Raw genomic sequence first — 57,671 nt, forward strand, 5'->3', positions numbered from 1 at the left:
GCTTACTTTCATTTGCCGAATGACGCATTTCTATTCCTTTCTATGTATGACGTGAAAAGTTATCAGGAAAGGAAAAATCCGAAAGCCGCAGTGGAGGCTTTTAAAACGGCCTTTAAGCCGGATGATTTTCGAGTCGGACTTGTATTGAAAGTTAATAGCTACAGAAGCGGATCGGCTGAAATCAAGGCGTTGGAGGCTTTGATAGGAGATTATCGAAACATTTATTTAATTACGGATACGATCAGCCGAAATGATGTTAATGCATTGCTTTCCGTAACAGACTGTTTTGTTTCCTTGCACCGTAGTGAGGGGTTCGGGCTCGGATTGGCTGAAGCCATGTACCTTGGAAAGCCGGTGATCGGAACAAACTGGTCCTCAAATACCGATTTTATGAATACAAGCAATTCCTGTCCTGTTGATTATAAGCTGATCCAAGTGGGAAATGATTACGGCCCGTATAAGGCATACCAGCATTGGGCGGATCCGGACGTTGGTCAAGCAAGAGACTATATGAAGAGGTTAACGGCCGACAAAGAGTTCTATGACAAAATTGCTCTTGCTGGTCAAAGAAATATCAAAGAGAACTTTTCACCGGCGGCTGTCGGTAAATTGATACAAGAACGTTTAAACTACATTGAAATATGGAAGTTTGGAGGAAGACAATGACTATAACATGCGTTATCATGGCTGGAGGTAAAGGTGAACGGTTTTGGCCCAAAAGCAGAACCAATCTTCCTAAGCAATTCCTAAACATCTCAGGAAACAAGTCAATGATTCAACAATCCATAGCCCGGTTGGAAAAGCTGATTGATATCAGTCAAATATTTATCGTGACCAATGGGCTGTATGCTGAATTAATAAAGGCACAAATTCCGCATTTACCTCATGAAAATATTATTATCGAACCGGTGGGAAGAAACACGGCACCATGTATCGGTTTGGCTTCCATATTAATTGAAGAACGATTCCCCGACAGTACCATGATTGTATTACCCTCGGATCATATCATTGAAAATGAAGAGGGCTTTATAAAGATCTTGGAAACGGCTGTGGAAGTGGCGCAAGATAATCAAAGTCTAGTTACTTTGGGGATTCAACCCGGCTATCCGGAAACGGGATACGGATATATAGAAAGTACGGATCATAAGCAAGTAGTTAATGACCTGGAAGTTCTCAAAGTTAATAAATTCGTTGAGAAACCAGATCAAACTACTGCAGAGTCCTATTTACAAGCGGGGAACTATTATTGGAATAGTGGTATCTTTGTTTGGAGAACGGAGGTTATCCGCAAATATATCCAGCAGTTAATGCCGGAGATGCATGATATACTGGAAACGATGCGAGCCGCTTTTGGTAGCATAAATTTTGCTGAAGTTATTAAAGACGAATTCGTTAAGATGCCTGATCAGTCCATTGACTATGGAATTATGGAAAAGGTCGATAACATCTTCGTAATACCCTGCATTTTTGGATGGGACGATGTGGGCAGTTGGACCGCCTTGGAACGAATTAATGAACTTGATGAAAATGGAAACGTTATTAAAGGTAACATTCTAAATCTCGACACCAAAAGATGTATCATAGAAAGTAATGGCAAGTTAATAGCTACCCTAGGCATTGAGGACCTGATTATTGTCGATACCGAAGATGTCACTCTGATTTGTAGTAAGGACAAAGCTCAAGAAGTAAAACTGCTGCTCAAAGAGTTAAGAATGCAGAAGCTGGAACAATACCTATAAATTATATCGAAAAGAACTGGAGAGATTTGATTATGGCGAAAAATGCACTGGTAACCGGAATTACGGGACAAGACGGCTCTTACTTGGCTGAGCTTTTGTTGGAAAAAGGTTATAAGGTTTATGGTCTTCGTCGTAGAACCAGCACACCGATGATGGAAAATATTGAACACATCAAGAATGAGATTGAATTTATTGAAGGTGACTTGTTAGATCAAGGGTCGCTTATTAATGCGGTTCGAAAATCGAATCCGGATGAAGTTTACAATCTGGCTGCACAATCTTTTGTGGCCACATCTTGGGAACAACCCGTTTTGACTGGTCAGGCGACTGCAATCGGAGTCACAAATATGCTGGAGGCTGTTCGCTTAACGAAACCTGAGGCCAGATTCTATCAAGCTTCCAGTAGTGAAATGTTCGGTAAAGTTGTCGAAACACCGCAGAAGGAAACGACCCCTTTTTATCCGCGTAGCCCTTATGGTGTCGCCAAGGTTTACGGCCACTGGATTACCGTGAACTATCGGGAAAGTTATGACATGTATGCGTGTTCCGGAATCTTGTTTAACCATGAATCGCCGCGTCGCGGAGTCGAATTTGTTACCCGTAAAGTAACGGATGCGGTAGCGAGAATCAAAATGGGACTCCAAAGCGAACTGCGCATGGGTAATTTGGATGCCAAAAGAGATTGGGGTTTTGCTGGCGATTATGTTAAAGCCATGTGGCTGATGTTGCAGCAAGACACACCGGATGATTATGTCATTTCAACAGGAGAAACACATACTGTTCATGAGCTTGTTGAAATTGCTTTTGGACATGCAGGACTGAATTGGAGAGATTATGTTGTTATCGATCCTAAATTTGTTCGCCCGGCTGAGGTTGATTTATTGCTTGGGGATAGCTCGAAAGCACAGGAGAAGCTTGGATGGAAATTGGAAGTTGGTTTTGAAGAATTGGTGAAAATGATGGTGGATAGTGATTTAAAGAAGCTAAACCAAAAGTAAAGGGAAATATACCGTGAAAACTGCTCTGATTACTGGCGTGAATGGATTTGCTGGACGACATTTGGCTCAGCTGTTAAAGAGTCAATGTATTAAAGTTTACGGGATAACAAGATCGGCCCCTACATGTTTTTCCGAGAATTCCATTGATGAATTAATTATCTCCGATATGGATAGCAAAGAAGAATGCGTTCAAGTATTAACCACGGCAAAGCCGGACGTTATATTTCACTTGGCTGCACAGAGCAATGTAAAAGAAGCTTGGGAACAGCCGAGTGACACTTTTTTCTCGAATACGGTTAAAACAATGTATTTATTTGAAGCTGCTAAACGAGTATCCCGCGATATCCGCATTTTAAGCATAGGTTCATCCGAGGAGTATGGTTATTCGAAGCAGATGGAGTTTCCCATAAAAGAGGATAGTATCCTTAATCCTACCAATCCGTATGGCGTATCCAAGATGAGTGCGGGGTTAATGGCCAAGCAATTCTTTGAAGGTTTCGGCATGGATATCATTCATGTTAGACCCTTTAATCATATTGGACCAGGCCAGAAAAAGGGATTTGTTGTACCGGATTTCGCTCATCAAATTGTGAATATTGAAAAAGGCAGGCAGAAGCCGGTTATTTCAGTCGGGAATCTTTCCTCTTTAAGAGATTTCACGGATGTCAGAGATATAGTCAATGGATATAGATTAATTGCTGAGAAGGGAATAAAGGGCCAGATTTACAACCTTTGTTCGGGAAAACCGACCGCTATCGAAGACTTGCTATATGCAATGATATCTTTATCTCCTTCGGATATAACAATAGAGGTGGATCCGGATAAACTAAGGCCGGTTGATATTCCAATCTATTATGGAAGCAATGATAAAGTCATAAATCAGACTTCTTGGGAGAGAAAGATAGATCTGAATCGCAGCCTTGAAGATGTTTTAGAGGAAATCAGAAAAGAAGAGTGGTTAGAAAAATTATGAGAAGTGGTACCCTTTATATGATTTGGGATATGGTTAAAAGGGATTTTCGCAATAAATACGCAGGCTCAGTATTCGGATTGTTATGGAATCTTCTGATGCCAATCGCATATATTATTATTTACACTACGGTATTCTCACAACTCATGGCAGCCAAGTTACCGGGAATGACTACTGGTAAATTTGATTATAGCGTTTATTTAAGTTCGGGTATCTTAGCATGGACCATTTTTAATACAACAATCACCAGGTTTCAAAATGTTTTTATTGAGAATTCGAATATCGTAAAGAAAATATATTTCCCTAAATCCATACTTGTCTTTTCGTTGACAGTTTCTTCGATTATTGAGTTGGTCATTAATTACTCTTTGTTATTTTTAGTTTTATTGGGAATTGGCTACGACCTGCATTTTAGTTACATTGCTGTGCTTGTAATTATAATTCTGCAACAAATTTTCTGTACAGGCATAGGACTGATCCTTTCTGTCCTTAATGTTCACTTTCGTGACTTAAACCAAATTACATCAATAATTATTCAAGTTTGGTTTTGGCTTACGCCTATCGTATATGTCTTGGATATTTTACCGGATGGATTGAAGAAGACCATGTCATTCAATCCTCTTTATTATTTTATCGAATCTTATCAAATTCTGATTTTGCAGGGGGATATTGTTAATTTTATCAACATATTCTTGATTTCAATCTTTACCTTCCTATTTGGATGGATAGTTTATAAGCGCATGATAAATGAAATATCCGACTTGATTTAAATCTGGAGGGGAACATGGAAAAACTTAACTTTAATGAAGAGCAATTGAAAAAGCGGATTCACGATAGAATTTTGTTTAAACTAAATAATTCTTTACCGCTCCAAGCAACCTCTAATCAAAACGATGCTGCGTTGAAACCATTAATCGATAATCATAATATTTTAGAGGTTGAATTCTTTTCTCATCGAAAATTTGCAGGGAAAATTATTGTTTCCACAAAGAAGCTTTTGAGGAAATTGCTTCGCCCGATTTTTATGAAGCAGATTCAATTTAATCAGAAGGTAATCGACCAGTTATATGTTGTTGACCGGCAATTGGTGGACAATGACGCCTCAAATAAGGAGCTTTTTAAAAGTATATCTGTTGAAATAACCAATGATATTATCGATGAGTGCAAAATAGCACTCCAGGAAGTGGTCAGTTCCAATGTGGAGAGTATCCGTAATTATTACGAAGATGAGCTTCAGACTAGAATCAATGAACAGATAGTGGAGCAGATAAGTATCCGCGAAAGTCAAATGAATGAAAAAATAAATGCAATAAAAATTCAATTATCTAAGGATATAAAAAGCAACCTTTTTAGGGATCTTGCGGTATTTGAAGGAAACCATAATAATGAGTTGAATCGATACCATCTGCTTCTGATGGCTTTAAGAGAAAATCCGGAGAATTTGGATCTTGAGGCTGAAGTGTTATCAGCTTTTGAAAGTATGAACAAAAGTGGGTTGAAAACGAATGAGTCTATATAATGCGAGGATAACTCCAGTCGTTGAAGAAACAGAAGTTAATACAACTTCAGGTAGAATGAGCTCAATTTCCTTATTAATTACAAACACGGGTGAGGAAGTGTGGTACGCGTATAATAAAGATCACCCGGTTTTAATAGGCTATCATTATAAAAATGATAAGGGTACTGTTACAGAAGGCATGCGTACTAAATTGCCATATAATATAGCCCCTGGTGAGAGCGTATTAGTAAAATGCAACTATATTGTTTATTCAAAACTCGATTCCATAGACATGGAGTGGGATTTAGTGCGCGAGGGGGATTCCTGGTTCAAATCATATGGATCGGATTCTCTCATTATCGGAGTGAATTTAACTAAGGATTCATCTAATGATGAAGAAAGTGGCATAGATCAGAACTTGGCGATTGTTTGTAAGGGATTGAGTAAAAAGTTTAAATTGTATTCTCAAAATAGCGCTAAATTGATTGAATTATTTACTGCTGGAATAGTAAAAAAACATCAAGAATTTTGGGCTTTGAAAAATCTTTCGTTCGAGGTGAAAAAAGGGGAAACTTACGGGATTATTGGTTTTAATGGTTCCGGAAAAAGCACTTTACTTAGCATCCTTGCTCAAACAAAGCAACATACCCAGGGCGTTTTTAAAGTTAACGGCAGAATTGCAGCATTGCTTGAACTAGGAGCGGGATTTCATCCGGAATTAACAGGCAGACAGAATGTTATCTACAATAGTTATTTATATAGCATTCCAAGTCATGAAATAGAAAAAAAGATGGGGGCTATCCAAGAATTTGCCGCTATTGGGGAGTTTTTTGATAAACCGGTGAAAAGCTATTCGAGTGGGATGTATGTTAGGCTAGCGTTTTCATTGGCCATTCATGTTGACCCGGATGTACTTATAATCGATGAGGCTTTGGCAGTCGGGGATGAAGTGTTTCAAAGAAAATGCTATTCGAAATTTGAAGAATTTAAGGCTTTGGGAAAAACAATTATTTTAGTAACACATGATCTGAATGCTGTTAGAGCTTTATGTGACCGGGTGGGCATCATTTATGACGGAAGTTTAATATTCGAGGGTAGTTCAAATGAAGTTGTGAACTATTATCAAAAGATGTCATTGACTGCAAATCTCCAAGTGGCTGAAAAAAGTGAAGAGGACCAGCAAAAGTTGAGATACGGGAACGGTAAAGCGAAGATTGCAGAATATGAGGTATTGGATCAAGCCGGGAAGGAAACAACGGTCTACCGAACAGGAGACAAAATCACCATTCGGCTCAAGGTAAAGGTGAATGACACAATTATAACTCCGGTATTCGGAGTGATTTTTAAAACTATAAATGGAATCGAAGTATTCGGAACAAACTCGAGGCTTCTCAAAAGTACTATCGATAGATTGAACAATGGAGACAATGTATGCTACGAGTTGACACTTCCTCTTTATCTAAATGAAGGAAGCTATTTTTTGAGTTTTGGCATTACCGATCAAAGTGGAGGGGACGTAGTTACTATCGATCGGATGATAGATACTACGTTCATTAGAGTTATCTCAGAGGTACCATGTTTAGGTCTGGCCAATCTTAACTTAGGAGCTGAATCGAAACATTATGTCACTAAATAATAGTAGACCGTTAATTTATTTTTTTTGTTTTAGTTATAAGGACGAGAAAGATATTGAAGCCATCAAAAAAGAAGCGAAGACTTATTTTAACGAATTCTCAAAAAGTTTTCGTGATTTCGAATACAGGTTTGTTTCATTGGAAAGTGATCTTCAGGATAACGTTGAAATTTATGATGAAAATGAAAATGTCTATTACTGGTCTTATAACTTTTCCGAACTGATCTCCAGACATAATCCGGGACTTATCCATATTTTTCATGATGATCTAGATGCGTATCAATTGTTTGAAAGAAATTATGATACAGATAGTAGGGTTACTTTATTTAATGTAACCGGAATGGAGCCTTTGAAGAGAACAGATGAGCAATTTCTTGAACATCTCTCGCACGCCATAGATGTAGGTAATTTGCAAATTATCAGTCAATCGGAGGCTGTTAGGGAAAATTTATCTACGTACGGCCTGCGTTCTACTTTTATGAACAATTTTAGCAACATTCAATGGGGAGAAGCAAAGAAAAAGAGAAACGGCAATTTCACTATAGGATTTGCTTCTTCGCCAATGACCTCTGATACTTGGGTCCAGAGAGGCATGGACTTGATTTTAGAGTTAGCCTCTATTTGCAGGGGCTATACTTTTAAAATTTCATGGAGGTCGAATGAAACGGAAAAGCTGTATCAGGAAATTAAGAAGAGGGACCTTACTAATCTTCATGTGCATGAAGGTTACTTAAATATGGTCGACTTCTATAGCGATATCGACACTATTATTTTGCCATACGTGACTTATGAGAATAATCATTCAAGTCCGTTGTCGCTTATTGAAAGCCTAATACTTGGCATTCCAGCTATTGTTACGAACGTGGTGGGATTAGCTCGATTGGTCGAAACTTACGGCATGGGAGTTACAGGAGAACCCAATGTCGATAGTTTAAAAGATTGTATTGAGAAATTAGCCGAAAATTACGATGAGTATTTAAACAATACTTCTAAATATGGAAGGGAATTGTTTTACTTAAATAGTGAAAATAAGTTGAGGTACTTTAAACTATATAAGAATTTGACTGCTCAAGAAGCTGCGCCAAAGCTTGGTGAATGGAGAAGGATGCTGGAGGAAACAGGTAAGTATTTAGTCTGCGGAAAAGTTGGAATGAAAGAATATTATAATGATAAATTTATTGCTGAAAATTATGATGAAGATCGGTTTGTCGACTACCCCATGAGGACGTATAATAGATTGGAGAAAAGCGCAATTCATTTTTTCATTAAAAACTTTACTCCTGGCTCCAATTTGTCAATTCTTGATATTGCATCAGGTGAAGGGCGAATATTGGAAGAGTTGGTTGGCTACGGTAAATGTACTGCTGTTGAAAACTCTTCTTTTATGATATCCGTTTCTGCTAAAAAACTTTCAGGTAAAGGAAAGTTAGTATATGTAAAGGAAGATATTTTCGATTTTGAAACTACTGAAAAGTTTGATGTTATTACTATATTTAGGTTCATTAGACACTATAACTATAGCGATCGGAAAAAAATTTATAAAAAACTATTCGAATCATTGAGTGCTAATGGGATTATTATTTGCGACTTTCCAAATAAATTAGTTGAGGGCCAATTAAGAAATCGTTATCAATGGCATGTTTTCAATGTATATGACGCATTCTGGCATATGAATGAAATTTTAGATGAATTATCAGACAATGGGTTTAAATTAATTCATAACATTCCTGTAGGGGAATTGCTTTTACCTAGTGATAGAGTCGGCGACTTGATGGAACCACTAGCCAACATCGTTTGTTTTGGGAAGGAAAATAGATAAATGAAGAAAAAAATTGCTATTTGCCATTCTCATGTTCCATTTGTTGAAGGAGGCGCAGAACTCTTAGTTAACTCTTTAAAAAGAGAGTTGTGCAACAGGAACTATTCCGTGGATATTATTCAACTCCCTTTCAAATGGTACCCGAACGAGCAGCTTATTCAAAGCATGATGAACTGGAAATTCATAGATTTATCCGAGAGTAATGGAGAGAAAATAGACCTGGTTATAGGTACGAAATTCCCTTCCTATGGCATAGAACATAAGAATAAAGTTACCTGGTTGGTACATCAATTTAGGCAAGTTTATGATTTGCTGGGTACACAATACAGTAATTATGATTATTCTCCTGAGAGTTTGTCGATAAAAGAACTAATAAGTCGATATGATTATAATAGTCTCTCTGATTCAAAAAGAATATATACAATTGCTCAGAATACAACAGATCGGTTAGCCAAATATAACAAAATCGATTCTGAAGTGCTCTATCATCCTCCTAAGCATGTCGGTTTATATTATTCTAATAATTTTGATAACTATATACTTTCTGTCGGCAGATTGGACAAGCTTAAGAGAGTAGATATATTGATAGAGTCGTTAAAAAGTTCAAACCCTAATGTTAAATGCATAATTGCAGGACAAGGCCCTGAAAGAGAAAATCTTCAACGGCTAGCGGCTAAACTTGGTTTGTCAGATAGGGTGAAATTCCTTGGATTTGTTGAGGACAAGCAATTGCTTGATCTGTACGCGAACTGTTTGGCGGTTTACTTTGCTCCATATGATGAAGATTATGGATATATAACATTAGAGGCATTCTTATCATCAAAACCGGTTATTACTTTGAATGACACCGGCGGAGTGCTCGAATTTGTAAAAGATGGAGTTAGCGGATATGTCTCTTCGAATTCCTCCCAGATTTCATCGAAAATGGATTATTTGTTTCATAATAAACATGTTGCAAAAGAATTCGGAAACACAGGATATGAATCTGTAAAATATATATCTTGGGATCATGTTATAGACCGTTTGACGGAGACGATAAGATAGGGGTTTAAATATTGAAGAAGATTGCGTATTTTTCACCGTTAAATCCGATTCGATCAGGGATTTCTGACTACAGTGAAGATCTATTGCCGGAGTTGTCTAAGGTTTATGACGTAGAAGTATACGTCGAAAATGGATTTCAAGTTGAAAACACCAACATAAAAGAGAATTTCGTAATAAGAGAGTATGCTGAATTTTCTAAGAGATATAATGATAAACAATACAGTGCAATTCTTTATCATATGGGAAATAACTACTCGGCGCACAAAGGAATTTATGAATTTATCTTGAAATATCCTGGAATTGTGGTTTTGCATGACTATTCATTGCATCATTTCTTCGCAGCTAAGACATTGGAACAGGGCAACTTAGATGGATATCGTGAAGAGATGTTGTATTGTCATGGTAAAGAGGGTCTTGATGAGGCAAATAGGTTTTTAAATGGCGAAATATCTCCGATATGGGAGAGTAACTCGCTAAAGTTTCCACTTAACTTACGAATATTGGATCATTCCGCAGGCATTATTGTGCATTCCCAGTTTGCTAAGGATCTTCTTCAACAACAGGCGGGTTATGTACCCATTGAGGTTGTTCCCATCCCGGCCCCACATATTAGCAGCATTGATAATTTGGAATTTGAAAAAGAAACGGCCAGGATAGAGCTAGGTATTGATCAAAGAGATTTTGTAATCAGCGCCTTGGGTTATGCGAATCCTACTAAAAGGATAGATAAAGTAATTGAGGCAATTTCATTCATTAAATCAAGACAATTAATTGATAACCTTAAGTTTTACATTGTTGGCGAAGTTGCGCCTTCTTATCCCCTAAAAGAGATAGTAAAAAAATATAAGTTGGAGAAGGAAGTGGTTTTTACAGGATATGTAGATCTTGAAGGGTTTGACAAGTATATCGCTGCTTCTGATATGTGCATTAATTTAAGATATCCGACTCAGGGTGAAAATTCTGCAAGTTTACTAAAGATAATGGGACATGGAAAACCCGTGATAACAACTAATATAGGAAGTTTTAGGGAATTCCCAAAGAAATTAGTCCATAAAATCGAATATGGAAGTACAGAAGTCATTGAATTAGTAAATTCAATGCATGAGGTAAGTCAAACGGATAGAGCTCAATTATCTTTGAATATTTTAGAGTACGTAAAAAATAACAGTAGTTTGGCTATCTGTGCCAATAAATATGACATGTTTGTAAGCAGAATATCTACCGAAGGAAATAACTTAATGTTAGGATTAAATCAATATATTAATAACTACATTTCTCAAATGAATAGTAAACATCATTCTTTTGGCCCTCACTTGGAGACAATGATCGACAACTCGATACCGATTGTAAGCAAATCGTTTGAAAAAAGATTTAATTAATTTATATCTGGAGCTGAGATTTAGTGCCGAATCAACTGTTGATTTTTCTTTTATTGGTTGTAGTTGTTTTTATTTCAGGTTTTTGGTTGTCTGTTTTTTTGCTTGGGAATAAACTTAGAAATTATAAGTTCTTATTTACTTTTTTACTTGGTACAGTATGGCTTATACTTATTAGTTCATGGGTAAGTTATTTAGGCTTTTCAATGAAAGATTCCTATTTATATATTCTTTTAGTTACGGTTATCATCGATATCATTGCATTATTAAGTGAAATAAGAAATAAAAGATTACGCGAATGGATCCCGGGAAAATATCAAATAATAGTGTTGTTTTGTGGTCTTATTTCGTCGCTAATTATTTTATTTCCTATATTGTATTTTAAAGCTTTTAATCCGTATACCGATGGTTTCACTTACATCTCGATTGCAGACTATTTATTGAATCATAGTTATTTTCAACCGGCAGATCCAAATCCCTATTATCCTTGGCTAACTCAGATGAAATTGTACCAGGATGCGGGTTACCGTATGGGGGCCCAGTTTCTGCTCTCTTTTATGACAGCATTATTTAACCGCGAAATGTCATTAGAAGTCTATATGCCTGTTACTGCTTTGAGCCAGTTTCTATTAGTAGTTGTTATGTGGTTGTTTTGTAAAGAAGGAATCAAAATTTCTACGAAGGCATCTTTGATTGCTGTTTTTTTTACGGCAATACATTTAAGCATACCTATTAATAGTGCTTTGTGGGGGTTCTATCCGCAAGCTTTTGGCGTAGTTTTAGGCGCTGCCGTATTTATGTTGTTTCTTAACAAAGATATATGGGAGGGTCCCGGAAGTTCATCTGATAGATGGAAAATGCTCATAGTAACCTCTTTAGTTTCCGCAAGTACAGTTATTACTTATAGCGAATACGTGCCTTTTATAGCATTATCGGTATTTTTTCTGCTCGTATTCCATTTAATAGTTTCGAAAAGTTACAAGTATGTATTCAGTAATATTATTGGTTTAATTATATTAATTAGTATTTTTAGCAATGTAGGCTTAATAAAAGCAATTGGGGCAATCAGACATCAACTTGGTGTTGTGGTGGGCTGGCATATACCTTATGATTTGTGGCAATATCTCCTTATGACTCTTTCTTTAAACCCAATATATAATGCACATTCAATGTTCTTAAACCATCATTTTCTGTTTTTTATTGTTTCGTGTCTAGCTTCTTTAATATTGTTTATTGTCTTGAAATATTTCATATTAAATAGGGATATGGCTCAGTATCGGCGGCAGATATTCCTGGTGGCCTCTTCCTTTATTCTTATGTTGATCTATTTTACCTTTTTTGCTGACAATCCATGGTTTAGTGATAAAATGGGTCATTCTTGGAATATACACAAAATAATACAGTATATGTTTTTTATATTCCCGCCAATTATCGGCTTGTCACTTTATGATTTTTGGAATAAAAGCAAAATAAATAAATTCATTTCAACTTTCTTAGTTCTTGGATATATCCCTATAGTTCTTGTTTTTACCTATCACTATTCTTTGATGAGTACTGAACAAATGAGAACGTATACTGGAAACAACGAAAATCCGATTTATGAATACTATAAATTAAAGGATACTTACAAAGACGAGAAGAGGCCCATTAATCTTGCACTATCAACTGACTTGACAAAACATCGTCAGATGATTGCATATTTTTTGAAAAATAACAATTTAGTTAGCGATTGGTCCGATGATGGATACATTAGCGGTAGTATGTCGGCAGAAAATCGCAACTTAAGTTTCGATAGCAAGGGAATAACCCTTATGTTCAATCAACATGCAGCCAATAAAATTGCCAATATGGAATTGGTGACTGGAAAGGTAATTACGAATTTTATTTCAGGTGTCTATGGTTTGGAAAAAAATGAAACTCAAAGCTGGCATTGGTCTTCCGGTGATGTAAAAATTAACGTGTTTAATCCCTCGGTTGATAATGAAAAGAAAATTGCTAGATTCATTTTCAGTGTGGGTCTTCCTCCCGGAGTAGCTGAGTCAAAAGCCATTGATGTAATTTATAATGGCAATCATATAAAAGAATTGGTAATTGAACCGACCCAATCTAATCCAATCGACCTTTCTCTTGAAATTGATCCTGGGGAAAGCAAATTAGAGTTAAAAATGAGGAGTGGACCAGTAAAAATTGCTGGCGAAGACAGAGAATTAGGCTTCTCTATAATTGATTTTCAAAGTCAATAAAATGTGAATATCCTTTTTTGCTGATATAAATGATTTCACAGTATTGAATAGGGGCGATTTAATGCAGAAAGTTAAGGTTATCTTTGGAATCGCGATCAGTGTGTTCTTTATTTTCCTGTTAGGAAGGAACTTGAATCTAGCGGATTTAGGAAAGGCGTTTAATAGCATAAACTACACTATCATTATTCCTGCTGTTTTAATCCAAATTTCGAGTTATTGGGTACGTAGTGTAAGATGGAAATACATTTTATCAGGAATAAAACCAATGAAAACTAAAGAGCTACTACCTATTATATCAATTAGCTATATGGCAAATAATTTATTGCCTTTACGTATTGGTGAGTTCGTAAGAGCCTATTTAGTAAGTAAAAAAGGTAAAATTAGTGCTGCTGCTTCCTTTTCCACAATCTTGTTGGAACGGATTTACGATGGGATAACGCTACTTCTTTTTTTGGGTTTTACCGCTTTATTATTTCCGTTTCCTGATTGGGTTAAGCAAATAGGCATCTTAACAACTTTACTGTTTCTAGGAGCTTTAATATTTTCGGTAGGTATAGTGTCATTTAGATCAAAAACGATGCAGCTTGTTAACTGGGGGTTGAAAATTTTTCCTAAACGTCTCCATGCGAAATTGTCCGCATTAATTGATAAATTAATAGTAGGATTAGAGGTTGTTAAGAATAAAAGAGCACTATTACCAATAGCTTTTTATTCTATACTCATATGGCTTATGGAGGCTAGTTTGTTTTATGCTATTGCCGAAGCATTTGATTTCTCCAGTACGGTATACATTGCATTATTCACTCTTGTAATTGTCAATTTGGGTATCATGATACCATCCTCGCCTGGATATATTGGAACTTTTGAATTTTTTGTGAGTAAATCCTTAGGCGTATTTGGTATTATTAAAGAGTTAGCATTGGGATATTCAGTAATACTTAGAATTACACAGTATATCCCTATTACAATTATAGGCTTTATATTTATGCTTAAAGAAGGACTTTCTTTTAAGTCCATCACAAAGTTATCTCAGAATGAGGAAGAATAAGTTTTACGGAGGAGAATAATGAACAAAGTAGTTTCTATAATTGTTCCAGTTTACAATGAGCAATACAACATTAAGCCTATGTATGAACGTGTATCTGCTGTTTTTGAGAAGTTATCGAACTATACATTCGAATTAATTTATGTAGATAATTGCAGCACGGATGCTACAGTTGATGAAATCTCCAAAATAATTGAATTTGATGAGAATGTTAAAGCTATCACTATGTCGAGAAACTTTGGAAGTTCTCAACCCAGTAATATTGCAGGCTTGAATAATGCTGCCGGTGATGCAGTTGTTATAATTGATGGCGACATTCAAGATCCTCCTGAAATGATAGAGCAATTCATAAAAAAGTGGGAGGAAGGTTATGAAGTAGTTTACGGGGTAAGGAAGAAAAGAAAAGGGTCCTTGGCTCGAAGAATTGGATATAAGGCTTTTTATCGGTTATTTAAGAAGATGTCCTATATTGATATTCCTCTAGATGCAGGTGATTTTGGCTTAATTGACCGAAGAGTGGCCGAGGAAATTAAACAGCTTAACGAGAATGAAATGTTTTTTAGAGGGCTTCGTGCATGGGTTGGCTTTAAACAAATCGGTATAGAATATACCCGCGATGACCGTCAGCATGGAAATACTAGCATACCTTTCCTAGCTAATTTAAAATGGGCTAAAATGGGGATCTTTAATTTTTCGTACAAGCCTCTTGAATGGATTTCAACCACAGCTTTCTTTTTAACTTTAATCTCGTTAGCCGGAATAATTTATTACGTATTGCTGCACTTTTTAAAACCAGATACACCCTATGGCTTTTCTACAATTATAGTATTAATTTTATTTTTAGGTGCAGCACAATTATTGGCTTTGAGCATCATTGGAGAATATGTGGCCAGGATTTTTAATGAGGTTAAGAAGAGACCGCGGTATATTATAAGAGAAGTTATAAGCCAGAAAGACAAGACGACTGACGGGCAACAGGACTAAAATTACGAGGGGGATTATTCGATTATGAAAAACATTCCAGTTGTGTTGTTATGCGGAGGCAAAGGAACCAGAATTCGTGAAATGACAGAAATAATGCCTAAGCCTATGGTGGAAATAGGAGAGCGACCGATTTTATGGCATATTATGAAGATCTACTCTTCTTATGGATATAATAATTTCAATATCTGCTTGGGATATAAAGGGCACAAAATTAAAGAGTACTTTTTAAACTATGAATACATGCAAAGCGATATTACGCTCGACTTGGGCAGAAAAGGGAATGTGTTCATTCATAATACTCATCAAGAGAATGAATGGAAGGTAACGCTAGCGAATACGGGCGAAGACAATATGACAGGTTCCCGTATAAAACAAATGGAAAAGTATATTAATAATGATATATTTATGCTCACTTATGGAGACGGAGTTTGTGACGTGGATATTAATCGTTTAGTCGACTTTCATCTATCTCATGGCAAGATCGGAACGGTATTGGGTGTTCGTCCCCCTGCAAGATTTGGCGAACTATTATGTGAGGGTGAGCAGGTCATGAGTTTTAGTGAGAAACCTCAAACTTCTGATGGCCGAATCAATGGCGGCTTTTTCGTTTTTAATAAAGAGATTTTCAATTATGTTTCAGAAAATGAAGACTGCATTTTTGAGAAGGAACCACTTGAATCTCTGGCCGCAGACGGAGAGCTTATGATGTATAAACATGATGGCTTCTGGCAGTGCATGGATACCGTTAGAGATATGGACTACTTAAATAAATTATGGCAAGAGAATACCGCCCCATGGGCTGCTTTAAGGAATACGGTGGATATGCTATGATGAACCATTCATTAGGAAACTTTTACAAAGGAAAAAGAGTACTAGTAACTGGACATACCGGATTTAAAGGTTCTTGGCTCACGATTTGGTTAAAAGAACTAGGTGCAGAAGTTATTGGATACTCATTGGATCCAAAAACTGATAATGACAACTTTGTTCTATCGGGTCTTGAGGATCGAATTACAGATATTCGAGGAGATATAAAGAACTACACGCAACTGGCTGATGTTTTTGAAAAGTATCAACCGGAGATAGTTTTCCATTTGGCTGCTCAGCCATTGGTCCGGCTTTCTTACGAATTTCCTCGGGAAACTTTCGAAGACAACGTAATGGGAACAATTAATGTCCTTGAATGCGTAAGGAATACACAAAGTGTTAAGGTATGCGTGAATATTACGAGTGATAAATGTTACGACAATAAAGAATGGATCTGGGGATATAAAGAAACTGATCCTATGGGAGGCTATGATCCTTATAGTGCTTCAAAGGGCTGTTCTGAACTTGTAATTAGTTCCTATATTAACTCTTTCTTCAACCCTTCTGCATACAGTATTCACCAGAAAGTAGTTGCCTCAGTACGGGCCGGTAATGTTATTGGTGGTGGTGATTGGTCCGAAAATCGGATTATCCCCGATTGCATTAGGGCACTTGAATCGGGTCGTCCTATTGAAATAAGAAATCCCCACTCTGTTCGTCCATGGCAACATGTCTTGGAACCGTTAAGTGGTTATTTATGGCTTGCCTCCCAGATGCAATGTGATCCTGAGAAATATGCAGGAGCTTGGAATTTTGGGCCTAATGACGAATCAATAATAACTGTTGCAGATGTGGTTGGGAAAGTTATCGATCATTACGGCAAAGGCAGTTGGAGTGATCAATCCCTTCCTGGACAACTGCATGAAGCAAAATTATTGAATTTGGATTGCAGTAAAGCTAAATTTCTACTTAAATGGAAGCCGACATTAGATATGGAACAGTGTATAGAACTAGTGGTGGATTGGTACAAGAAGTACAAAGATACAGAGGTATACGAGCTCTGCGTCAATGAGATTAACCAATTTATTTCCTATGCCAGAAAAGGTAATAATTCTTGGGCTAACTAAGGCTTATTCAAAGACTTAAACAATCCAGGTTGTTTAGGTCTTTAGTTCTGAAAGGAGATATTTTTGATGGAAGAGACTGCGAAGAGAATCCTAATTACAGGCTCAAATGGGTTCGTCGGTAAGCATTTAGTTAGTGCGTTAGCGAATAAAGGGTATACTAATATTTTTGGACTGCATAGAACACCTTCAACAGAAGCTAATGTTTTTATAGCGGATTTGAGTAATAAACGAGAAGTAACAGAAGTTGTAGAGAGAGTAAATCCTCAAATAGTATTTCACCTAGCTGCCAATATTAAGCCAAGTAGGGAAATTGATGATCTTGATGAAATGATTCAAAGTAACATAGGTGGAACAATGAACCTACTAACAGCCTTAAAGAAGTCTAACGCATCCGTAGATTCTTTTGTTAACGTTGGCTCTTGTGAGGAGTATGGTTGGAATGAGCAACCATTTACGGAGGATATGCTTCCTAGTCCGGTTTCTATCTATTCCGGCACGAAAGCAGCCAGTGCCGTATTGTGTAAAATGTTTTTTAATATGTTTAACATGCCCATTATTACGGTGAGACCATCTCTAATCTATGGACCTGGCCAGAGCGAACGATTTTTTATTATGCAGGCTATTAAGAAGATGTTGCTCAATGAAGAGTTTAATATGACATACGGTATGCAAACTAGAGATTTTATTTATGTTGATGATTTTGTGGAAGGGCTAATAGCTGTTTCACAACTACAGGATCATGCCGGCCAGATTTTCAATATTTCTTCAGGCGAGGAACATAGTCTGAGGAATATTGCAGAGATAATAAAAAGCGCCACTAATTCTTCATCAAAACTTAACTTTGGAGCTATTCCATATCGTGAGAGTGAGATTATGTCTTACAGATGCGAGAATTCAAAAATAGTTGAGGTTACAGGCTGGAAACCAAAAACTGGTATGGAAAAAGGTATCGGGAAAATTGTCGAGGATCTAAAAGGAATCAAGTAACTACTCTAAATAAGTTTCGGAAGGAGATCATCAAAATGAAAATCGCAATCATTGGCGGCGGGATTGCCGGGATGTCTGCCGCTTACTATTTAAATAAAAAATTTGGAACAAGTGCCGATGTAGATATTTACGAAAAGGGAAGCGATGTCGGAGGATTAGCCGGGACAATACCGATTGAAGACACCTATATAGAGAAATATTATCATCACATTTTTACCCATGATAAGTTTTACTTGGATTTAGCGGAGGAATTAGGTGTTTCGGATTCGTTGATATGGTCGGATTCAAAGGTTGGCTATTATCACGATGGGGTATCCTATCCCTTTACCACCCCATTGGATCTATTAAGATTTAAACCTCTGAGTTTTATTAATCGCCTAAAGGTCGGGGTTTCCTCTTTGTTTATTTCTCAATATAAGAATGTTCCAAAACTTGAAAGTATGACTACCGAGGAGTTTATGACGCGTTATGTAGGTAAACAAGGCTGGGAAGTAATTTGGAAGCCTATGCTAAGAATAAAATTCGGCGAAAACTACAATAAAATTCCAGCGGTATGGATTTGGGAAAGAATAGTACAGAGAATTCGTTCTAGAACGGGAGGCGGGAGTAAAGAATTGCTTGGCTATATGAAGGATGGCTTTCATACTCTCAATAAAAAATTATTGGAAAGTATTAAACATAATGGAACTAATGTGATTTTGAATGCTAATATTAAAGAAATTGTAATAGAAGATATGCAATGTAAAGGGCTTAATATTAACGGGGAAATTAAAAAGTACGATATTGTGATTTGTACAGCCGCGCTTCCTGTATTTCTTGATCTTTGCAAAAATGCTCCGGATGAATATGTCGAACCGCTTAAACAAGTTAAATATGACTGTGCACTAGTAGTGCTTATGGAGTTAAAAGAGAGCTTAAGTAAATATTATTGGCTCAATATTAGTGATAATGAAATACCCTTTGGGGGGCTAATAGAACATACTAATTTGATCCCGAAAGAGAACTATGGAGAAAAGACACTTGTTTACTTTTCAAAGTATCTAAATCCGAATCATGAATTTATGAATATGCCGGATAACCGGATTATCGAAATTTATATTGAATCACTCAAAAAGATATACCCCGATTTCAATGAAGAAACCATCATTAATTATACAATTTCAAGAGACCGATTTGCTCAGCCAATTTGGCCTATGCAGTATTCTAAAATCAAACCGGATTACAAAACACCGATAAAAGGCTTATATCTAGCCAATACATCTCAAATTTATCCAAACGATCGCGGAATGAATTTTAGTGTGAAGTTAGGAAAAGAAGTAGTGGATACTATTAAATAACTTTTGGAGTTTACCTATAATGAATAATAAGTTTCATAGTATAGTTAAAACATCTACAATTCTATATTTATCCTTACCGATTTTTTTGTTTTTAATTGGTTGGTTGAAACCTTTTTTTGCAATATTTGCTTCATTTGTTTTAATAATAGGATGTGTCCTTTTTATTAGGAATAAAGAGGAGATTCAGCATATTGAGCTAAAATGGTATAGTGTTGTTTTTGGTTTGTTACTTGTTTTCTTGTGGGTATATTTATCGGGAACAGGTGGATTCGCATATCAAAACAGTGATTATTTTAAGCACAATGCAATATTGCGTGATTTAATCCATTACGACTGGCCTGTAATATATAATTATTCAACTGACTACTCCAATTCAGCACCGCTTGTTTACTATGTGGCTTACTATTTACCGGCGGCACTTGCCGGTAAGTTGTTCGGATGGACCATAGCCAATGTAACAATGTATTTATGGACGGCACTAGGGGTAATTCTTTCATTATATTGGCTCTTTAGAATAATTGGGAAATTCAAATTTTCATTTATTCTTGTATTTATTTTATTTTCGGGGATGGATATTTTAGGGAGGATTTTAATTGATAAAAGCTTGCCGAATCTATCGGACCATCTTGAATGGTGGGCGAAAGTTTTGCAACAATACCCTTCCTTTACAACTCTTTTGTTTTGGGTACCGCAACATGCGATAAGCGGTTGGCTCTTTACTTCTTTATTAGTTTATAACTCATGGGTTTCTAAAGAGAGCAAATTTAATGTGTTTATAGTGGCCTTAAGCTCTCTTTGGTCGCCTTTTGTGATGATAGGATTGCTTCCGTTGTTGTTCTTGTCTTTTTTTTCAGTCAAATCATATAAGGCTCTTTTTTCTGTTTCAAATATATTATCAGCTTCGGTTCTTTTGTTTTTTATTGGGTTTTATTATCTGGCTGGATCGGGAGCTGTTTCCTCGAACACGGGTTGGATTTGGAATCATATTGACTTTTTGGAGGTATGGCCAAATTTAGCCTTGCTTTATGTTTTGGAATTCGGTCTACTGTTCATCTTGTTGTACAGAAAATCATTAGAGCATAAAATATGGTTGTTTGTCGCAGTGTTCTATATGTCCATAGTTCCTATTTATATTGTCGGTGGCAATAACGATTTTGGTACGCGCTCAATAATCCCATCTTTGCTAGTTGTGTTTATATTTGTTATAAGCTCATTGAAACAAGCATCCTCTAAGGTTCGAAGTAGCTTATTAGTTTTACTTCTTATTATTGGGACAGTTACCCCCATGATGGAGATTTCACGTACATTAACTAAACATAATCAATCTAGCGACGGATGGTTTACAATATTCAATACGCCGGAAGAATACCGGAATCAGTATATTGGAAAGCCAAGTTCATTTTTTTTGAATTGTTTAGCAAAAGATGATTCAAATCGAGCTGTAAATCCAGTTGAATTTACTTTAGAGATGGGGAATTGGTCTCCATATGGAATGAATGCAACTTTTGATGTTAATAACTTAGAGGTAATAGCCGAGGATAAAGTAGACGCTGGTTTATTATTAAATATGCATTTTGAGAAAGGTACCTATCTTTTGAAGGCCGTTATAAGTGGAAAGGCTGAAAATGTGCACATCTCACAACACGGTATTCATAAGATAATTGATATACCTTTTTTGAATGGTGAAACGGAAGTATTTGGGCTTGTGAACGTAAAAGATTTTAGTGAAGGGACCCTGGTGTTTGGTTTAGGGGGATGGGGTACAGGTATAGGGGAGGCTAAACTAGAAGAGTTAATTCTTTATAAATGGGATTAATAGAACTAGAGAGTTAAGTTTTTTTCGACTCTTTGAGGTAATGCCTAGATTAGTTTTATATCACTTGAGAATTTCTCCAAGTTGGGGTGAATTCCTATTGTTATGCTTAAAAATACTTGTGTATCCAAGGCTCGGATTAATGCAAAATGCTCATTAATAAACTAGTTTAAGGTGACACGATTAACTTTATTGGGGGATTTTCCTTGGTATTTAGTTCTAGTTTGTTTATGTTTTATTTCTTGCCAATAGTATTGATTGCTTATTTTTTTATAGATCCCAAATTCAAAAATCATTTGCTGTTGTTGGCGAGCCTTTTCTTTTACTCATGGGGGGAAACAAAGGCTTTAGTTTTAATAATTATTTCATTAATTCTAAATTTCTTCTTGGGACTAATAATTGATTCAAAGAGAGCGAATAAATGGTTTTGCAAAGGTACATTTATTGTTGCCATTGTACTGAATATTGGGATTTTAGTTTTTTATAAATATTTAGGGTTTATTTTTGATATCGCACTCAGTGTAATTAATATATTTCCACATCAAAACACATTGAATTTGTCCTTTTCAATACCTTTGCCGATCGGGATATCGTTTTATACATTTCATATACTTTCTTATATAATTGATGTCTATAAAAACAAAGCTCCAGTACAAAAAAATATTATAGATCACGGTTTATATATTTTCTTTTTCCCGCAATTAATTGCTGGACCGATCATCAGATATAATGATATTGTTGATCAGTTGAAAAATCGAAATAGTACTTTAGATGACGTGATCTATGGTGCAAAGAGATTCATTATAGGGTTTTCCAAAAAAGTACTAATTGCGAACAATGCGGGATTGATTGCGGATAACATTTTTAATAGTAACCTAGCAACACTTCCACAGGGTATCAGTTGGATAGGCATATTTGCGTATACCGTGCAAATATATTATGATTTTTCCGCTTATTCGGATATGGCTATCGGATTGGCAAGAATTTTTGGCTTCCGGTTCAAAGAGAACTTTAATTATCCATATTATGCGGATAGTGTCCAGGACTTTTGGCGAAGATGGCATATTTCGCTATCAAGATGGTTTAAGGATTATGTCTATATACCTCTAGGTGGAAATAGAAAGGGAATCTTTCAAACTCATTTTAATAAGATGGTAGTCTTTATTTTATGCGGTCTGTGGCATGGGGCTAGCTGGAATTTTTTGTTTTGGGGATTCTATTATGGGGTGTTTTTGACTGTTGAGGGGCTTTTTTTAGGGAAGATTCTATCGAAAACTTGGAAACCGCTCCGACATATATATACCTGGCTAGTCGTAATGGTTGGTTGGGTATTCTTTAGAACTGAAACAATGAATGAGGCTTTAATTTACCTGAAGAAAATGTTCTGGTTCAACGGTACTCCATTCTATAGTTATATTGACATTTTTAAATTCTGGGATAAAGAGACGATGGTACTTGGGATCTTGGCTTTATTATTTTGTTTTCCCATATATCACTCTATTGAAAGACGACTACAAAATAAAAACTGGAGATTTTTAAAACCGTTTGGATATTTAGGACTTTATTTAGTTTTTCTAATCTCTCTATTGTACTTGGTAAATTCTTCATATAATCCTTTTATCTATTTTAGATTTTAAAAGGGAGAGTAGCATGAAATTAAAAGTTAGCTTTATAGTGCTATGTATATTTACTTTATTGGTTCCTAGCTTAAGTAATATGTTCCCAATCAGGAATGTAGCTTTAAGCGGGGTAGAGAACGGTGCGCAAAAACCGGAATTTAGTTTGTCTGGTTTTTACGAAAATACTTACCAGAAGCAAATGGAGCAGTATTTGAATAACAATTATAAATTACGACCATACCTGGTTAAGAGCTATAATCAAATGATTTATTCATTATATAATAAGTCGGCTATAAGAGACATAGAAGTTGGAATGGGGCAGACGTTGTATGGAAGAGATTATATAAATGATTTATTTACCAATGAGGCTTCTCAATGGAACGAAATTAATGCTTCTACAGAAAAACTAAAGAAAATCCAAGAACTAATGAAACAGAAAGGAAAGTCGGTATTGTTTGTAGTTGCTCCCAATAAGGCGTCGCTATATCCTGAAAATTTACCACAGAAATATAACTTAGCACCGGCATTTAGCGAAAAAAGGCTCTATAATCAATTTATAGAATCATTTAAAGAGAACAAGGTGGATTTCATAGATAGTTCTGAGATCATGGAGAATAAGAAAGATCAATTTGAGTCCTCTTTCTTTTCAAAAGGGGGGGTTCATTGGAATGAATTAGGGGCAAGTGTTGTATTGCTTGAGATTTTCAAAAAAGCCACTAAGGAGAATCCAAATTTATTTGTTCCTGAAATTAAGAAAATTGATGTAGACCAGATTCCAGGAACCGATGAACATGATATTTCAGGATTAATGAATTTGTGGAGTCCGCTCCTGAGTGATGTTCCTCATATTAAATTTTCCGATCAGCCAACTGAATACATTAGACCGAAAATATTAATGGTGGGAGATAGTTTTGGTTGGCAATTAGTGAATATCTTGAAAAAAAATGAATTCCATGAAAAATTGGATTTTTTATATTACTACAATACTAAATTTAGTTATCCAGACGAAACATCGAGTCCTATACAACAAATTAACTGGGATGAGGAGGTATTGAATAAAGATATAGTACTAATAGTTTTTACTGAGCATCATTTAAGTAAAAGCAAAGATTTCATAGACGATTTATATAAAGTATTGACAGGCACCCAATTCAAAAAAATAGATATGCAATTTTCTGCTGAGCAGGATGTTAAATTAACACAAGTAAGCGGAGAACAAAGATATATTATTACAAACCTAAAAGAAAATCCAAGTATATATCTTTCTTCATCTGAATTAAATCTCTCACCAGGACGAAATTACACATTAAGATTCAAAGCGACGGGCAATAAGGGGAATAAATTATTTGTTGATTTTTATCAAGGTACTTTGCCTCGATTTATGATTGAAATAAAAGAGGATCAGCAAATTGAAGAATTTAATTTCACCTTCTCTAGTACGGAAACTTCTTTAAATAATTGCTTCATTAGGTTTTTCTCTGAAGAGTCTTTAAAATCTTCATATGACGATAAAAATGAAATGTCTATTTTTGATATTAGTCTACTCGAAGGGCAAACCATGCATTAGTACAAAAGGGAAATATAACTTATTGTGGGACCTGGAAAAGATACTTACTACCTAAAACTGCATATATTTTATAACCTTTTTACCATATTATTATGCAATCTCATATTTGCACAATGAAAGGATAATTGTATGAAAGCCATCATCCTAGCCGGCGGGACAGGCTCCCGCCTCTATCCTTTAACTAAAGTTACCAACAAGCATCTTCTTCCCATAGGCAAATATCCTATGATATTTCATTCGGTTTATAAGTTAAAACAAGCAGGACTCACAGATATCCTCATTGTTACTGGCAAGGAGCACATGGGCGATGTGGTAAACTTGCTAGGAAGCGGAAGCCAGATGGGAGTAACATTCACTTATAAAGTTCAAGATGAAGCAGGGGGGATTGCGCAAGCTCTCGGTTTAGCTGAACGATTTGTAGGCAATGACCAAATGGTAGTTATTTTAGGCGACAATGTATTTGCTGATGATATTTCAACCTATGTCTCTAATTTCCGGGAACAGAAAACCGGAGCAAAGATACTTATTCAACAAGTGCCGGATCCAGCCCGCTTTGGGGTTCCCGAAATCCAAGGCCAGCGTATAGTATCAATTGTCGAAAAGCCCACACAACCAAAGTCGGATTATGCAGTGACCGGCATTTATATGTTTGACCATAAGGTATTTGAAATAATTAAGACTTTAAAGCCTTCTTCCCGGGGCGAGTTGGAAATCACGGACGTAAATAATGCATATATTGAAAAAGGTGAGCTTACTTTTGATGTATTGCAAGGCTGGTGGACGGATGCCGGAACGCATTCTTCATTGGCGAGGGCCAACGATTTGGCTAGAGATATCGTTTTCAGTGAAGAGTTTGGTAAGCTGAAGCTTTGAATGGGAGGAAGCGTAAACATGAAACAAACGGCTTTGGAATTGACAGGGGCTTTATTGCTTGAACCGGTGGTACATGGCGATCACCGGGGTTTTTTCATGGAAAGTTACAATGAGGAAGTCATGCATTCACTTGGACTGAAGTATAACTTCATTCAGGATAATCACTCTTTGTCCGCTGAACCGGGAGTATTGCGCGGCTTGCATTATCAACTGAATCCGAAAGCTCAGACAAAACTGATCCGTGTTTTAACCGGAGCAATTTACGACGTCATCCTCGACCTTCGCAAAAGTTCGCCTACATTCGGCCAATGGGTAGGGGTTATCCTTAGTGAGTACAACAAACGCCAACTTCTGGTTCCAAAGGGGTTTGCACACGGATTTTGCACACTTGTACCAAACACCCAAGTTTTATATAAAGTAGATGAATACTATTCCCCTGAACACGACCGCGGCATATTATGGAATGATCCGGCGTTACATATCGATTGGCCGGTGAGTGAACCGCAGCTGTCGGACAAGGACCGTCGGCACCCGCTATTTGCGGATGCGGAAATGAACTTCGATTAGGAGGAACCCATTTCATGAAATTGCTCGTTACCGGCGGTGCCGGATTTATCGGCAGCAACTTTGTTCTATACATGCTTAGACAGCATCCTGATTATAAAATCGTAAATGTGGATGCGTTGACTTACGCAGGAAATTTGGAAAATCTGAAATCGGTCGAGAAGCATCCTAACCACACGTTTGTTAAAGCGGACATTACCGACGCCAAGGCGATGAATGAGCTGGTCGGTCAAGGCGTTGATGTCGTAGTCAATTTTGCGGCTGAATCGCATGTGGATCGGAGTATCCTGGAACCGGATGTTTTTGTGAAGACGAATGTACTTGGAACGCAGGTTTTATTAGACGCTGCGCGAAAGCATAATATTAAGAAATTTGTCCAGGTTTCTACGGATGAAGTCTACGGTACTCTCGGGGAAACGGGACTATTCAGCGAAACTACGCCGCTCGCCCCAAACAGTCCTTATTCGGCAAGCAAAGCCGGCGGGGATATGTTGGTACGTGCTTATCATGAAACTTTCGGTTTGCCGGTCAATATAACCCGCTGTTCGAATAATTACGGGCCTTACCAATTTCCGGAGAAGCTAATCCCCTTAATGATATCGAAAGCATTAGCCGATGAACCGCTTCCGGTGTACGGGGACGGACTGAATATTCGGGATTGGCTATATGTCGAGGACCACTGCAGTGCCATAGACCTTGTCATTCATCAAGGGTGCAATGGTGAAGTTTACAATATAGGCGGAAATAACGAGCGAACCAATCTTCAGATCGTGAAGACGATCTTGCAGAAGTTAAGTAAACCTGAGACACTGATCACGCATGTGAAGGATCGTCCGGGGCATGACCGCAGGTACGGAATCGACCCGACGAAGACGATGACCGAACTCGGCTGGAAACCGCAGCATTCTTTCGAGACCGGAATCGGGGAGACAATTTCCTGGTATTTGGACAATAAGGAATGGTGGAGCAGGATTCAATCCGGAGCCTATCAGGATTATTACGCCAAACAATATGGCGAGCGGTTAGGTGACAAGGGATGAAGGTACTCGTAACCGGAGCCGCCGGCCAACTGGGGTCTGACGTAGTTTTATTGTTTGAAAAAGCAGGCCACACGGTCTGGCCAAGTGATCGGGATTCCCTGGATATTACCGACCTCGATGCTTGTTTTCGGAAACTGAATGAGTGCAAGCCTGACGCAGTGATTCATTGCGCTGCATACACAGCCGTGGATCAAGCTGAACAGGAGATGGATGCTGCCTATGCCGTCAATGCCGTAGGAACCCGGAATTTGGTGCTTGCCGGTGAACGGGTGGGAGCGAAGTTTTGCTATATTAGTACGGATTACGTATTCGACGGAATGTCGGACGTTCCTTATCACGAGTACGATAATACCAATCCTCAGAGCATTTACGGAAAATCGAAGCGGGCTGGCGAAGTGCTGGTCCAGAGTCTGTCTTCTGCTTTTTATATTGTACGGACTTCCTGGGTTTACGGGATGCATGGCAATAATTTTGTTAAAACCATGCTTCGATTAGGGGAAGAAAAATCGGTACTTAACGTGGTAAATGACCAAAAAGGCTCCCCGACTTATACGGTCGATTTGGCGGGATTTATCCTGGAGTTGGTTCAGAGCGAGAAGTACGGCATCTATCATGCCTCCAATACGGAATCATGCACCTGGTATGAATTTGCCCAGGAGATTTTTTCGGAAGCGAGAAGCATTTTAGGAAAAGATTACCCCGTACAGGTTCAACCCTGTGCAACGGAGGATTTCCCCCGTCCTGCGCCTCGCCCTAAAAATTCCGTAATGGAGCACTTATCGATTCGCACCAACGGATTGAAGGATTTACGGCCTTGGAGAGAAGGCCTAAGGGCCTTTATCAAGGAACTCTCCGAAACCTCACGTAGATCGGAAAAATAGTTACGGAAGCTAAATCGCATAAATTGCTTTACCATTAAAACTAAAACAACCAGCTTTCTCATTGCGTGAGAGCTGGTTGTTTTGTTGATTGGAGTTGAATTATTGAATAGTGTTCTCCTCTTCTATATATGGATAGCACGCCTGAATGTTGTAGTAAAGAATGATTATTCGGCAGGATCATAAAATAACCCGAGTTAGGGTTCGCATTTCTTGCCTCTGACTTGAAACTATCTATGGAGGTTCTCAATATTAATTGAGGGGACCTTACAAAAAAATTAACAATCATTTGCCGAATATGATTAGGGACTTTTTCATATAAGAGTAGCTTATCTCCTGGATTTAGAGAGTCGCTTAATAACCGTAATTCCAAATAGTGTTTACTCTCAAAGTCGGCCATATAACCCATATATCTTTTCGTCAAAATGGTGGTAGAAGATAAGTTTAATACGACAAGCACCGAAACAAACAGATGAAGAAATCGAGCGGCCGAGCGCGTTTTGATTTTATTCCGGTTCGTTAAAGCGATCTCCATCCCTGCACACAACCAAATAATAAAAAGGAAAGACAACAAATGCAAAGATTTATAATATCCATAATAATATTTTTGTAAAAAGCCAATACTAAGTGAAGCGGACATAGTAAAAATAATACACAAGTTAAACCATCGCGCTCCGGTTCTTTTTTTTGCGAAATAGATAAATATAAGAACTAAGGCAACAAACAAAAAGAGGTACGATATTATTTCAATCCCCATAGAAAGAACGGAAATGATTTTGTGTTGCCCTATTAGACTCTGCAGCAACTCCCGATAACCCTTCCACTTCATTAATGAAACTTCCTCATGGGAGTGAGGCACCACCCCAAGCAACTCGTAAATAGGAACGAAAAAGTGGATGTTTCCGATACCTGCCGCAGCTTCTACGCCAGACTCTGACCCAACGGCGGGTAGAAAGGTTGGTATCATTCGCTGTATAAATAGATAAACCGGCTTGAAGAAAACGATAATAAAGCATAGTAAGAATGTTAACATTGATTTGAGAGAAATCCGATTGTAAATACTAGATACCTTTTTTAAGAAAAGACTTGCGATAAAATACATGCCCAGTATAGAAAGAATGTAGATTAAATAAGTAGGATGGGTAGCCAAAACACTACCCGATAGGATTACCAAGTAAATAGTCTTGGGAAGATCAAATTGCTGCATGTGATCCATAAAATATTTCCCTAAAATCAGGCATAATATAAGAACCGGCATGACGGCGTTCATGGATAAGAATCCAATGAATACACTACTCATATACAAGGTATTAAAGAACAATAGGAACATCATGAGCATTATTGTTTTTTGCCTAAATAACTTGAAATGCTGACTAAAAATGACTCCGCCTAAAATGGACAGGCTGATAGTCAATAGTGAGAGTGGCAAATAACTTTCCATGGAATCAGTATGGAATAGGATATTCATAAAGCCTTGAAAATAAACCAAACCCAGACGCTTTTCGTTTTTAATAAACCAGTTGTATCCGGATGCGTCGAACGTATTTGAATCTGTATTCTGCTCTACTAGGCCATATTGCTGGGCATAATCTGCCGATGTCGTGTATACCAATACGTCACTGTTTACCGTAATGGTCTGTAGTCCCTTTGCGATCAGCGGAATACTGAGTATTAATAGAAAAATAAAATGAATCGCGAAAATCTTGAAATGTGCTTTTGGAATTTTAATTAACTTGATGCGTCTTACGGCAACCAAGTTGATGACAGAACAGAGACCTACGATCAACCATAGCATTTTAGCAGACGGCCACTTTAAGAAAGATAAGGCTTGGGGAATGGCCGTTAGAAGAGAAAAGCCGACGATCGGAGCAATAAATAAAAACCATTTGCAAAACCGCTTAGGTAAAAACAATAAGCTTGCTCCAAGTCCTGCATAATAAAGCAGGAGGTAAGATCCAATATAAATGACTAGAAGAACAATAAGGTTATGAAGTAGAGAGTACATTATGTATAAACCACCCTTTTTTTCTCTAAGACACTAAAAAATTTATTATACATCAACTGTTTTAAGGGGACCATAGACTATTTAGGTAAATACCCTATGCTTTTATCAAAGAACTCTCGCTAAGCGAGTAATGATATTGGTTTAGCCAGCGCCATTTGATACAATGAGTGAAGTATCAAGAACACTATAATTACATAGTGTTCTTTTCTTTTGATATTTCAGAAAATGAGGACATGAAATGAAGCAGCCAACTGTCTCTGTACAGATCGTTACATACAATAGCGCTGGGGATATTGAGCAATGTCTTGCAGCCGTATTACGACAAAACTATCGGGTCAATAATATCGTCGTTCTGGACAATGCTTCTTCCGACGATACATTGGAACGCATACGCTCTTTTAACGGCAAAAATAATGCATCGATTACTTTGCTCGAAAACCAGGATAATACCGGATTTGCCCCAGCCCATAATCAGGCTATCCGGCATACAAGTTCGGATTACGTACTGGTATTGAATCCGGATGTTATACTCGAGGCAGACTATATTCGTCTTTTAGTTGAAATTATGGAGTCCAGGCCGGAAATCGGAAGCGCGACCGGCAGGCTTGTTCTGCAAGACAATCTTGAAATTATCGATAGCACCGGACTTGTAATGAACCGGATCTGGAGAGCGTTTGATCGTGGCGCCGGCGAACCGGTCAATCAGTGGATGAATTCAAGTGATGTCTTCGGCGTTTCTGGTGCTGCCGCAATGTACTCCAGAAGGATGATCGAGGACATATCGGTCCGGGAGGAGTTTTTTGACGAAGATTTCTTTGCCTACAAAGAGGATGTAGATGTTGCCTGGAGAGCGGGACTTCTTGGCTGGAAAGCCTATTATTGCGCTGAGGCTGTGGGTTTACACAAACGAGGTTGGAAAAAAGGGAGCCGAGGTTCACAGCCATTGTTCATTCGCAAGCACTCATTCATTAACCGTTATAAAATGATCTACAAGAATCTGTCCGGGAAACGTTGGCTACGCCATTTGCCGCAGCTTTTTGCATATGAGATTGCAGTTCACGGATACATTTTGTTGAGGGAACCGAAAGTGCTTGGTGCCTGGATTGATTTCTGGAGAGAGCTTCCCGGGCTACGGACAAAACGGAGAGAGGTTAGGGAAAAGCTACAAGAACGGAGATAGAGCCGGCTGTCATAATCCTTTCTTTATAAACGGAAACAGACCGTCCCAGGACTGGGACGGTCTGTTTCCGAATCCATTCATAGCCACTGTTTAGTGAACTGCTATTGTGCGGAGGGATCCATCGCTGTTTATTACATCGCAGTATACGCGAGCTTCAAAGCCGCTTGCCGCGGCCATAGATTATATCTATACTCTTCCCACCAACAACTCGCCGGCAGAACTCTTAATCCTGCTAATCCCAATACATAGAATAAGACTCAGAAGCGAACACAACGCAAAGGAGATCACCGTCTGTGCGAATACGCCGATCACGCCTAAGTAGCTGATCGCCAGAAAGTTTGTCAACCGCAAGGCGAAGGCATGAATGAGATAGGCGCCGAATGAGTATTTTCCGAAGGTGCTCAGCAGATTGGCCGGCCAGTTATATCTGGTAGCGATTTTTTCCGCCAAAGAAAACAACAGGCAGATCAGAAGCAGAATGGTTACCATCATGAAAGGTTTTAAGGGAGCCGTTACATCCGCACTAAAAAGATACGGGTTATCCGTGACCCCTGCGTTGATCCGGGAAACTTTGGCAAAGACAATAGACATACAAATTGCCAGTAACCCTACACTGAAAACCCATGTTTTCCTTACAAAAGTTTTCCAGTGATCATAGTACAGTCCTACCAATCCGCCCAGGATAAAGTAAAAGATCCAGAACAAAAAGTTCCGGTCCAAATAATTGAAAATGAAGCCCAATTGAGGGTTATTGCTGTAGATCTTACCTTTGGACAGAGCATAAACAAGAATCATATTGACCCCGAATGTTGCCGCCACTACCGTGAAGTTTACCTGCCATCTCCTATTCTTTGAAATAGCCAATCGGAACAGGGGAAACAAGAAATAAAAGGGAATGATCATCACCATGAACCACAAATGATAGGAAGCTTGTCCTGTAAAGGATAGCTTCACGATATTCAGCAATTGCTCCCACGTACTGGTTGCCGCAACCCCGCTTAAAAAACCGACCCATATATAGTAGAAAACCGTCCAAGCCAGATAGGGAATAATAACTTGCTTGAATCTTTTTCGCAGGAAATTCATGTAGTCGATTTTGGCATCATAATTGTAGAACAGCACGACTCCGGTGATAAACACGAATAACGGAACCGCAAATCGAATAAGTCCCAGCACAGTAGTACCTACCGTTAAAGTTAACGGGCTTAGACCGGGCTGATAAAATATTCCCGCTATTGTATGCTGCAAAACAACCGCTAAGAATGCCATTCCTCTTAATATCTCGATTTCCGCTAATTTATCTTTTCTCATTTCATTCTCCTCTACGGTTGCTGGTTCATCCTCACCATAAATAAAAATACCCGTTCAGTCAACATACAAGACAAGAGTAACCCCCTTCCCATGACATTATGCTATAATGTCGATAGATTACTATATTTGTCAGGAGCGTTGCAGGTGGATTTAAGCATAGTTATCGTAAACTACAACACGCGCCAATTGACGTTGGATTGTCTGCAATCGGTGTTTGCTTCGGAGACAAAGTATGAATTCGAGGTCCTAGTCGTGGACAATCACTCGCATGACGATTCTGTCGAGAGGATTCGAACCGAGTACCCGCAGGTGGCTCTGATCGTGAATGAAAAGAATACCGGATTTTCCCATGCGAACAACCAAGCAATGAAAACTTCTGCCGGACGTTATATTTTATTGTTAAACTCCGATACGATAATCCATAAAGACACTTTGGAGATCATGCTTTCGTTTATGGACAGCCATCCGGAAGTAGGGGCTTCGGGTTGTAAAGTGATTTTGCCAGATGGCTCATTGGATAAGGCATGCAAGCGAGGTTTTCCTACGCCATCCGCTTCATTTTATTATGCATTTGGTTTTTCTAAACGGTTTCCGAATAATCCCCGGTTCAATCAATATCAATTAAGCTACCTGGATCCGGATGAGGAATACCCAATAGACTGCCTAGTAGGAGCTTTTATGATGGTTCGTCGCGAAACGATCAATCAGGTTGGAATGCTGGACGAGGATTTCTTCATGTATGCCGAGGATACGGATTGGTGTTACAGAATCAAAGAAGCCGGTTGGGTTAACTATTATTATCCCCGCACTACAATCGTACACTACAAAGGAGGAAGTGCCCCGCGGCGTCCTCTGAAAATCATTTACGAGTTTCACAGATCGATGGTTCTATTCTACAACAAGCATTACCGCAAAAAGTATAATCCGCTGGTCAGTACGGCCATTTACGCGGGAATCGGCGTGCAATTTGCATTGGCAATGGTTAAATCCGCACTGACCTTTTCGACAAAGAAAAAGCCACCTGCTTCAACCACCCGATCGGATGCAGGCACCGGCATCGGATTACATTGATATCATAATGTATTTTAACCGTTAAACCGTATCGCTTTTAGGGAGTGTGAACATGAGCTCGTCTGTCTCTATGAAAAATAAGAATCTGACAAATACCAATCTTGTGATTGCAGAAAATATATCAACCTATAAAAAACGGACTCTGCGCTTGGAGTTTTTTTTGAACGTGGCTTTAATCGGGTTTGAATATTTGCTGTATATCGCCAGTTTTTTGGCACTGTTCTTTATTCGTGTGCTACCCGATTATAAAATCGAGAGTATATCTGATTTGCTGAAGAATTGGGAGAGTCTGCCGGTAGCCAAAGACTATCTGCTGCTTTTGGCCGTCATCTTCGCAATATATGCGATTTATACGACCCATCACGGGCTTTATAAATGGGATCGCGATATAAAGTTAATAGACGAAACATTTAAAGCGGGAAAAGCGACATTCTTCTCCTTTCTCATTGCCCTAGGCCTCATCTTTTTCCTGAAAACCGGCATTGTTTATTCCCGTTTGGTCATTTTCTCTTTTGCTATCCTGATCGTAATCAGTGCGTTTTTATCCCGGCTTTTGCGCCTTGGAGTGATGCTGCTTTTAAAACGGGCGGATATCTATAGCAAAAATGTTTTGATTATTGGCGCAGGGCGGGTAGGCGAAGAAATCCGGGACAATTTGTTCACGGGGAAGACTAACGGTTTTCGCTTCGTAGGTTTTCTGGATGATTTTAAAAAGGGCGGAGAACATGTACTGGGTCCGATTGATCAGGTGGAGAAGTTGTTGCAGCAATATGAAATCCACGAGATTTACATTACCATTCCATCTGAACGCAAAGTAATCAATGACTTGATTACGAGAATCCGCAAGTACGACGTACGCATAAAGATTATTCCGGAAATGTTCGAACTGGTTACTTCGGGTGTTGTATTCGACCAGGCTTACGAATATCCATGCATTGAAATTGTGAAGACGCCTTTACGTGGGCTTAACCTTATCTTAAAGAGAACTTCCGATCTTGTATTTTCGATTTTAGGGCTGATCCTTATCTCTCCCCTATTAGCCGCAGTGGCCATCTGCATTAAACTGGATTCTAAGGGCCCTGTAATCATTAAGCAAAGACGAATCGGGAAAAATGGCGCCCCGTTCAATATGTTTAAATTCAGATCCATGGTTGATAACGCGGAACAACTTCAGATGGAGTTGGCTACACAGAATGAAGCGGACGGGCCAGTTTTCAAAATAAAGAATGATCCGCGAATCACTAAAGTAGGACGTTTTATCCGTAAGTATTCGATCGACGAGCTGCCTCAACTAATGAATGTCGTGCTTGGGCAGATGAGTCTGGTCGGGCCGCGTCCTCCGCTTCCCAAAGAAGTTGAACTGTATACGGACTATGAGTGGCGGCGGTTGGATATACGCCCAGGCATTACCGGGCTCTGGCAAATTAACGGAAGAAGCGACCTACCGTTCGATGAGTGGGTGAAGCTTGATTTATATTATATTGAACATTGGAGTTTCGGGCTGGAAATGAAAATAATTTTCAAGACGATTCCAATCGTGCTAAAAGGGACGGGTGCATACTAAAAAGTCTGGTCTACGATCCAGTTACAGACAGGATGTTTATTCTATGAAAAAAAGATTCTTCTACTACGCAGCACTAATTCTCGGTCTTTGCATTATTCTGATCGTTACTCTCTTCCGTCCGCAGGCCCCGCGGTACGAGGGCTTCATGGCCCACCGGATGGTGGCCCACGCCATGGGCGGGATCGAGGGGCTGACGTATAGCAATAGTTACGAGGCTTTTGCCGCCAACTATGAAAAAGGCATCCGCGTTTTCGAGGCGGATTTGCTGCTCAGCAAGGATGACGAGCTTATCGCCCGGCACGAGTGGGGAGAGACCTTCACGAAAATGATGGGCCAGGAAGACGTGATGGATCCCGGTACCCATGCCGCGGTATGGACCTTCGAGGAATTTAAGAACGCCAAGATCATGGGCAAGTATGAGCCGCTCGGTTGGGATGATATCCTTGATCTGATGGTGCAGCATCCCGATATGTACCTGGTGACCGATACGAAGCAGATCGAGCCGGAGGAAATCGACCGGATTTTCACCAAAATCGTGGAGAGCGCCAAACAGAAGGATCCCGCCCTATTGGAGCGGATCATTCCGCAAATTTACTACCAATCGATGTGGGATGCGATCGAAGCGATCTATCCTTTCGAGTCGGTGATTTTCACGCTCTATCAGACCCATGATTCGGATGAAGATGTTGTAAGGTTTGCCAAGGAAAAGGGGATTGCCGCCATTACGATGTCGGAAACCCGGGCCAACGAAAAATTGGTAGCCGCGCTGAACAAGATCGGAGTTCCTTCTTATGTTCACACCATTAATGATCCTAAGACGGTTTTGAAGTTCAAACGGATGGGTGTCTACGGATTTTATACGGACTTTTTGGAAGAGGAAGACGCGGGCCGGGTAAGCTGGCTGGATTATCTTGGACTGTAAATGCATATCCAGAGAAACGTCCTGACGGGAAGCGGGGCGTTTCTTTTTGTTCCCATTCGATGCGAACATTGACAGTAAACTAACAGTCACTTAGACTAGAAGTGGCTATGAAAAATGGCCTGTTTGCACGAGGTAGTTATTGGTGGCAAAGAACGACCCATATGGCGGATCGAGAATGAGCGGGGCGGGAGACAGGCCCCGTTTTTCGTGGCTATAGCGGGTATCTTCATACGTTTGTAAAAAGGCTTGGAGGAATCGGCATTGAAGCAGAGTTTGCAATCTTGGCGGCATGTATTCAAATTGGACCCTGACCGTCAAATCGGGGATGAGGCGCTGGAAGCCGTCTGCATGTCCGGGAGTGACGCGATCATGGTCGGAGGCTCCAGCGGGCTGACGTACGACAATACGGTGGAGCTTTTGTCCCGGATCCGTCAGTTTGAGATTCCGTGCGTGCTGGAGATTTCCGATCTGGAAGCCGTCACGCCGGGATTCGATCTATATATGATTCCGATGGTGCTCAACACTACGCGAACTGATTGGCTAATCGGCCATCATGCCAGGGCTGTCGACCAATTCGGGTATATGATCCCTTGGGACATGCTCGTGCCGGAAGGGTACATTGTGCTGAATCCCGATTCCACCGTCGCTAAACTGACGGAGGCCGAGACGGGGCTGGAGCCATCGGCCGCCGCCGCTTATGCGCAGGTCGCCAATAAGCTGTTCCGGATGCCGATCGTCTATGTGGAATACAGCGGCATGTTCGGAGACATGGAGCTTGTCGCGGACGTGCGCAGATCGCTGGAGGACGCGCGCCTTTTTTATGGCGGAGGGATTGCTGACGCCGAAACGGCCCGCCGGGCCGCGGCTATCTGCGACACGATCGTCGTCGGCAACGCGGTATACGGCGACCTGCAAGGCGCCCTGGACACCGTACAGGCGGTAAAAGGGAACAACAACACCAGCGGTAACAGTAACGGTAGTTTTAGCAGCAGTAAGGGTATTAGCTATGGTAGTAGTGGCAGTAGTAACAACGATGGTAATAGCAGCAGTAACAGTAGCAGTAAAAGTAGCAGTAAAAGTAGCAGTAAAAGTAACAGCAACAGTAAGGAAACGGGGAGCGGATTGGAAGCAGAGTCGGCATTTTGACGAAATCTGATGATTCTGAAAGTCTGGAAGGCTTGTCCCAGAACGCTTAGAACGCTTAGAACGCTTAGAACGCTTAGAACGCTTAGAACACCCAGAACACCCAGAACACCCAGAACACCCAGAACACCCAGAACGCCCAGAACGCCCAGAACGCCCAGAACGCCCAAGACCCTGGGCCCTCCAACGACCAAATAACTGGATTTTCTCCAGCTAATTTCGGCAAAACGCATCAAAGAACTGAATTAGCTGGAAAACCTCCATCTATTAATGACCGAATAGGCAATATCGGCATGAAGCAAGCGAATTAGCTGTAGGTTTTACAGTTATTTTGAGAGAATTAACGGAGAACGTGAAATTAGCTGTATATTTTCCAGTTAATGCCCAACACTTCGATTTAAACGGTATTTTCACTATAGCAATCTGGAGTCTACCTTATCTAAATATTCTACAATCTATCTAAATAGCCAATGATTCACGCTTCATCATTTACTTTTCACCAATCGCTAGCTATTACTTCATTTCACCCTAAGCAAGAGCATTCGGAAAGGAGCATACCAACTATGCAACCTGTTAATATACAAGAGGCGGTGTCCCGCCTTAATCCGGAGCAGCGCAAAGCCGTCGAGACGACGGAAGGTCCGCTGCTGATCATGGCCGGCGCGGGCAGCGGCAAGACGCGCGTGCTTACGCACCGCATCGCTTACTTAATCGCCACCCGCAAAGCGCCGCCTTGGGCGATCCTGGCGATTACCTTTACCAATAAAGCCGCCCGCGAAATGCAGGACCGGGTCTCCCGGTTGGTCGGCGGCTCGGAAGGAAGGGACATATGGGTGTCCACCTTCCACTCCATGTGCGTGCGGATTCTCCGCAAAGACATCGAGCGCATCGGGTTTACGTCGAATTTTTCCATTCTGGACTCGACCGACCAGCTTTCCGTCATCCGCAACTGCATGAAAGAGCTGAACATCGACACCAAGAAGTTCGAGCCGAAGGCGGTTCAATCGATGATCAGCACGGCGAAGAACGAACTGATCACGCCGAAGCAGTACGAGCAGAAGATCGGGGACTATTTCGAAGGCCTTGTCGCCAAAGTGTATGCCATGTACCAAAAGAGACTCCGCAGCAACAATTCGCTCGATTTTGACGATCTGATCATGAAGACGATTGAGCTGTTTAATGAATCACCAGAGGTGTTGGATTTTTATCAGAAGAAATTCATGTACATTCACGTCGACGAATACCAGGATACGAACCGGGCACAATACATGCTTTGCCGCATGTTGGCGGACAAGCACCACCGGATTTGTGTCGTGGGCGATAGCGATCAGTCGATTTACCGCTGGCGCGGAGCTGACATCACCAACATCCTCAATTTCGAAAAGGATTATCCCGAAGCTAGTACGATTATGCTGGAACAAAACTACCGTTCCACTTCGACGATCCTCAATGCGGCCAACGGCGTAATCGGCCTGAATACCGGACGCAAGCCGAAAAAACTGTGGACCGACAAAGGCGACGGCGACAAAATCATGGTGTACCGCGCGGATTCGGAGCATGATGAGGGTTATTTTGTGACCTCGGAGATCGCGAAGGATATCAAGGACGGGAAAAAATACCGCGATCACGCCATCCTGTACCGGACGAACGCCCAATCGCGGGTTATCGAGGAAATTCTCATCAAATCGGATATCCCTTATCAGATCGTAGGGGGCATCAAGTTCTACGACCGTAGAGAAATTAAGGACTTGCTCGGATATTTGCGGTTGTTGTCCAATCCGGATGACGATATCAGCTTGACACGGGTTATCAATGTGCCGAAAAGAGGCATCGGCGATACGACGGTGGGCAAGCTCGCGGATGCCGCGGCTGAGCGGGGGACTTCCATTTTCCGCGTGCTGGAGACGGTAGACGATCTCGGCATCGCCGGGCGTACGCGCAATGCGCTGGTCGAATTTTATGATATGATCGCGGCGCTGCATCAAATGGTGGAATATCTGTCCGTTACCGAACTGACCGAGAAATTGCTGGAGATGACGCAGTACCGTTTGGAGCTGCAAAACGAAAACACGCTGGAGTCGCGATCCCGCTTAGAAAATATTGATGAATTCCTGTCAGTAACGATGGAATTTGAGAATAATAATGAAGATAAGTCGTTGGTGTCCTTCCTGACCGATTTGGCGTTGATCGCCGATATCGACAGCATGAACGACAACAGCGACGCGGAAAAACAGAACGACGATGCGGTCGTGCTGATGACGATGCATAGCGCCAAGGGCTTAGAGTTCCCGGTCGTCTTCATTATCGGGATGGAGGAAGGCGTGTTCCCGCATAGCCGGGCTTTCCTCGACAATGAAGAGCTGGAGGAAGAACGCCGCCTTGCTTATGTCGGCATCACGCGGGCCGAGGAGAAGCTGTTCCTCTCCTGCGCGCAGATGCGCACGCTGTTCGGCCGGACGACGGCGAACCCGCCGTCGCGGTTCTTGGAAGAGATTCCCGAGGAACTCAAGGAAGATACGGGCATCGCCCGTGACCGCTACCGCCGGGGAACCGGGATCGGCGGTGCGTACAGCGGCCGCGGCTTCGGCGCCAGCGGCGGCAGCAACTTCGGCCACCGCGGCGGCGGGGCCGAAGCTCCGGCCTCGCGGCCTGCCGCAGGCGGCCGCAGCGGCAACGGGCCGAGCGGCGGCGTTACCGTGACGGTGCCGGGCATGTCCGGCACCTCTGGCGGCGCATCCGCCGCGAGGATGACGCCGGGGGCGGGTAGCCCCGGCGACGGTTTCAGCGCCGGCGACAAAGTGTCGCACGGCAAATGGGGCATCGGCACCGTCGTGGCGATCAAAGGCTCCGGCAACGACATGGAGCTGCAGATCGCTTTTCCGGCGCCGGTCGGCGTGAAACGCCTGCTCGCAGGCTTCGCACCGATCACCAAAGTGACCGAGGGCTGAAAAATCCCCAGGCCTCGGGAAAGCCTTGAGCGGTTGCTGCAGCAGTAAGAGGCCTCAGGCCAGACCTGTGGTGAGCCTCCTCAACACTTCCGCCCCGCTGCACGGCCCTTAAAGCCTAGCTTAGCGCTTTGGGCGGCGTACACTAGGAGCCTTGGCCCTCGGCCGATTTCAGTACGAATCAAAGGCTGTAGCACCAATCCACGAATCTGCATCGACTGTTTTTGCGATCGTTTCGTCCTCCTATCGTGTACAAATCGCAAAAACGTCCACCTAAAAGTGGACAAAGAGAAGTTTTATCCGGTAAGCAACTTTTGTCAATATCTGGTTTTAATAGCGTTATATACACACAAGATACAGTAACCAAGAGAACGAAGAGAGAGTATGTTCCGAATAGGGGAGTGTCCACCTTTTGAAAGACATTTCTTCGGAATTTTCCACCCTGGAAGGACATTTGTGAGTAAAAGTGAAGCCGGAAGCGGAAGAGCGCCAAGAGCCCGAGGAGCCCAACGAGCCCAACGAGCCCAACGAGCGCCAAGAGCCCGGGGAGCCCAACAAGCCCAACAAGCCCCAGAGTCCACAAGCCTAAGGATTCCAAGAAGCTCTGAATGGCCCAGGCGTTCCTCCGTTTCCATACATATAAGGAGGGTTGTCCCCGCATGGATGCAATGCAAAGAATGGAACAGCTTGTAGAGCAGTTGAACCAGTACAGTTACCACTACTATACCTTGGACCAGCCGCTTGTTAGCGACAAAGAGTACGATGTGCTGTACGACGAATTGGTCGCTTTGGAGGCCGCAGCCGGTGTCCAACTGCCCGACTCCCCTACGCTGCGGGTAGGCGGGGAACTGCTGCAAGGCTTCAAGCCTCACCGGCACCTTGCGCCGTTGTGGAGCCTCGATAAAGCGCAGAACGAGGAGCAGTTGATCAATTGGAACAATCGGGTGCAAAGATTAATCACCGATTTCAACAGTAAAAATCCCGACGATCCTTTGCCTCCGCCCACCTATGTAGTGGAGCTTAAATTCGACGGCCTGACCCTGAACCTGACGTATACCGACGGCACGCTGGTTCAGGCATCCACGCGGGGGAACGGTGCCGTCGGCGAGGGGATTCTTGCGCAGGTCAAAACGATCAAGTCCGTACCGCTGACGATCCCGTACAGCGACGGCACGATCGAAGTGCAAGGCGAAGGCATCATGAACTTGTCCGTTCTGGCCAAGTACAACGAAACCGCTGCCGAACCTCTCAAAAACGCCCGTAACGCAGCAGCGGGAGCGCTTCGTAACCTGAATCCGCGCACGACCGCGGAGCGGAAGCTCAGCGCATTTTTCTATAATGTGGGGTACTCCGACGGCATTCAGTTTGGCAATCATCAGGAGATGATGGCTTTTCTTAAAGAGAACCGTTTTAAGGTGAACCCTTATGTAACTTATCACGATAGCTTCGACAAGGTGATGGAGGTCCTTCACTCGATCGTGGAGCAGCGCGCTTCGCTGGACTACTTAATCGACGGAGCGGTTATCAAAATTACCGATATGCGCACCCGGCAAGCGCTTGGCTATACCGACAAATTCCCGCGCTGGGCGGTGGCGTTCAAGTTCGAAGCCGAGGAGACGACGACGATTCTGGAGTCAGTATCCTGGAACGTGGGCCGGACCGGCAAAATCACCCCGCTAGCCAAGGTGGAGCCGGTTGAACTGGCCGGCGTAACCGTACAGAACTGTACGCTGAACAATGTCGGAGACATCGAGCGCAAAAACTTGAAGTTTGCGCTCGGCACTCGCGTATTTATTCGCCGTTCGAATGACGTGATTCCGGAAATTCTCGGCAAAGTCACCGAAGAGCAGGACGGCGGCGAGATCCTGTATCCCGAAAATTGCCCGGCGTGCGGTTTTCCTTTGGAGCAGCGCGGCGCGCATCTGTTCTGCAACAACCGGCTCGATTGTAAGCCGCAAATCGTCAGCCGGATTACGCATTTTGCATCCCGTGACGCGATGGACATCGAGACGTTCAGCGAGAAGACGGCGGAACAGCTTCATGATGAGCTGAACGTGCGCGAGCCGGCGGAACTGTACACCCTGGCATTTGAAGACTTGATCAAGCTGGACCGGTTCGGGGAGAAAAAGGCCAACAATCTGCTCCAGGCTATCGAGCAGAGTAAAGGGCGGGATCTGGCCTCGTTCCTGTTCGCGCTCGGCATTCCGAACACCGGCAAGTCGACGACGAAAGTGTTGGCCGACCATTTCCGCGACTTGTCCGCGGTCATGTCCGCCACCGTCGAGGAACTAACCTCCTTGCCGGATATCGGCGGCATTGTGGCCGAAAGTATCGTCTCATTCTTCGCCGATCCGTTCATGCAGGCCGGCATTCAAAAAATGCTCTCCCTCGGCGTAGAAGCCAAGGCGCCGGAGGCAGCAGCGGCCCCGGTGACGGATTCCTTCTTCTCCGGCAAAACGGTCGTGCTGACCGGCACCCTGCACCAGCTTGGCCGCGACGAAGCGACGGAGCGGCTGGAAGCGCTCGGCGCCAAGGTCACCGGCAGCGTCTCGAAGAAGACGGACCTGGTCATCGCGGGCGAGAAGGCGGGCAGCAAGCTGACCAAAGCCAAGGAACTGGGCATCCCGGTGATCGAGGATGAGGACGAATTTATCAAGCTGCTGGATGGAAAATAAGAACAAGCTCAAGTAAGATCAAAAGAATTTTGAGCTACTAATTAAATATTTCGTTGGATAGAAGGTATGGTCTTCAAATTTGAGGAGACCATATCTTCTTTTTTTTGTAGCTATACAGACTAGTTAAGAAAAGTCCCAAATTTGTGAAAGCTTTAATTTTAATAGAATTAAGGTGTTGACAAGAATGACTAACAAATATAGCATATGTTAATATAAGGAATATAATTACTTATATTGTATTTAATTTAAATATATTCCCAATCTTGGTTTTTCCAAATACAAGTTTGATTTGGAGGAAGAATCTTGAAAACACTATATTTTGATTACTGCGCTTCATCTCCTTTATATCCACAAGTTATTCGACAACTGGAAGTTTCGGCAAGAGAGATTTATGCAAACCCGTCTTCTACTCATAAGATGGGTTTTGAGGTAAGTCATCTGATTGAAGATTCAAAAAATGTAATCTCAGAATTACTAGATATAAAATCTACTGAGATAATTTTTACATCTGGAGCAACTGAAAGCAATAACCTGGCGATTTTGGGAATTATCTCTGCCTTGAAGAAGAAATCAGATCAAGCGCTTCATATTGTTACGTCCAATGTAGAGCATTCTTCAGTTTTTAATTGTTGCAAAAGCCTGGAAAGTGAAGGAGTGGATGTTACATATTTGCCCGTTAATTCTCATGGTATAGTAAGCATTTCTGAACTTGAGAAGTCTTTGAGGCCTAACACAGCTTTGGTTAGTGTTATGCACGTAAATAATGAAACCGGATCCATACAGCCGGTAGAAGAAATTGCGGGATTGTTGAAATCTAAATTCAAACATATATATTTTCATGTGGATGGAGTCCAGGGTTTTGGCAAAGCACCCTTGAAATTGAACGATATAGATTTATTCACAATCTCGGGACATAAAATAGGTGCTCCCAAGGGCATTGGTGTTTTAATTGCTAAGGAATATGTAACTATAGAACCGCTTTTTTATGGTGGGAACCAAGAATATGGATTAAGACCGGGTACTACGAACGTTTCAGGTGTACTATGCATTACGGAAGCAATTAGAATATCGATAACTGAGCAACAACAGAGAAGGGAATACCTACAGAGACTTCATGATTATGTTTTATCAAAGCTGAAGTTGATACCTGAACTTGTTATTAATACTCCTATAGCACCTCTTGCCGCCCCACATATAATCAATTTTTCATACATGAATGTTCCTTCGGCAATATTGATCAGTCTTCTCACTAAAAAAGGAATCATAGTTTCTTCTCAATCAGCTTGTTCTTCACAGGTTAAAATAAGCCGTGTTCTAATGGCCATAACAAATGATGAAGGTATTTCATCCAGTAGCATTAGACTTAGCTTTCATGAAACGGTTCGTTTTGAAGAGATAGAGTATTTGGTAAATTCCATTAAGGAGATGGTTGATCAAATAAAATCAAAAAAGAAGTATTCTTATATATAATTTTCAATCAGTTAAGTAGGTGTAATTTATATAGAAGTGGAGGAGATCGGTATAGTGAGAGATCTTATACTGGATAACAAATCACATCGGAGATTTTTAAAGAAACCAATACTTGATACTCTGGATGTTGGAGACTCTATTGCAAATATCTTAATTGATAACCAAGCTGGGATTTATTTATATGATTTAATTGAAAATAATCATCTGGTTGCTGTCTTTCTCAGTACGGAATGCGATTCATGCGAGACGGCAATGGAAGCTATGGAAATATTTCATCAAAAAAATCCGGCAATTAACATAGTAGCCTTCATACATACAGAACTTTCTATATTCATTATGTTGGAAGAATACTTCAAAGGAAAACTACCAGTTTTTCATTTGCCAAAGATAAGAATGAACGAGGAGTTAAGGATTTATTCGTTTCCCAGGGGATTTACTATAAACTCTCAGGGGCAAGTTTTAAGGGTAGAAATTTGTGGACAAGAGTTTATTTTTGATTTATTGAGGAAGCCGTTAAGAAAGCTCTTGCCGTATCAATAGGAGGAAATAAGGATGGTTAGCCTACACGAAATATTTACTAAAGCTTCAAGTGGACAACATGAGAAAGATATTGACAAGCTTGGTGCTGTTACTTTTATTAAGTCCTTTGGAATCGATGGAGAAATAGATCCGCACACGATATATTGCTTCCTTTCCTTAAGCTGTGTACACTGCATTGATTTATTGCCGAAATTGGGAAAACTTAATGGAGAAAACTTTGTTTTAATAACGGATGGGGATGAAAATGAAAACAAAGAGATTAGACAAGAACTTAATTTTTCATTTCCGTTACATTCTTATCTAGGCCCACTACATAAAGTAAATATTACTAAAACTCCAATGTGTTTTTATGTTTCTATTGAAGGGAAAGTTTGCGGAGAAAAGTTTACACCAAAAATTACAGATATATTAGAAATGTTGAAAAGCCATGATCTTGGTTCCTTATAATGACTTGGTGGTGAAAAGATGAGTATTAGTGCCAGCATGTTAGTTGCAGATCGAATCAACTTCGATAGTTTTAATTACACACATTCTATTGGAAGAGTTTTGAACCGGTTAGAGATTCCGTCATTTCCCAATGCAGTTGTTACTGATGTTTATTTGAAAATCCGACTTCCTAATCCAGCCTTTATGGAGACAGCGCAAATATTGGTGTATGCACCTGATCAAATGCTGGAAGTAGAGTCACCTATAATTGAAATCAAAAATTATAGGCCCTATAAAGAATTTCCGGGCATGGATGCTAGTATGAACGTTAGATTTGCTGCAGTAGAAGAGGGAAGTTATATTTACCGTCTTGTCATTGGACAAAATTTGATTGTAATTGATTATCCCTTATACATACATGCGTCAGAAGTTTAGTGTCATGAAAATTTCTCAATTTTTAAAAACCTATCTGTTTATATTCAAATTCGTCGCTTCCAAGCAAATCTATAGATTCCTTGTTTTTGTAATCTGTTCAGCCTTAGAAGCTATAAGTCCTGTCGTTCAAATTTATTTGCTGAAAATCTTGACCGATTCGGTAGTACTCGTCTTTGAAAAAAAACAATCAATAACAGCTATTGTATTTCTACTGCTTTTACAGTTTATTCTTTTTTGCTTAAGCAACATTCTGACAACATGTAAATCACTCATGAAAACTAAAATCATTCAACAGTCTAACTATAGTACGGATCAACAAATAATTACAAAGGTTAATAGACTTCCATTACTATTTTTTGAAAACTCTGAAAACTGTAACATTCTTGAACGTGTAACTAATGGAATTGGTAGCAAGTCAGTTGAAGCTTTATTTTCTATCGTCGATATTTTCAAAACAATTATTACAATTATAGGATATGCAACTTTGTTATTTAAACTTCATTTTGCACTTCCTTTATTGTTATTGCTATTTATAGTTCCTTCCCTATTCGTAAATGTGAAAATCTCAAAGAGAAAATATATGCAGGGTTATCGCCAGACATCATTATTAAGAAGAATAGGTTATTTAATTAGCTTGTTTAAGGATAGAGCCGTTCAAAAGGAACTTAGGATATTTGGACATGCACCTTTCTTGGTAGCTTTATGGAAGGATGCGTTTTGGAAAACGGCAAGTGACCAGTACGAACTCGAGAAAAAAAATTTAACGCTTAATTCATGCATACTTATTTCCAACAATCTGATAAGCACAATTTTTATAATAGGCTTAATCTGGTTAGGGAGGCAGGATAATATGACAGTGGGTGATTTTATTGCTTACTCTCAATTACTGCCTATGAGTATATCATCAATCCAATTATTATCGAGCAACTATGGGAATTTAATAAATAATGGATTAGTTCTTCGGGATTTCATTGGTTTTTTGGAATTAGAAGAAGACATAATTAATGATGAAGTTAAACCCACAGTCTCAGGACCTGAGAAACATAGTAATGAGATTTTAATCGTGAAAAATTTATCATTCAGGTATCCCAATAGAAAGACTTACGCACTGAATAATGTATCTTTCAATATCAAGAAGGGCGAGAAGGTTGCTATTATTGGATCTAATGGCTCAGGAAAAAGTACTCTTATAAAGTGTTTGATAGGTCTATTTCCAATAAAGGATGGAACAGTATTATTAAATGGTGTGAATATAAACAATCTATCTCATTCTGTAATCACTAAAGATATTAGCGTCCTATTTCAAGATTATGTTAAATATGAATTTTCTTTAAAAGAAAATGTGATTTTGTCCAATAATATGTCCAATAAGGATCAATTCCGTCTGAATGAAGTCATTCACCAGTCAGGTTTATGCGAAATTATTGACAGACTGGAAAATAAGGAAGACACCTTTTTAAGTCCTTCGTTCGAGAACGGGGTGGACTTATCCGGTGGACAATGGCAAAAGGTGGCATTAGGAAGGGTCTTTTATAAACAGTCAAAAATCATAATTCTTGACGAGCCGACTGCGGCCCTCGACCCGATTACAGAATCCGCACTAATTAAACAATTCCTTGATTTATCAGAGGATAAAACAGCGATTATCATTACCCATAGATTATCCAACTGTATTGAAGTAGATAGAATAATTGTTCTTCATGATGGAGAAGTGGCTGAAGTAGGTAATCACAATGAATTACTAGAAAGGCAAGGGACTTATTATAAAATGTTACAGGCTCAAGCGTATCAACTTAAGAGTCAGAGTCCGCTGGAGGTTATATAGAAAGGAGGTGAGAACAATGGAAACAGTTTGTGGGTCTGTACAAGAATGTACAGACAACCCTTGTGGTAACAGAAAAACGAAATATAAACATAATTATGGCTGGCAGCAAATTGAACCTGTAACTGTCACCTGTGCGGTATTTGGCTATCCCGGCGATGGAGTTTGCTATTCTTGTAGTAAATATTTAGATTCAGAATATGTATCCTGCTGTTAAACAAAGAGGGTCACCTTGGTGACCCTTAATATTTTATGAGAGGTATGGAATAAATCATATGTTAAAAAGAAAAGTCCTACTTCTAATTATGACCATAATTCTTGTTCTGGTTAACTTAAGCGGTTGTATAAATAAGGAGACTCCAGAATCGAATAAACCCATCTTAATTAAGATATTGACCTGGAATGAGAAGGGTTTTTTTGAACGTTACGGTAATGTTTTTCTTGCTACACATCCAAATTTTGATTTTGAAACTATTTTAATTCCAGAGTATTTGAAGCCTGGAGAAGACTTAAATCAAGCGATCGAGAGAATCATAATAAATGAATCACCCGATGTCGTGTCACTTAATATGGAATTCTATGATTACTTAAGAGAAAAGGGATTATTAGAACCATTAAACCCATTTATAAAAAGGGATAATTTAGACTTGTCGACCTATACTCCAAGCGTAATTGAGTTTCTACAGGATAATCAAAATGATTTGTTGGGGCTCACTCCTACCTTTACGGGTAAAGCAATTTATTACAATAAAAAATTGTTTGCTGAAAATAATATTCCAGAACCGTCCGATTTAATGACTTGGGATGATATTTTCCAACTGGCGCAGCGGTTCCCTAAAACCTTGAATAATGGCGATACACCTGTTTACGGATTTTACCATAAGGATATGGCAAATTCCTTTTTGTTCGGGTTAAGTATTGGCGAAGGAAGTGGAGTGACATTATATAACAATAATACTTTTACCTTGAACACCGAGGCATGGAATAATATTTTTGATGATATAGTTCAATGCGTTGAGACGAAATCCTGTTATGAAGCAATAGACATAAATCAAGGTAATAGCAGTATGGATATTCAGAGTTATCCATTTCTGGCTGGAAATATTGCAATGGCAATCGATGACTCCTCATTATATAAACTTTTGATAAATAACGATAAATATAAAAATCTCGAGTGGGGAGTGGTCTCTTACCCTGTAAGCCCGGAATATCCAGATACCGGGAATATGATCGATATAAATGAAATTTTTTCTATTAATTCTTCATCAGCGCAAATAAAAGAATCTTGGGAATTTATTAGCTACATTAACGGTGATAACTACGCAAGATTAATTCAGAGGATAAATCCTTATGAACTTCCTGTACGAGAGAATGCTAATGAAAATAGGGATCCTCAAATACAGGCTTTTTATAGAATTCGTCATTTAAATATCAATTTGACCAATAAATTGAGAAAACTCCCCAAAAAAGTTTTAGCAAAAATAGACGAGTCATCCAATAAATACATGAATGAGATTTATAAAAAAAATATGTCTGTTCAGGAAGCGTTGGAGTCCATCGAAAATGAACTTCAATTTTCCATGAATGAGGAACTGAAAAATTAAGAGTAAAGAGACACTCAGTTAGTCATGGCTCTTTTGTTTAATCTGAAACTCCGGACTTGCGGTTTATTCCAAACCGCAGTCCGGAGTTTTTTTGCGTCTACCGCCGCCGCCAAGCTATTTTTCGAAAAGTGACTCAGATCATTGAAGCATTCCCGTGTAGCTCTCATCATGGGAAAGGGCTATCGGAAGGCTATGCCTGTCCAAAGCCAGCGAAACCACATTGAACATGAAAGATGGGAATACCGAATGAATCATGAAGCATTGCAGCTACAGTGGAAAGCCTCGCGTTTTAATGCGCAGAGCGGGGATGATGTGGGCGGCTTAATTCTGTATAACAGCTATACCGGCGCAATCGACTCATTCTCGGCGGAAGAGCGAAGCCTAGTGTTGGAGTGGCTACGCCCCGGAGCGCCTGTTCCGGATCCGGTTCCACCGTTGTTCGCCGGGCTGATCGAGCACGGGTTTCTCGTCGGTGCCGATACGGACGAACTCCGCCGGGCTACGTTCTTGCATCAATCGATGCATGCCCAGGATACGATGCACCTGGTTCTCCTTGTTACCGAAGCGTGCAATTTCCGCTGCAACTATTGCTATGAACACTTTCCGCGGGCTTCGATGACTCAGGAAGTCATCGCAGGCTTGGAAGCGTACATGAAAGAACGAGCCAGAACGCTGAATCGGCTGACAATCAGCTGGCACGGCGGCGAGCCGCTACTCGTCCCGCACATCATTGAACGGTTGTCCCGTTCGTTCATGGCGTCTTGCGAGCAAAGCGGCGCTACTTACGGGGCCGAAATGTCAACCAACGGCTATTATCTGACCAAGGCCCGTTTTGAACAGATGCTGGATTTGCATGTCGAGCGATTTATGGTGACGTTAGACGGCGGAGAGCAGGTTCATGATACCCGCCGTGGGCTTCATGGGGGCGGGGGGACTTACCGGACAATCGTAAACAACTTGCTGTCCCTGAAAGAAGTAGAACGTTCTTTTGAGATTAATGTCCGCGTTAACTTTGATAACAGCAACCTGGAAGCCGTCAAACAGTTCATTCCCGTGCTGTATGAATTATTTGGGGACGATCCCCGGTTTAAAGTGTACTTCCGTCCCGTCGGCTGCATGGGTGGCGAGAATGATCTGAACCTGCCGGTGTGCGACGAGCGAACCAAGGATATCAAAATTTGGGAGTTCAATGAACAGGCGATTTCGGCCGGGCTTACCGTCAGTTCATTTATTTCGGATACGTTGCTTCCGACCGGTGCCGTGTGCTATGCGGCGAAGCCGAATTCCCTGATCGTCGGCTCCGACGGTTTGTTGTACAAATGCTCCGTGGCTTTGGAGCAGGACAATAACCGGCTGGGCGTGATTCATCAGGACGGCACGCTGGATCTTGATTACGACAAGCTGGCGCTTTGGACGACTTCCGGCGAGGAGAGCGATGAGAACTGCCAGGCTTGTTTCTTCCGTCCTGCTTGTCAGGGGAACCACTGTCCTTTATTCCGCATGCGTACCGGAGAGCGCCCGTGTTCTTACGAGAAACGCCAAATCAAACAGGCACTGCGGACGATCTGGCTGCAAAATGAAGCGGATGAAGCGGTGCATTCCAACTGAAACGCAACGACTTATGCGCCATTTATTTTGTAAGGAGGTGATTTTAAGTGAAGGTAATCCGTTCCGCAGCACAAGCTGCCCTGGTAAAAACGGGCCGCGTCTCCAAGTCGGTTCCAGGAAACTTGAGTTAATTTTTCTCGACTAAAAAGTCTTCAAATCGGAAATGATCCGGTTTGAAGACTTTTTTTATGGTGAAATAAATCTGCCATCCTCTGAAACATTATTACATAAAACTAAATTATTATTGTAATTTTATTTCTTATAGTGTACACTGTGGGCAGATAGATAAAGAAATTAGGATTAAGAGAATTTGGAGAGGGAGGGATATGGTTGCTGGATAACTTGATTACGGAAACAAGAAATGACCGTACGCTGGATTTGGATCAACTGTCAACGATATCGGTCCTGGGTTTGATGCAGGAGGAAGATGCCAAGGTATCGTTGGCGATTAAGGAGCGGCTGCCGGATATCGAAAAGGTGACAAAATGCGTCATCGAGAGTTTCAAGCGGGGAGGACGCCTCATTTATACAGGGGCTGGCACAAGCGGGCGGATGGGCATTCTGGATGCCGTTGAATGCGTTCCTACGTTCGGTACGGATCCGAATATGGTACAAGGCGTAATCGCCGGCGGCGAAACGGCCATTCGACTGGCGGTGGAAGGTGCGGAAGATTCGCTGGAACAAGGCGAGGCCGATTTGAAGAAATTGAATTTAAGCGATAAGGATACGGTCCTGGGAGTCGCGGCTAGCGGACGCACGCCTTACGTCATCGGCGGACTTCAATATGCCGCCCGGGTCGGAGCTTCCACGGCCAGTCTGTCTTGCAACAAAGACGCCGAGATCAGCAAATATGCCAAGTATCCGATTGAAATTGTTACCGGTCCCGAGGTACTGACGGGGTCGACGCGCCTAAAAGCCGGAACGGCTCAGAAAATGGTGCTCAATATGATTTCAACGGCCGCCATGATCGGAATCGGGAAAGTTTACAGCAATCTGATGGTAGACGTTCAGCCTACAAACGAGAAGCTGGTGATCAGAGCCAAATCCATGATCCGGGAGATTACGGGATGCGATCTTGAAACCGCTTCCGATTACTACGAGAGGAGCCACCATCAAGTGAAACTGGCAGTGGTTATGCTGCTTACGGGCCTGGAATATGAAGAAGCGCAGCGGAAGCTGGCGGAGTCGGACGGATTCATACGACGGGCCATACAAACAGAAAAGGGGATATGACCATGGCAAAAGAAAAAGATATGGCCTTAGAAATTCTGGATACCATCGGCGGCATCCAAAACGTAGAGCTGGTTACCCATTGTATGACGCGCGTCCGTCTCACGCTGCGTGACGAAGAGACGGCCAACATCGAAAAGCTGAAGAAGGTGCCGGGAGTCCTTGGAGTGATCGTAGAATCGACCCTGCAAGTGATCGTCGGCCCCGGGCTGGTCGGCAAGGTGGCCAAGGAAATCGCGGAGATCAGCGGAGTCGAGATGGGCGAGCCCATTCCTCTGGATGCAGTTCCTCATGGCACGGCCAACGACCTTGGCGACAACAAAAAGGAGGCAGCCAGAGTAGCTGCCGAAAACAAGGAAAAATATAAAAAACGCAATGATACTCCGATCAAAAATTTCTTGAAATCGATTTCCCATATTTTTATTCCGTTGGCGCCCGCTTTTGTGGCAGCGGGTTTGTTGGCGGGGATCACCGCCGTAATCTCCAACTTCATTACGGCCGGTTACCTGACCGGAGACGGCTGGTTGCAGTTTAACCTGATCCTGAACGTCATCAAAAACGGCGTGTTTTCCTACATGGCGATTTTCGTCGGGATCAACTCGGCCCGAGAATTCGGCGCCAGCCCGTCATTGGGCGGATTGATCGGCGGCGCAACGCTGCTTACGGGGATGAAACCCGAGCTTCCGATCATGAACCTGTTTACCGGAGAGCCGCTCATCGCCGGCCAAGGCGGAATTATCGGCGTTGTGTTGGCCGTATGGATATTGTCCGTTATTGAGAAAAAGCTGCACAAAATCATGCCGGACTCCATTGACCTGATTGTGACTTCGCTACTGAGTGTATTGGTTACGGGGTTGTTGACCATCTTCCTGATCATGCCTTTTGCAGGCTTTGTTGCCAGCAACCTGCTGATCGCCGTCAACTGGATTCTTTCCGTCGGCGGGGCCTTGGCCGGATTCGTACTTGGCGGGATTTGGCTGGTCATGGTTATGCTGGGACTGCATCATATTATGACGCCGATTCATATCGAGCTTATTAACCAGACCGGCGTGACCGTACTGCTTCCGATTCTGGCGATGGCTGGAGCGGGTCAAGTTGGCGCGGCCCTCGCGCTTTGGGTTCGCTGCTATAAGAACAAGCCGCTAACAAACATCATCAAAGGCGCCCTGCCGGTCGGCGTAATGGGCATCGGGGAGCCGCTGATCTACGGGGTTACGCTTCCGCTTGGCAAGCCTTTTGTGACGGCCTGTCTGGGTGCTGCCTTTGGCGGGGCCGTGATCGGGTACTTCGGCAATGTCGGCGCGATTGCCATCGGGGCGACCGGTCTGGAGATGCTGCTGCTGATCGCCGACGGCAAATGGTGGATTTATCTGCTGGGGCTGCTCACCGCTTACTTTTTCGGCTTTTTATGCACCTACCTGTTCGGTGTGCCTAAGGAAGCCAGACTGCCTAAAGAAGCGGCATAATGAACCTTATTTTATAAAACCGGACAATTACAGATTAGAATGAGATAAAAGGAGTGGATGAGAGTGGGCGGCGTACTTGTCTCGTTAACGGAACAAAGCATCGATGAGTCTTTGGCCTATTTGACGCTAATGCGCGAGCATGGTTTCGATACGATTTTTACTTCCTTACAGATTCCGGAGGAGGATCCGAACCATTTGCTTGAACCGCTGAACCAAATCGGCGGATTCGCGGCCGAACATCAAATGATGCTGATGGTCGATGTTTCTCCGCGAACGTTCAATAATTTCTCTCTTGCCCAATTGAAGGAGTGCGGCGTTACGGGGCTGAGAATCGACAACGGGATGGAAAATGCGGAAATCGCGGAACTTACCCGCGACTGGCAGGTTTCCCTCAATGCAAGCACGATCGATCAAGCCTTTCTGGATGAGCTGAAAAGGCTGGGAGCCGATTTTTCGGCTCTGGAAGCCTGGCACAATTACTATCCCCGGGCGGAGACGGGACTTGAATGGAATACGTTCAAAGCCCGGAATGAGTGGTTGAGGTCCCAGGGATTGAAGGTAGGCGCCTTTATTCCGGGCGACGGAAACCTTAGAGGGCCTTTGTGCGAGGGATTGCCTACCTTGGAGCAACACCGCCATCAATCGCCTTTCGCCAGTTATCTGGAGCTGCAATACGAGGGTGCGGTGGATCTGGTGGTGATCGGAGATTTGTCGGTCAGCGATTGGACGATGCGGCAGTTTATTTCATGGAATGAAGGCGTCGTGCTGCTCGGTGTCCGCGATCAACTTCCGTCCCATGTATGGGATGAGATCCATCATAACCGGCCGGATATTGCTCGCGACGTAATTCGCTCGGAGGATGCGCGGAGACATTTCAAAGGAGACATCGAGCCGGCCCGTTGCGTGGAACGGCCCCCGGGGGCCCTGACCCTGGATAATGACAAATATAAGCGTTACAAAGGCGAATTCCAGATTGTTTTGAATCCTCTTCCGCGTGATGAACGGGTGAACGTGATCGGTTATGTAACCGAGGAAGATCTCCCGCTGCTGCCGTTTTTGCAAAAGAGCGGCCACCCTTTTCGTTTTCTTGCCAGGGAACATCATCAGGCATAATATAGTAGTATTAAGTAGGTTCAGAGATTGATTTGGAGGCGTTAACGTGGGTGTTGGTCAAATATTATCGCGAATCGAGAATGTGATGCCAAAATTAACGCAGTCCGAGCAAAAGGTAGCGCGATTCGTGCTCGCCGCTCCGGATGAGGTCGTATTTATGTCCGTGCAGGAAATGGCTACCCGTTCTCTTTCCAGTAGCGCTTCGGTTGTCCGCTTTTGCCGTTCCATGGGGCTAAAAGGCTTTCCGGAACTGAAAGTGGCGCTATCGGCGGATTTGGCCAAGGACCAGAAGACAGGATATTACGATTTGAACAAAAACGAGAACACCGCCGATCTGGTCGACAAGATTCTATCCAATGCGGTTCAATCGTTAAGGGATACCGTGGGATTGCTTGATATTGGCGTGATCGAGAAGGTCGCGCATAGCCTCCACGAGGCCCCGGCGATTTTCGCCTATGGGGTAGGAGCTTCCGCCCTTGTAGCGGAGGATATTGCGCAGAAATGGCTACGCTTGGGCAAGAATGCTTATGCTTTTTCGGACATGCACGTCTTGACCATGAGCATGGCCAATGCACCCCGGGGCAGTGCTTTCATAGGCATTTCTTACAGTGCCGCCACCAAGGAAGTGCTGCAGTTAATGAAGTTTGCCAAAAAGAACGGACTCGTGACGATCAGCTTCACCGGATTCGGAAAGAGCGAGCTGTCTGAACTCAGCGATTACAATCTTTATACTTCACTGGCTCCCGAGGCCAAGGTCAGAAGTGCGGCGACCGGATCGAAACACAGCCAATTTTTCATTATTGATGTGCTGTTCTATGCTTATGCTTCAATCAATATTGAATTTTCGATCGATAAAATCCAAAAGACACGTGATGCGATCAATGATTTGAAGAATAAAGAAATGAATGACTGAGAATGTTCGGCTAGCGAGATTAGCTTCATCAAATTAAAAGCCTTTTCGGACCTCCAAGGGGGACGTAAGGGCTTTTTTTTCATATAAACCTTTACTCGCCTTTATTCTTTTGAAACCATAGGTGGAAATTCATAACAAAATTATGTAACTTTCCATCTCTTGCATACGTTATACCACTAGAACGTATATTAAAAAGTTTAATTCAGGGGGTAGAAATGAAACTGAAGTGGTTACATAAGTCGTCGCTCCTGGTCATCAGTAGTATGCTGCTGATCGCGGGTTGCAGCGCCGGTCCGGCCAAGGAATCGCAAAAGGAGCAGCAAAGTCTCAAAATCATGTTCGGGGACGAAGGATATTTTTATCAAACCTACGGCGATCTCTTTGCCATGAAGTATCCGAACATCGATATCGAAGTCGTAAGCATGCAAAACTTATATAACGGGGAGCAACAAGATTACAAAAAAGCCTACAAGGATTTCGTGGAGAAAGAGCAGCCGGATATCGTTATGCTGGATACCGATAACTATGATACCTTCGCTTCAGAAGGCCTGCTTATGGAATTGGACACGCTGATCGACAGAGATAAGTACGATACGAGTACGATTTTTCCCGGACTGATCGATCTCTTGAAGGAAAAAGGCGGCGGCAAGCTGTACGGGCTTGCTCCATCCTTTTATGGCAACGCCATTTTTTATAATGCCGATTTATTCGCCAAGTACGGAGTGGAACTTCCGCATGACGGGATGACCTGGCAGGAACTGATCGATACGGCCCGCAGGTTCCCGGTGGACGGGGACGAGAAAACGCGGATTTACGGATTCGGGGAGCAATACGGGGGTACGACGCTTGAAAACCTGGCTTCCAGAATCGCCTCAACACAAGGGCTGCAAGCGATAAACCCGAATACGTTGAAAGTCACGCTGAACACGGACTCCTGGAAACAAGCTTATAAGACCGCATACGATGCGCTGGAATCCAACGCCATTTACAATCCGAAGGACGGCGGCTTCCAAGGCGGGACGATGGAAGAATATTATCAAAGCCAGCCGTTTTTGATGGGCCGCATGGCGATGACGATGGACGGCTCTTATTTCTTGCAGAATTTTAAGCAGGCCAAGAGTGCCATCAAAGATTATAAACCGTTTCAGCTCGGCATTGTCGCAGGGCCGGTAGATCCGGCAACGCCGGATCAAACGCGCGATATTTATTTCGGAAGAATATTGAGTATCCGCGCGAACTCCCCAAATGCGGACGCAGCCTGGGAATTCCTCAAATTCGTTAATGGTGACGAGTATGCAAAAATCAAGTCGAGAACGATGAATGACGGAGTGTTGTCACGAATGGGAGCTACCAAAGAATATGACGGAATCAGTCTGGAAGCATTCTACAAGCTGAAGCCGATCTTTGATAGCAATACTGCGAACATGGACAAGATTCCTGTGGAATTTTATCAAAAGTATCAACCGATTGTTTCCAGAGAAATGGATCTGGTTCAGAAGAAGAGTAAATCGATTGACGAAGCGCTGCGCACGATCGAGGAAGAAGGTCAGGCACAGCTGGATATAGCGGTGAAGGAACAGGCAAACAAGAAGAACTCCGATGCTTCGGGTAATGAGAGCGCGGGAGGTGGAGCTGCAGCGGAAACCAGCGTTACCGTTGAATCCGATTCAGCGGAGTAGGTTGTGGCACGAGAACAAATATTAATGATCGGGAGGGGCCTATGTTAAAAAGTAAAAAGCTGCAAAAGCTTACGCTAGTGGCGATGGCCAGTCTGCTGGTGCTGATTACCGGTTGTAATAGCAGTCCGGCGAAAGAAACCGAAACCCAGCGTAGTATGAAAGTGATGTTTTATGACGAGAGTTACTTTTTTCAGCAGTACGGCGATTTGTTTGCCATGAAATATCCGAATGTCGATATTGAAGTCGTCAGTACCCAATCTATCTACTCCGGAAATAATGGAGAAGTGATTGACTACAATAAGGCGCTTAGAGATTTTATCGACAAGGAACAACCGGACGTTGTAATGCTGGGCACGGATAACTACGATAAGATGGCTAACGAAGGAAAACTGGTGGAACTGGACCCGTTAATCGAACGGGACAAATATAATATCGATTCGATTTACCCTGCACTTATTGAGGTTCTTAAAGAAAAAGGAGCCGGTAAGCTTTACGGCCTGAGTCCAACTTTTAGCGGTTCCGCTGTTTTCTATAACGCGGACTTGTTCAAAAAGCACGGTGTCGAGCCGCCTCATGACGGAATGACCT

At 41.6% G+C, this 57,671-nt stretch carries 46 protein-coding genes and 1 pseudogene (2 of these 47 cut by a window edge); 45 read left to right on the forward strand and 2 right to left on the reverse strand.

Annotated features, from left to right (window positions below; all coding sequences use genetic code 11):
• The 24 genes from ACLB09_RS15410 to rfbD all read left to right on the forward strand — a co-directional run.
• Positions 1–666, forward strand: the end of a protein-coding gene (locus tag ACLB09_RS15410; protein ID WP_410770713.1) for a glycosyltransferase family 4 protein. 672 nt of this gene lie to the left of the window's left edge; only the last 666 of its 1,338 coding nucleotides appear in the window; its start codon lies beyond the left edge, outside the window; its stop codon occupies positions 664–666.
• Positions 663–1,739 carry a mannose-1-phosphate guanylyltransferase gene (locus ACLB09_RS15415; protein ID WP_410770714.1) on the forward strand — a complete coding sequence of 359 codons (1,077 nt, stop codon included), beginning with the start codon at positions 663–665 and terminating at the stop codon, positions 1,737–1,739. The genes ACLB09_RS15410 and ACLB09_RS15415 overlap by 4 nt, the downstream gene beginning before the upstream one ends.
• A gap of 32 nt (positions 1,740–1,771) precedes the next feature.
• Entirely contained in the window at positions 1,772–2,737 is a 966-nt protein-coding gene (gmd, locus tag ACLB09_RS15420; protein ID WP_410770715.1) for a GDP-mannose 4,6-dehydratase, read from the forward strand.
• A 13-nt stretch (positions 2,738–2,750) separates the two neighbouring features.
• Positions 2,751–3,710 (forward strand): GDP-mannose 4,6-dehydratase, encoded by a 960-nt coding sequence (locus tag ACLB09_RS15425; RefSeq protein WP_410770716.1) that lies wholly within the window; start codon positions 2,751–2,753, stop codon positions 3,708–3,710.
• A gap of 17 nt (positions 3,711–3,727) precedes the next feature.
• Positions 3,728–4,477, forward strand: a complete 750-nt coding sequence (locus ACLB09_RS15430; RefSeq protein ID WP_410770717.1) for an ABC transporter permease — start codon at positions 3,728–3,730, stop codon at positions 4,475–4,477.
• 14 nt (positions 4,478–4,491) lie between these two features.
• On the forward strand, positions 4,492–5,226 hold the full coding sequence (locus ACLB09_RS15435; protein WP_410770718.1) for a hypothetical protein: 735 nt from the start codon (positions 4,492–4,494) through the stop codon (positions 5,224–5,226).
• Positions 5,213–6,841 (forward strand): ABC transporter ATP-binding protein, encoded by a 1,629-nt coding sequence (locus tag ACLB09_RS15440; RefSeq protein ID WP_410770719.1) that lies wholly within the window; start codon positions 5,213–5,215, stop codon positions 6,839–6,841. Before ACLB09_RS15435 ends, ACLB09_RS15440 begins: the two co-directional genes overlap by 14 nt.
• On the forward strand, positions 6,828–8,657 hold the full coding sequence (locus ACLB09_RS15445) for a methyltransferase domain-containing protein (protein WP_410770720.1): 1,830 nt from the start codon (positions 6,828–6,830) through the stop codon (positions 8,655–8,657). Before ACLB09_RS15440 ends, ACLB09_RS15445 begins: the two co-directional genes overlap by 14 nt.
• Positions 8,658–9,701 carry a glycosyltransferase family 4 protein gene (locus ACLB09_RS15450; protein WP_410770721.1) on the forward strand — a complete coding sequence of 348 codons (1,044 nt, stop codon included), beginning with the start codon at positions 8,658–8,660 and terminating at the stop codon, positions 9,699–9,701. It begins immediately after the preceding gene.
• Between the two features lie 11 nt (positions 9,702–9,712).
• Positions 9,713–11,080: a glycosyltransferase family 4 protein gene (locus ACLB09_RS15455; protein WP_410770722.1), complete on the forward strand. Its 1,368-nt coding sequence runs from the start codon at positions 9,713–9,715 to the stop codon at positions 11,078–11,080.
• A 23-nt stretch (positions 11,081–11,103) separates the two neighbouring features.
• Positions 11,104–13,320 carry a hypothetical protein gene (locus ACLB09_RS15460; RefSeq protein ID WP_410770723.1) on the forward strand — a complete coding sequence of 739 codons (2,217 nt, stop codon included), beginning with the start codon at positions 11,104–11,106 and terminating at the stop codon, positions 13,318–13,320.
• A 61-nt stretch (positions 13,321–13,381) separates the two neighbouring features.
• A complete protein-coding gene (locus ACLB09_RS15465; protein WP_410770724.1) occupies positions 13,382–14,368 on the forward strand; it encodes a lysylphosphatidylglycerol synthase transmembrane domain-containing protein in 987 nt (328 codons plus the stop codon).
• An 18-nt stretch (positions 14,369–14,386) separates the two neighbouring features.
• Positions 14,387–15,349 carry a glycosyltransferase family 2 protein gene (locus tag ACLB09_RS15470; protein WP_410770725.1) on the forward strand — a complete coding sequence of 321 codons (963 nt, stop codon included), beginning with the start codon at positions 14,387–14,389 and terminating at the stop codon, positions 15,347–15,349.
• A gap of 24 nt (positions 15,350–15,373) precedes the next feature.
• A complete protein-coding gene (gene rfbF / locus ACLB09_RS15475; RefSeq protein WP_410770726.1) occupies positions 15,374–16,180 on the forward strand; it encodes a glucose-1-phosphate cytidylyltransferase in 807 nt (268 codons plus the stop codon).
• Positions 16,177–17,283 carry a CDP-glucose 4,6-dehydratase gene (gene rfbG, locus ACLB09_RS15480; RefSeq protein ID WP_410770727.1) on the forward strand — a complete coding sequence of 369 codons (1,107 nt, stop codon included), beginning with the start codon at positions 16,177–16,179 and terminating at the stop codon, positions 17,281–17,283. Before rfbF ends, rfbG begins: the two co-directional genes overlap by 4 nt.
• A gap of 66 nt (positions 17,284–17,349) precedes the next feature.
• A complete protein-coding gene (locus ACLB09_RS15485; protein WP_410770728.1) occupies positions 17,350–18,270 on the forward strand; it encodes an NAD-dependent epimerase/dehydratase family protein in 921 nt (306 codons plus the stop codon).
• Positions 18,271–18,305: 35 nt separating this feature from the next.
• Positions 18,306–19,607, forward strand: coding sequence for an NAD(P)/FAD-dependent oxidoreductase (locus ACLB09_RS15490; protein WP_410770729.1), 1,302 nt, complete (start codon positions 18,306–18,308; stop codon positions 19,605–19,607).
• Positions 19,608–19,626: 19 nt separating this feature from the next.
• Entirely contained in the window at positions 19,627–21,423 is a 1,797-nt protein-coding gene (locus ACLB09_RS15495) for a hypothetical protein (protein WP_410770730.1), read from the forward strand.
• Between the two features lie 203 nt (positions 21,424–21,626).
• Positions 21,627–23,057, forward strand: a complete 1,431-nt coding sequence (locus ACLB09_RS15500) for an MBOAT family O-acyltransferase (protein WP_410770731.1) — start codon at positions 21,627–21,629, stop codon at positions 23,055–23,057.
• Between the two features lie 13 nt (positions 23,058–23,070).
• Positions 23,071–24,606, forward strand: coding sequence for an alginate O-acetyltransferase AlgX-related protein (locus ACLB09_RS15505; RefSeq protein ID WP_410770732.1), 1,536 nt, complete (start codon positions 23,071–23,073; stop codon positions 24,604–24,606).
• Between the two features lie 129 nt (positions 24,607–24,735).
• Positions 24,736–25,479, forward strand: coding sequence for a sugar phosphate nucleotidyltransferase (locus ACLB09_RS15510; protein WP_410770733.1), 744 nt, complete (start codon positions 24,736–24,738; stop codon positions 25,477–25,479).
• An 18-nt stretch (positions 25,480–25,497) separates the two neighbouring features.
• On the forward strand, positions 25,498–26,046 hold the full coding sequence (gene rfbC, locus ACLB09_RS15515; protein WP_410770734.1) for a dTDP-4-dehydrorhamnose 3,5-epimerase: 549 nt from the start codon (positions 25,498–25,500) through the stop codon (positions 26,044–26,046).
• A gap of 14 nt (positions 26,047–26,060) precedes the next feature.
• Complete coding sequence (rfbB, locus tag ACLB09_RS15520; RefSeq protein WP_410770735.1) at positions 26,061–27,083, forward strand: dTDP-glucose 4,6-dehydratase; 1,023 nt, start codon at positions 26,061–26,063, stop codon at positions 27,081–27,083.
• Positions 27,080–27,964: a dTDP-4-dehydrorhamnose reductase gene (rfbD, locus tag ACLB09_RS15525; RefSeq protein WP_410770736.1), complete on the forward strand. Its 885-nt coding sequence runs from the start codon at positions 27,080–27,082 to the stop codon at positions 27,962–27,964. The genes rfbB and rfbD overlap by 4 nt, the downstream gene beginning before the upstream one ends.
• 58 nt (positions 27,965–28,022) lie before the next feature.
• On the opposite strand, the gene ACLB09_RS15530 is transcribed toward rfbD, so the two are convergent.
• Entirely contained in the window at positions 28,023–29,966 is a 1,944-nt protein-coding gene (locus tag ACLB09_RS15530; RefSeq protein WP_410770737.1) for a hypothetical protein, read from the reverse strand.
• A gap of 238 nt (positions 29,967–30,204) precedes the next feature.
• Here ACLB09_RS15530 and ACLB09_RS15535 point away from each other — a divergent pair, with 238 nt between their 5' ends.
• Positions 30,205–31,146, forward strand: a complete 942-nt coding sequence (locus ACLB09_RS15535; protein ID WP_410770738.1) for a glycosyltransferase family 2 protein — start codon at positions 30,205–30,207, stop codon at positions 31,144–31,146.
• Between the two features lie 186 nt (positions 31,147–31,332).
• Here the strand turns inward: ACLB09_RS15535 and ACLB09_RS15540 are convergent, their stop codons facing one another.
• A complete protein-coding gene (locus ACLB09_RS15540; protein ID WP_410770739.1) occupies positions 31,333–32,457 on the reverse strand; it encodes an acyltransferase in 1,125 nt (374 codons plus the stop codon).
• A gap of 144 nt (positions 32,458–32,601) precedes the next feature.
• Here ACLB09_RS15540 and ACLB09_RS15545 point away from each other — a divergent pair, with 144 nt between their 5' ends.
• The 20 genes and pseudogenes from ACLB09_RS15545 to ACLB09_RS15640 form a co-directional block, all read left to right on the forward strand.
• The gene (locus ACLB09_RS15545) at positions 32,602–33,528 is read left to right on the forward strand and encodes a glycosyltransferase family 2 protein (protein ID WP_410770740.1); all 927 of its coding nucleotides are present in this window, start codon (positions 32,602–32,604) and stop codon (positions 33,526–33,528) included.
• A 166-nt stretch (positions 33,529–33,694) separates the two neighbouring features.
• Positions 33,695–35,092: a sugar transferase gene (locus tag ACLB09_RS15550; RefSeq protein ID WP_410770788.1), complete on the forward strand. Its 1,398-nt coding sequence runs from the start codon at positions 33,695–33,697 to the stop codon at positions 35,090–35,092.
• A 43-nt stretch (positions 35,093–35,135) separates the two neighbouring features.
• Positions 35,136–36,014, forward strand: coding sequence for a phosphatidylinositol-specific phospholipase C/glycerophosphodiester phosphodiesterase family protein (locus ACLB09_RS15555; RefSeq protein ID WP_410770741.1), 879 nt, complete (start codon positions 35,136–35,138; stop codon positions 36,012–36,014).
• Positions 36,015–36,275: 261 nt separating this feature from the next.
• Positions 36,276–36,959 (forward strand): annotated as a pseudogene (gene pcrB / locus ACLB09_RS15560) (heptaprenylglyceryl phosphate synthase); the annotation flags it as partial.
• A gap of 761 nt (positions 36,960–37,720) precedes the next feature.
• The gene (pcrA, locus tag ACLB09_RS15565) at positions 37,721–40,105 is read left to right on the forward strand and encodes a DNA helicase PcrA (protein ID WP_410770742.1); all 2,385 of its coding nucleotides are present in this window, start codon (positions 37,721–37,723) and stop codon (positions 40,103–40,105) included.
• Positions 40,106–40,761: 656 nt separating this feature from the next.
• Entirely contained in the window at positions 40,762–42,777 is a 2,016-nt protein-coding gene (ligA, locus tag ACLB09_RS15570; RefSeq protein ID WP_410770743.1) for an NAD-dependent DNA ligase LigA, read from the forward strand.
• 303 nt (positions 42,778–43,080) lie between these two features.
• Positions 43,081–44,247, forward strand: a complete 1,167-nt coding sequence (locus tag ACLB09_RS15575; protein WP_410770744.1) for a cysteine desulfurase family protein — start codon at positions 43,081–43,083, stop codon at positions 44,245–44,247.
• Between the two features lie 54 nt (positions 44,248–44,301).
• Entirely contained in the window at positions 44,302–44,787 is a 486-nt protein-coding gene (locus tag ACLB09_RS15580; protein ID WP_410770745.1) for a hypothetical protein, read from the forward strand.
• 12 nt (positions 44,788–44,799) lie between these two features.
• The gene (locus tag ACLB09_RS15585) at positions 44,800–45,234 is read left to right on the forward strand and encodes a hypothetical protein (RefSeq protein WP_410770746.1); all 435 of its coding nucleotides are present in this window, start codon (positions 44,800–44,802) and stop codon (positions 45,232–45,234) included.
• 18 nt (positions 45,235–45,252) lie between these two features.
• The gene (locus ACLB09_RS15590) at positions 45,253–45,648 is read left to right on the forward strand and encodes a hypothetical protein (RefSeq protein WP_410770747.1); all 396 of its coding nucleotides are present in this window, start codon (positions 45,253–45,255) and stop codon (positions 45,646–45,648) included.
• 4 nt (positions 45,649–45,652) lie between these two features.
• On the forward strand, positions 45,653–47,473 hold the full coding sequence (locus tag ACLB09_RS15595) for an ABC transporter ATP-binding protein (protein WP_410770748.1): 1,821 nt from the start codon (positions 45,653–45,655) through the stop codon (positions 47,471–47,473).
• A gap of 16 nt (positions 47,474–47,489) precedes the next feature.
• A complete protein-coding gene (locus ACLB09_RS15600) occupies positions 47,490–47,687 on the forward strand; it encodes a hypothetical protein (protein WP_410770749.1) in 198 nt (65 codons plus the stop codon).
• Positions 47,688–47,745: 58 nt separating this feature from the next.
• The gene (locus ACLB09_RS15605; RefSeq protein ID WP_410770750.1) at positions 47,746–49,074 is read left to right on the forward strand and encodes an ABC transporter substrate-binding protein; all 1,329 of its coding nucleotides are present in this window, start codon (positions 47,746–47,748) and stop codon (positions 49,072–49,074) included.
• 246 nt (positions 49,075–49,320) lie between these two features.
• Positions 49,321–50,682, forward strand: a complete 1,362-nt coding sequence (locus ACLB09_RS15610) for a radical SAM protein (RefSeq protein ID WP_410770751.1) — start codon at positions 49,321–49,323, stop codon at positions 50,680–50,682.
• Between the two features lie 330 nt (positions 50,683–51,012).
• Complete coding sequence (gene murQ / locus ACLB09_RS15615; RefSeq protein WP_410770752.1) at positions 51,013–51,915, forward strand: N-acetylmuramic acid 6-phosphate etherase; 903 nt, start codon at positions 51,013–51,015, stop codon at positions 51,913–51,915.
• 2 nt (positions 51,916–51,917) lie between these two features.
• Positions 51,918–53,378, forward strand: coding sequence for a PTS transporter subunit EIIC (locus tag ACLB09_RS15620; RefSeq protein WP_410770753.1), 1,461 nt, complete (start codon positions 51,918–51,920; stop codon positions 53,376–53,378).
• Between the two features lie 63 nt (positions 53,379–53,441).
• Entirely contained in the window at positions 53,442–54,491 is a 1,050-nt protein-coding gene (locus ACLB09_RS15625) for a DUF871 domain-containing protein (protein WP_410770754.1), read from the forward strand.
• 46 nt (positions 54,492–54,537) lie between these two features.
• On the forward strand, positions 54,538–55,404 hold the full coding sequence (locus tag ACLB09_RS15630; RefSeq protein WP_410770755.1) for a MurR/RpiR family transcriptional regulator: 867 nt from the start codon (positions 54,538–54,540) through the stop codon (positions 55,402–55,404).
• 215 nt (positions 55,405–55,619) lie between these two features.
• On the forward strand, positions 55,620–57,083 hold the full coding sequence (locus ACLB09_RS15635) for an ABC transporter substrate-binding protein (protein WP_410770756.1): 1,464 nt from the start codon (positions 55,620–55,622) through the stop codon (positions 57,081–57,083).
• A gap of 41 nt (positions 57,084–57,124) precedes the next feature.
• Positions 57,125–57,671: the beginning of an ABC transporter substrate-binding protein gene (locus tag ACLB09_RS15640; RefSeq protein ID WP_410770757.1), read on the forward strand. The gene runs 932 nt beyond the window's last position; only the first 547 of its 1,479 coding nucleotides appear in the window; it begins with the start codon at positions 57,125–57,127; its stop codon lies off the right edge, out of view.

The sequence above is a fragment of the Fontibacillus forbon genome (assembly GCF_046559655.1).
In the GTDB taxonomy this organism is placed as follows: domain Bacteria; phylum Bacillota; class Bacilli; order Paenibacillales; family Paenibacillaceae; genus Fontibacillus.

Bases quoted from the DNA above. Each gene is read 5' to 3' on its own strand.
- ACLB09_RS15540 (WP_410770739.1), bottom strand. From the start codon at position 32,457: ATGAGAAAAGATAAATTAGCGGAAATCGAGATATTAAGAGGAATGGCA.
- gmd (WP_410770715.1), top strand. From the start codon at position 1,772: ATGGCGAAAAATGCACTGGTAACCGGAATTACGGGACAAGACGGCTCT.
- ACLB09_RS15610 (WP_410770751.1), top strand. From the start codon at position 49,321: ATGAATCATGAAGCATTGCAGCTACAGTGGAAAGCCTCGCGTTTTAAT.
- ACLB09_RS15495 (WP_410770730.1), top strand. From the start codon at position 19,627: ATGAATAATAAGTTTCATAGTATAGTTAAAACATCTACAATTCTATAT.
- rfbG (WP_410770727.1), top strand. From the start codon at position 16,177: ATGATGAACCATTCATTAGGAAACTTTTACAAAGGAAAAAGAGTACTA.
- ACLB09_RS15530 (WP_410770737.1), bottom strand. From the start codon at position 29,966: ATGTACTCTCTACTTCATAACCTTATTGTTCTTCTAGTCATTTATATT.
- ACLB09_RS15445 (WP_410770720.1), top strand. From the start codon at position 6,828: ATGTCACTAAATAATAGTAGACCGTTAATTTATTTTTTTTGTTTTAGT.
- ACLB09_RS15595 (WP_410770748.1), top strand. From the start codon at position 45,653: ATGAAAATTTCTCAATTTTTAAAAACCTATCTGTTTATATTCAAATTC.
- ligA (WP_410770743.1), top strand. From the start codon at position 40,762: ATGGATGCAATGCAAAGAATGGAACAGCTTGTAGAGCAGTTGAACCAG.
- ACLB09_RS15505 (WP_410770732.1), top strand. From the start codon at position 23,071: ATGAAATTAAAAGTTAGCTTTATAGTGCTATGTATATTTACTTTATTG.
- ACLB09_RS15465 (WP_410770724.1), top strand. From the start codon at position 13,382: ATGCAGAAAGTTAAGGTTATCTTTGGAATCGCGATCAGTGTGTTCTTT.
- ACLB09_RS15605 (WP_410770750.1), top strand. From the start codon at position 47,746: ATGTTAAAAAGAAAAGTCCTACTTCTAATTATGACCATAATTCTTGTT.
- rfbB (WP_410770735.1), top strand. From the start codon at position 26,061: ATGAAATTGCTCGTTACCGGCGGTGCCGGATTTATCGGCAGCAACTTT.
- rfbD (WP_410770736.1), top strand. From the start codon at position 27,080: ATGAAGGTACTCGTAACCGGAGCCGCCGGCCAACTGGGGTCTGACGTA.
- ACLB09_RS15430 (WP_410770717.1), top strand. From the start codon at position 3,728: ATGATTTGGGATATGGTTAAAAGGGATTTTCGCAATAAATACGCAGGC.
- ACLB09_RS15600 (WP_410770749.1), top strand. From the start codon at position 47,490: ATGGAAACAGTTTGTGGGTCTGTACAAGAATGTACAGACAACCCTTGT.
- ACLB09_RS15485 (WP_410770728.1), top strand. From the start codon at position 17,350: ATGGAAGAGACTGCGAAGAGAATCCTAATTACAGGCTCAAATGGGTTC.
- ACLB09_RS15535 (WP_410770738.1), top strand. From the start codon at position 30,205: ATGAAGCAGCCAACTGTCTCTGTACAGATCGTTACATACAATAGCGCT.
- ACLB09_RS15590 (WP_410770747.1), top strand. From the start codon at position 45,253: ATGAGTATTAGTGCCAGCATGTTAGTTGCAGATCGAATCAACTTCGAT.
- pcrA (WP_410770742.1), top strand. From the start codon at position 37,721: ATGCAACCTGTTAATATACAAGAGGCGGTGTCCCGCCTTAATCCGGAG.
- rfbC (WP_410770734.1), top strand. From the start codon at position 25,498: ATGAAACAAACGGCTTTGGAATTGACAGGGGCTTTATTGCTTGAACCG.
- ACLB09_RS15435 (WP_410770718.1), top strand. From the start codon at position 4,492: ATGGAAAAACTTAACTTTAATGAAGAGCAATTGAAAAAGCGGATTCAC.
- rfbF (WP_410770726.1), top strand. From the start codon at position 15,374: ATGAAAAACATTCCAGTTGTGTTGTTATGCGGAGGCAAAGGAACCAGA.
- ACLB09_RS15510 (WP_410770733.1), top strand. From the start codon at position 24,736: ATGAAAGCCATCATCCTAGCCGGCGGGACAGGCTCCCGCCTCTATCCT.
- ACLB09_RS15440 (WP_410770719.1), top strand. From the start codon at position 5,213: ATGAGTCTATATAATGCGAGGATAACTCCAGTCGTTGAAGAAACAGAA.
- ACLB09_RS15585 (WP_410770746.1), top strand. From the start codon at position 44,800: ATGGTTAGCCTACACGAAATATTTACTAAAGCTTCAAGTGGACAACAT.
- ACLB09_RS15635 (WP_410770756.1), top strand. From the start codon at position 55,620: ATGAAACTGAAGTGGTTACATAAGTCGTCGCTCCTGGTCATCAGTAGT.
- ACLB09_RS15620 (WP_410770753.1), top strand. From the start codon at position 51,918: ATGGCAAAAGAAAAAGATATGGCCTTAGAAATTCTGGATACCATCGGC.
- ACLB09_RS15555 (WP_410770741.1), top strand. From the start codon at position 35,136: ATGAAAAAAAGATTCTTCTACTACGCAGCACTAATTCTCGGTCTTTGC.
- ACLB09_RS15415 (WP_410770714.1), top strand. From the start codon at position 663: ATGACTATAACATGCGTTATCATGGCTGGAGGTAAAGGTGAACGGTTT.
- ACLB09_RS15450 (WP_410770721.1), top strand. From the start codon at position 8,658: ATGAAGAAAAAAATTGCTATTTGCCATTCTCATGTTCCATTTGTTGAA.
- ACLB09_RS15490 (WP_410770729.1), top strand. From the start codon at position 18,306: ATGAAAATCGCAATCATTGGCGGCGGGATTGCCGGGATGTCTGCCGCT.
- ACLB09_RS15470 (WP_410770725.1), top strand. From the start codon at position 14,387: ATGAACAAAGTAGTTTCTATAATTGTTCCAGTTTACAATGAGCAATAC.